This is a genomic window from Alteromonas sp. G4i13 (genome assembly GCF_054960505.1).
In genome coordinates this window covers 1-57671 of the sequence record NZ_JBHNYX010000009.1, presented here as the reverse complement: position 1 = coordinate 57671, position 57671 = coordinate 1, and the positions used below count along the sequence as shown (strand labels likewise).

47 protein-coding genes (1 of these 47 running past the window's edge) are annotated in these 57671 nt (G+C 44.8%); 27 read left to right on the top strand and 20 right to left on the bottom strand.

Translation table 11 applies throughout. From position 1 onward, the window contains the following. The 4 genes from prfC to ACFI6J_RS06190 all read left to right on the top strand — a co-directional run. Window positions 1–1165, top strand: partial view of a peptide chain release factor 3 gene (gene prfC, locus ACFI6J_RS06205; RefSeq protein ID WP_061094535.1) — the 3' portion only. It extends 425 nt beyond the left edge of the window; only the last 1165 of its 1590 coding nucleotides appear in the window; its start codon lies off the left edge, out of view; it ends in the stop codon at window positions 1163–1165. Window positions 1166–1198: 33 nt separating this feature from the next. After that, window positions 1199–2929, top strand: coding sequence for an arginine--tRNA ligase (gene argS, locus ACFI6J_RS06200; RefSeq protein WP_014948727.1), 1731 nt, complete (start codon window positions 1199–1201; stop codon window positions 2927–2929). Between the two features lie 288 nt (window positions 2930–3217). Further along, window positions 3218–3784, top strand: coding sequence for an NADPH-dependent FMN reductase (locus ACFI6J_RS06195; RefSeq protein WP_014975958.1), 567 nt, complete (start codon window positions 3218–3220; stop codon window positions 3782–3784). Window positions 3785–4003: 219 nt separating this feature from the next. Further along, window positions 4004–5962 carry a sulfotransferase gene (locus tag ACFI6J_RS06190; protein WP_462585803.1) on the top strand — a complete coding sequence of 653 codons (1959 nt, stop codon included), beginning with the start codon at window positions 4004–4006 and terminating at the stop codon, window positions 5960–5962. Window positions 5963–6048: 86 nt separating this feature from the next. Here ACFI6J_RS06190 and ACFI6J_RS06185 read toward each other — a convergent pair whose 3' ends face one another. The 5 genes from ACFI6J_RS06185 to ACFI6J_RS06165 form a co-directional block, all read right to left on the bottom strand. Next, entirely contained in the window at window positions 6049–6717 is a 669-nt protein-coding gene (locus ACFI6J_RS06185) for a pentapeptide repeat-containing protein (RefSeq protein WP_014948730.1), read from the bottom strand. Window positions 6718–6782: 65 nt separating this feature from the next. Then, window positions 6783–8633, bottom strand: coding sequence for a methanol/ethanol family PQQ-dependent dehydrogenase (locus tag ACFI6J_RS06180; RefSeq protein ID WP_061485122.1), 1851 nt, complete (start codon window positions 8631–8633; stop codon window positions 6783–6785). Between the two features lie 243 nt (window positions 8634–8876). Continuing rightward, entirely contained in the window at window positions 8877–9512 is a 636-nt protein-coding gene (locus ACFI6J_RS06175; protein WP_014975961.1) for a response regulator transcription factor, read from the bottom strand. A gap of 105 nt (window positions 9513–9617) precedes the next feature. Then, the gene (locus tag ACFI6J_RS06170) at window positions 9618–10874 is read right to left on the bottom strand and encodes a DUF2891 domain-containing protein (RefSeq protein ID WP_061485124.1); all 1257 of its coding nucleotides are present in this window, start codon (window positions 10872–10874) and stop codon (window positions 9618–9620) included. Between the two features lie 36 nt (window positions 10875–10910). Further along, the gene (locus ACFI6J_RS06165; RefSeq protein WP_338853245.1) at window positions 10911–11960 is read right to left on the bottom strand and encodes a PLP-dependent cysteine synthase family protein; all 1050 of its coding nucleotides are present in this window, start codon (window positions 11958–11960) and stop codon (window positions 10911–10913) included. 302 nt (window positions 11961–12262) lie between these two features. On the opposite strand from ACFI6J_RS06165, the gene ACFI6J_RS06160 reads away from it, so the two are divergent. Both ACFI6J_RS06160 and ACFI6J_RS06155 read left to right on the top strand, forming a co-directional pair. Further along, window positions 12263–13477, top strand: coding sequence for an endonuclease/exonuclease/phosphatase family protein (locus ACFI6J_RS06160; protein WP_342340467.1), 1215 nt, complete (start codon window positions 12263–12265; stop codon window positions 13475–13477). 102 nt (window positions 13478–13579) lie between these two features. Next, entirely contained in the window at window positions 13580–16438 is a 2859-nt protein-coding gene (locus ACFI6J_RS06155) for a ligand-binding sensor domain-containing diguanylate cyclase (protein WP_462585863.1), read from the top strand. A gap of 61 nt (window positions 16439–16499) precedes the next feature. Here the strand turns inward: ACFI6J_RS06155 and ACFI6J_RS06150 are convergent, their stop codons facing one another. Next, the gene (locus ACFI6J_RS06150) at window positions 16500–17378 is read right to left on the bottom strand and encodes a DUF417 family protein (protein WP_342340468.1); all 879 of its coding nucleotides are present in this window, start codon (window positions 17376–17378) and stop codon (window positions 16500–16502) included. A 263-nt stretch (window positions 17379–17641) separates the two neighbouring features. On the opposite strand from ACFI6J_RS06150, the gene ACFI6J_RS06145 reads away from it, so the two are divergent. Next, a complete protein-coding gene (locus tag ACFI6J_RS06145) occupies window positions 17642–18100 on the top strand; it encodes a hypothetical protein (protein ID WP_321825212.1) in 459 nt (152 codons plus the stop codon). Window positions 18101–18169: 69 nt separating this feature from the next. Here ACFI6J_RS06145 and ACFI6J_RS06140 read toward each other — a convergent pair whose 3' ends face one another. Next, on the bottom strand, window positions 18170–18616 hold the full coding sequence (locus ACFI6J_RS06140) for a hypothetical protein (RefSeq protein ID WP_342340469.1): 447 nt from the start codon (window positions 18614–18616) through the stop codon (window positions 18170–18172). Between the two features lie 155 nt (window positions 18617–18771). Continuing rightward, entirely contained in the window at window positions 18772–19683 is a 912-nt protein-coding gene (locus tag ACFI6J_RS06135; protein WP_342340470.1) for a LysR family transcriptional regulator, read from the bottom strand. Window positions 19684–19790: 107 nt separating this feature from the next. Here ACFI6J_RS06135 and ACFI6J_RS06130 point away from each other — a divergent pair, with 107 nt between their 5' ends. Then, window positions 19791–20648, top strand: a complete 858-nt coding sequence (locus ACFI6J_RS06130; RefSeq protein ID WP_342340471.1) for an SDR family oxidoreductase — start codon at window positions 19791–19793, stop codon at window positions 20646–20648. 143 nt (window positions 20649–20791) lie between these two features. After that, window positions 20792–21229 carry a DUF2177 family protein gene (locus ACFI6J_RS06125; RefSeq protein ID WP_039226505.1) on the top strand — a complete coding sequence of 146 codons (438 nt, stop codon included), beginning with the start codon at window positions 20792–20794 and terminating at the stop codon, window positions 21227–21229. Here the strand turns inward: ACFI6J_RS06125 and ACFI6J_RS06120 are convergent. Next, complete coding sequence (locus ACFI6J_RS06120) at window positions 21207–22361, bottom strand: fatty acid desaturase family protein (protein ID WP_342340472.1); 1155 nt, start codon at window positions 22359–22361, stop codon at window positions 21207–21209. The two genes, ACFI6J_RS06125 and ACFI6J_RS06120, sit on opposite strands and share 23 nt — an antisense overlap. Beyond that, a complete protein-coding gene (locus ACFI6J_RS06115) occupies window positions 22358–23416 on the bottom strand; it encodes a flavin reductase family protein (protein ID WP_231513053.1) in 1059 nt (352 codons plus the stop codon). Before ACFI6J_RS06115 ends, ACFI6J_RS06120 begins: the two co-directional genes overlap by 4 nt. A gap of 289 nt (window positions 23417–23705) precedes the next feature. On the opposite strand from ACFI6J_RS06115, the gene ACFI6J_RS06110 reads away from it, so the two are divergent. Continuing rightward, the gene (locus tag ACFI6J_RS06110; RefSeq protein ID WP_061485136.1) at window positions 23706–24791 is read left to right on the top strand and encodes an alkene reductase; all 1086 of its coding nucleotides are present in this window, start codon (window positions 23706–23708) and stop codon (window positions 24789–24791) included. Window positions 24792–25016: 225 nt separating this feature from the next. Here the strand turns inward: ACFI6J_RS06110 and ACFI6J_RS06105 are convergent, their stop codons facing one another. After that, on the bottom strand, window positions 25017–25235 hold the full coding sequence (locus ACFI6J_RS06105; RefSeq protein ID WP_014948746.1) for a hypothetical protein: 219 nt from the start codon (window positions 25233–25235) through the stop codon (window positions 25017–25019). A gap of 311 nt (window positions 25236–25546) precedes the next feature. Here ACFI6J_RS06105 and prfB point away from each other — a divergent pair. Together prfB and lysS are read left to right on the top strand one after the other, a co-directional pair. Continuing rightward, window positions 25547–26645, top strand: a protein-coding gene (gene prfB, locus ACFI6J_RS06100) for a peptide chain release factor 2 (protein ID WP_101563798.1) whose coding sequence is annotated in 2 segments (ribosomal slippage) — window positions 25547–25621 and window positions 25623–26645 — 1098 coding nt in all. Because the reading frame shifts where the segments join, the coding sequence is not laid out codon by codon here. Between the two features lie 23 nt (window positions 26646–26668). Beyond that, complete coding sequence (gene lysS, locus ACFI6J_RS06095) at window positions 26669–28237, top strand: lysine--tRNA ligase (RefSeq protein WP_342340473.1); 1569 nt, start codon at window positions 26669–26671, stop codon at window positions 28235–28237. A gap of 40 nt (window positions 28238–28277) precedes the next feature. Here the strand turns inward: lysS and ACFI6J_RS06090 are convergent, their stop codons facing one another. From ACFI6J_RS06090 to ACFI6J_RS06080, 3 genes are all read right to left on the bottom strand, one after another. Continuing rightward, window positions 28278–29219: a ketopantoate reductase family protein gene (locus ACFI6J_RS06090; RefSeq protein WP_061485138.1), complete on the bottom strand. Its 942-nt coding sequence runs from the start codon at window positions 29217–29219 to the stop codon at window positions 28278–28280. Window positions 29220–29311: 92 nt separating this feature from the next. Then, window positions 29312–30064: a pseudouridine synthase gene (locus tag ACFI6J_RS06085; RefSeq protein WP_061485140.1), complete on the bottom strand. Its 753-nt coding sequence runs from the start codon at window positions 30062–30064 to the stop codon at window positions 29312–29314. Beyond that, window positions 30064–30630, bottom strand: a complete 567-nt coding sequence (locus ACFI6J_RS06080) for an Hpt domain-containing protein (protein ID WP_014948751.1) — start codon at window positions 30628–30630, stop codon at window positions 30064–30066. Before ACFI6J_RS06080 ends, ACFI6J_RS06085 begins: the two co-directional genes overlap by 1 nt. Before the next feature lie 337 nt (window positions 30631–30967). Here ACFI6J_RS06080 and ACFI6J_RS06075 point away from each other — a divergent pair, with 337 nt between their 5' ends. The 6 genes from ACFI6J_RS06075 (at window position 30968) to ACFI6J_RS06050 (ending at window position 37801) form a co-directional block, all read left to right on the top strand. Continuing rightward, window positions 30968–33853: a M16 family metallopeptidase gene (locus tag ACFI6J_RS06075; RefSeq protein ID WP_014975976.1), complete on the top strand. Its 2886-nt coding sequence runs from the start codon at window positions 30968–30970 to the stop codon at window positions 33851–33853. 74 nt (window positions 33854–33927) lie between these two features. Next, window positions 33928–35526 (top strand): glutamate--cysteine ligase, encoded by a 1599-nt coding sequence (gene gshA, locus ACFI6J_RS06070; protein ID WP_342340475.1) that lies wholly within the window; start codon window positions 33928–33930, stop codon window positions 35524–35526. A 67-nt stretch (window positions 35527–35593) separates the two neighbouring features. Further along, window positions 35594–36232 carry a transglycosylase SLT domain-containing protein gene (locus ACFI6J_RS06065; RefSeq protein ID WP_014948754.1) on the top strand — a complete coding sequence of 213 codons (639 nt, stop codon included), beginning with the start codon at window positions 35594–35596 and terminating at the stop codon, window positions 36230–36232. 294 nt (window positions 36233–36526) lie between these two features. Further along, window positions 36527–36985 (top strand): hypothetical protein, encoded by a 459-nt coding sequence (locus tag ACFI6J_RS06060; RefSeq protein ID WP_342340476.1) that lies wholly within the window; start codon window positions 36527–36529, stop codon window positions 36983–36985. Window positions 36986–37083: 98 nt separating this feature from the next. Beyond that, complete coding sequence (locus tag ACFI6J_RS06055) at window positions 37084–37497, top strand: hypothetical protein (protein WP_014948756.1); 414 nt, start codon at window positions 37084–37086, stop codon at window positions 37495–37497. A gap of 178 nt (window positions 37498–37675) precedes the next feature. Further along, the gene (locus ACFI6J_RS06050) at window positions 37676–37801 is read left to right on the top strand and encodes a hypothetical protein (RefSeq protein ID WP_012517787.1); all 126 of its coding nucleotides are present in this window, start codon (window positions 37676–37678) and stop codon (window positions 37799–37801) included. 29 nt (window positions 37802–37830) lie between these two features. Here the strand turns inward: ACFI6J_RS06050 and smrB are convergent, their stop codons facing one another. Continuing rightward, on the bottom strand, window positions 37831–38481 hold the full coding sequence (gene smrB / locus ACFI6J_RS06045; RefSeq protein ID WP_014948757.1) for an endonuclease SmrB: 651 nt from the start codon (window positions 38479–38481) through the stop codon (window positions 37831–37833). A gap of 152 nt (window positions 38482–38633) precedes the next feature. On the opposite strand from smrB, the gene prmB reads away from it, so the two are divergent. The 3 genes from prmB to ACFI6J_RS06030 all read left to right on the top strand — a co-directional run bounded on the left by prmB (window position 38634) and on the right by ACFI6J_RS06030 (window position 42047). After that, entirely contained in the window at window positions 38634–39569 is a 936-nt protein-coding gene (gene prmB, locus ACFI6J_RS06040) for a 50S ribosomal protein L3 N(5)-glutamine methyltransferase (RefSeq protein WP_039226525.1), read from the top strand. A 9-nt stretch (window positions 39570–39578) separates the two neighbouring features. Continuing rightward, window positions 39579–40676 (top strand): chorismate synthase, encoded by a 1098-nt coding sequence (aroC, locus tag ACFI6J_RS06035; protein ID WP_014948759.1) that lies wholly within the window; start codon window positions 39579–39581, stop codon window positions 40674–40676. A 153-nt stretch (window positions 40677–40829) separates the two neighbouring features. Further along, complete coding sequence (locus tag ACFI6J_RS06030; RefSeq protein WP_202285452.1) at window positions 40830–42047, top strand: MFS transporter; 1218 nt, start codon at window positions 40830–40832, stop codon at window positions 42045–42047. 28 nt (window positions 42048–42075) lie between these two features. Here ACFI6J_RS06030 and ACFI6J_RS06025 read toward each other — a convergent pair whose 3' ends face one another. The 4 genes from ACFI6J_RS06025 to sodB all read right to left on the bottom strand — a co-directional run bounded on the left by ACFI6J_RS06025 (window position 42076) and on the right by sodB (window position 47742). Continuing rightward, window positions 42076–43623, bottom strand: a complete 1548-nt coding sequence (locus ACFI6J_RS06025; RefSeq protein ID WP_014975981.1) for a SpoVR family protein — start codon at window positions 43621–43623, stop codon at window positions 42076–42078. Between the two features lies 1 nt (window position 43624). After that, on the bottom strand, window positions 43625–44911 hold the full coding sequence (locus ACFI6J_RS06020) for a YeaH/YhbH family protein (protein ID WP_014948762.1): 1287 nt from the start codon (window positions 44909–44911) through the stop codon (window positions 43625–43627). Window positions 44912–44996: 85 nt separating this feature from the next. Then, window positions 44997–46919 carry a PrkA family serine protein kinase gene (locus ACFI6J_RS06015; protein ID WP_014975982.1) on the bottom strand — a complete coding sequence of 641 codons (1923 nt, stop codon included), beginning with the start codon at window positions 46917–46919 and terminating at the stop codon, window positions 44997–44999. A 241-nt stretch (window positions 46920–47160) separates the two neighbouring features. After that, the gene (gene sodB, locus ACFI6J_RS06010; RefSeq protein WP_014948764.1) at window positions 47161–47742 is read right to left on the bottom strand and encodes a superoxide dismutase [Fe]; all 582 of its coding nucleotides are present in this window, start codon (window positions 47740–47742) and stop codon (window positions 47161–47163) included. Window positions 47743–48091: 349 nt separating this feature from the next. On the opposite strand from sodB, the gene ACFI6J_RS06005 reads away from it, so the two are divergent. The 5 genes from ACFI6J_RS06005 (at window position 48092) to ACFI6J_RS05985 (ending at window position 56290) form a co-directional block, all read left to right on the top strand. Continuing rightward, window positions 48092–48442 (top strand): Grx4 family monothiol glutaredoxin, encoded by a 351-nt coding sequence (locus ACFI6J_RS06005; RefSeq protein ID WP_014948765.1) that lies wholly within the window; start codon window positions 48092–48094, stop codon window positions 48440–48442. A 334-nt stretch (window positions 48443–48776) separates the two neighbouring features. Further along, the gene (locus ACFI6J_RS06000) at window positions 48777–51365 is read left to right on the top strand and encodes a TonB-dependent receptor plug domain-containing protein (RefSeq protein WP_039226539.1); all 2589 of its coding nucleotides are present in this window, start codon (window positions 48777–48779) and stop codon (window positions 51363–51365) included. A gap of 82 nt (window positions 51366–51447) precedes the next feature. Further along, on the top strand, window positions 51448–52080 hold the full coding sequence (locus ACFI6J_RS05995; protein ID WP_014948766.1) for an RNA polymerase sigma factor: 633 nt from the start codon (window positions 51448–51450) through the stop codon (window positions 52078–52080). A 1-nt stretch (window position 52081) separates the two neighbouring features. Then, entirely contained in the window at window positions 52082–53137 is a 1056-nt protein-coding gene (locus ACFI6J_RS05990; RefSeq protein ID WP_283626418.1) for a FecR domain-containing protein, read from the top strand. Window positions 53138–53356: 219 nt separating this feature from the next. Then, window positions 53357–56290: a TonB-dependent receptor domain-containing protein gene (locus ACFI6J_RS05985; RefSeq protein ID WP_462585861.1), complete on the top strand. Its 2934-nt coding sequence runs from the start codon at window positions 53357–53359 to the stop codon at window positions 56288–56290. Between the two features lie 259 nt (window positions 56291–56549). Here ACFI6J_RS05985 and ACFI6J_RS05980 read toward each other — a convergent pair whose 3' ends face one another. Then, window positions 56550–56744 carry a bacterioferritin-associated ferredoxin gene (locus ACFI6J_RS05980; RefSeq protein WP_462585791.1) on the bottom strand — a complete coding sequence of 65 codons (195 nt, stop codon included), beginning with the start codon at window positions 56742–56744 and terminating at the stop codon, window positions 56550–56552. 275 nt (window positions 56745–57019) lie between these two features. On the opposite strand from ACFI6J_RS05980, the gene ACFI6J_RS05975 reads away from it, so the two are divergent. Continuing rightward, window positions 57020–57625, top strand: a complete 606-nt coding sequence (locus ACFI6J_RS05975) for a peroxiredoxin (protein ID WP_014948770.1) — start codon at window positions 57020–57022, stop codon at window positions 57623–57625. The last annotated feature ends 46 nt before the right edge of the window (window positions 57626–57671 follow it).

Sequence of the window (57671 nt, the reverse complement as noted above, 5' to 3'; positions counted from 1 at the left end):
CAAGCTTGACCGTGATATTCGCGATCCTATGGAACTGCTCGATGAAGTAGAAACCGAGCTTGATATCCTGTGTGCACCAATCACTTGGCCAATTGGCTGTGGTAAAAGCTTTAAAGGTGTATATCACCTTCACCGCGACGAAACTATTTTGTATCAAAGCGGCCAGGGTCACACTATCCAAGACGTGCGCATCATCAAAGGGTTAGATAATCCTGAGTTAGATACTGCAGTAGGAAGTGACCTCGCTGAAACCTTGCGTGACGAGCTTGAGCTTGTACGCGGTGCATCTAACGAATTTGAACAAGAGCTTTTCTTGGAAGGCCAGTTAACGCCAGTATTTTTCGGTACAGCATTAGGTAACTTCGGTGTTGATCATATGCTTGACGGTTTGGTTGAGTGGGCACCTGCGCCACTTGGCCGCGAAACCGAAGAAGGGACTATCGAAAGTACCGATGGTAAGTTCAGTGGCTTCGTATTTAAAATTCAGGCCAACATGGACCCGAAACACCGAGACCGCATAGCATTCTGTCGTATTGTGTCGGGCAAGTACGAAAAAGGCATGAAAATGCGCAACAGCCGATTAGGTAAAGATGTGCGTATTTCTGATGCATTAACCTTCTTGGCTGGTGACCGTTCATTGCTAGAAGAAGCCTATGCCGGCGATATCATCGGCTTGCACAACCACGGTACCATTCGCATAGGGGACACCTTCACGTCAGGCGATAACTACCGCTTTACGGGTATTCCAAACTTTGCGCCTGAGCTATTTAAACGCATCCGCTTGAAAGATCCGCTTAAGCAAAAGCAACTGCTGAAAGGGCTGATCCAGCTTTCTGAGGAAGGGGCGGTACAGGTGTTTAGACCGCTTGCCAACAACGATTTGATTGTTGGCGCAGTAGGTGTGCTTCAGTTTGACGTGGTAGTCGCGCGATTAAAAGCCGAATACAACGTAGACGCACTTTATGAGCATATTAACGTGAGCACTGCCCGCTGGGTTTACTCTGACAATGAGAAGAAGCTTGATGAGTTCCGCCGTAAAGGTGAGCAAAACCTTGCACTAGATGGCGGCGATAACCTGACGTACATCGCACCTACTATGGTGAATTTACAGCTAGCGCAAGAGCGCTACCCTGATATTCAGTTCAAGAATACGCGCGAAAATTAAGCTAATAAAGATTAAACAAAGACACAATATATTATGAATATACATGCACTATTAGTTAACCGTTTCACTGAAGCTCTACAAGAAATGGGCGTAGAAAATGCGCCAGTGCCAGTTTCGCGCAGCGCTCGACCTGAATTTGGTGAATATCAGTTTAACGGCGCGATGGCGCTAGCCAAGCAGCTTAAGCAAAAGCCGCGCGATATTGCAGAGAAAATTGTTGAGACTGTAAAGCTCGACGATATTGCCAGCAAGCTAGAAGTGGCGGGCCCTGGTTTTATCAACGTTCATTTAAATGACGAATGGCTGTCTAATCAGTGTGAGTTGTCGCTAACCGACCCACGTTTAGGTATTGCTAAGTCAAAAGAACAAAACATTGTTGTTGATTACTCATCGCCTAACCTGGCCAAAGAAATGCACGTGGGCCACCTGCGTACTACTATCATCGGCGATGCTGTGGTTAAAGTGCTTGAGTTCTTGGGCCACAACGTTATTCGTCAAAATCACATGGGCGACTGGGGCACACAGTTTGGCATGTTGCTTGCGCACCTTTCAGACAAGCTACAAGATGAAGTGGCTGAAACTGCGCTCTCTGATCTTGAAGACTTTTACCGCGAAGCCAAAGTACGCTTTGACGAAGAAGAAGGTTTTGCCGACCGCGCCCGTGAATACGTAGTGAAGCTGCAGGGTGGTGACGCTCAGTGTCTGGCGCTGTGGGAAAAGTTCATTGACGTGTCTATTGCTCACTCAGAAGAAGTGTACGACAAGCTAAACGTAAGCCTGACCCGTAAAGATATTATGGGTGAGTCGGCTTACAACGACGATTTAGCCAACGTAATCAGTGACCTTAAAGCGAAAGGCCTTGCAGTAGAAGACCAAGGTGCGCAGGTGGTGTTTATACCTGAGCTTGCTGATAAAGAAGGTAACCCTGCGGTTTACATCGTTCAAAAGTCGGGTGGCGGCTATTTATACGCAACGACAGACCTTGCGGCAATGCGCTATCGCAGCGGCAAGTTAAACGCTGACCGTACGCTGATTCTTACTGACGCGCGTCAGGCACTGCACTTCAAGCAAACTGAAATTGTGGGCCGTAAAGCGGGCTTTATGAAAGAAGAGCAAACTTACGAGCATTGCCCATTTGGAATGATGCTAGGCAGTGACGGTAAGCCATTTAAAACCCGTACTGGTGGTACGGTTAAATTGGTCGAATTGCTTGATGAAGCCGTTGAGCGTGCGGGTAAGCTTATCGCAGAGCGCGACAACGATTTAAGTGAAGACGAGCTTAAAGAAGTCGCTCACAAGGTGGGTATTGGCGCTGTGAAATACGCTGACCTATCTAAAAACCGCACAACTGATTACATGTTTAACTGGGACTCCATGCTAAGCTTTGAAGGTAACACCGCGCCTTACCTTCAGTACGCCTATACCCGTGTGAAAAGCTTGTTCAGAAAAGCGGGTGTGGATATGGCCACCATGCCAGTAGATATCAATATTGCTGAGAAACAAGAGCACGCGCTAGCTGTATTACTTATGCAGTTTGAAGAGGTGATTGGTACAGTATCTCGTGAAGCCACGCCTCATGTACTGTGTACTTACCTCTATGATGTGGCTTCAGCGTTTATGTCATTCTACGAAGCATGCCCGATGTTAAAAGACGGTATTGAGCCAGCGGTACGCGATAGCCGTCTAGCGTTGTCAGCTCTGGTTGCCAAGACGCTAGAGCAAGGATTAACCCTACTTGGCATCGAAACACTAGAAAAAATGTAGTGTTCGCGGTACAACATACATATTGATAACAAAGAGGCTGACATTGATTGTCAGCCTTTTTTTATGCGAAACATAAGCGTCAACCCTACAACGCTCGTTTGCGCTAATCGTGATCCTTATACCAGTGGGCATAGATTATTGCGTACTCAGCGAGATTTAAAATGTTCGTAATCGCGGCGTGTAACCGCAGGTACAGTGGTATTACATTTCGATTAGAACCGATAGGGCGATAGCTACCTATAAATCAGACAACTAGAACACTACTTAAATTAACGACAGGAAACTCAAATGACTAAGATCCTTGCATTTGCAGGTAGTACCCGTAAAGGTTCATTCAACCAAGCTATTATGAAAGTTGCTGCAGAGGGCGCACGTGAGGCTGGAGCAGAGGTTACCGTTATAGACCTCGCTGACTTTCAAATGCCGTTGTTTAATGAAGATGAGGAAGCCGAGTTTGGTATGCCTGAAAAAGCACAGGCGTTCAAAGAATTGCTAATGAGCCATGATGGTTTTCTTATTGCTTCACCAGAATACAACTCAAGCTATCCCGCACTGCTAAAGAATGCCATCGACTGGGCATCGCGCATGGGGGAAGGCGAAAAGCCATTACAAGCATATCGCGGTAAGGTGGCTGGAATTATGGCTGCGTCTGCTGGTGGGCTAGGCGGCATGCGCGTGCTGGTGGTACTGAGAATGTTACTTGAAAATCTAGGTACTATGGTGCTGCCGAACCAAAAAGCTATTGCGAAGGTAAATACGCTTATGGAAGATGGCGCAATTACGGATGAAAAGACGATTAAGCAGCTTAAAAATTTGGGTAAAGAAACTGCTGAGCTTGCCGCCAAAGTAAAATAGCTGAAAGTAGGTAATCAAATTTGAAGCCTACTAAATAAAGACTGGCCACCTTGTAATTGCAGTATCTACACGTGGCTAGTCTTCGGTGAATGTTCGAGGTTTTAGTTTTGTGCACGGTTAGTTGAGAGTGCTTAAATTCAACTTTTAGCGTGTTACTATAGACAAATCATTACTGCAAAATCTGCTACAGACGCACATATCTCCAAAAATAAAATATTCATGAAACTTACTCAAGAAATAATAAATCAAGCAATGCAGGCGTTCGGTGCCGGTGAATTTAGCCGAGTCATATCGACGCTTTCTCCTGTCTATGAGCAGCATCCAATGGCAAAAATGGTATATGCTACGGCACTAGGAAAGGTTGCTGAATTTACTACGTCGTTTGAAATATTTGAAAGCCTTCAGTCTGATTATCCTCAAAACACTGATGTGGCGTATAACTATGGGCTATTGCTAAAAGAAGCTGAGCGGTTTGATGACGCACAAAAGCAGCTTTCAAAAGCGATAGCAATTAACCCAAGCTACCACGTTGCTTTTCATGCACTTGGAAATTTAATGTCTGAGCTTGGCCGAAATGAAGAAGCACAGTTAGCATATGAAAAAGCAATAGCAAAAAATTCTAAAAATATTCAGTACGGACAAAGCCTGAGTAAGTGTCTTTATCAGCAGGAAAAATGGTCTCAGTTGGTCGCGCATATTAAAAGAGAGGATCTTCATCTAAGTGATAAACTTAGCGCTGAACTGTATACAGAAGCATGTTACAGAATTCATTCGAGAGGAGAATTAGCTAAGCAGAGTATTATGCTAAGTTCAACGTACTCAGATTCTTATTCGATCCACTATTTTTTGGCGTTGTCAGCATTGGAGTCGAAGCGTTACGTTCATGCAAAGCGTCATCTTGAAAAATCACTTTCCCTCGCTGATTCATCGGATAAAGAAGAGTTACTGACGTATTTAGACTATGTTTCTTGGCTACTCAATGCCACTAAAGACAACCTTGATGTCCTCAATAGAAAGTTTGAAAACACCGATAACATTCAGTTACTAGAGCTGGCCTTTAATATTAACGAAAACAGGCGTGAGCTAGCTGAAGCTGAGAAGTTTCTTGGCAAAATTCAATTAATTCAAGCTGAGGGCGACAAGGAGCAACTCGAGTTAAAACGTTCGCTGTTGGTCTTCGCAAAAGGAGAGTTTGAAGAGGGGCTGCGAATTAACGAGCACTTCTTAGTAAAACAACCCAAAAGCCTTCCTCATCTTTACCAGAAGATAAGAACCCTTGAAAAGCTCAAGCGTTTTAGCGATGCCGAAGAGGTCATCAGGTTTATCGCACATAACGTGAATAACCTTCATTCCAGTAAATTCTCAGATTTGTCCTCTGGCGTCATGCTCAATGGTTTTGATGTATCACCTTCTCCTATCGTTAACACGTCAAGTAACAGCACAAACATTCTCTTTATTGTTGGATTTCCTCGTTCGGGAACGACATTGATAGAAAGTTTGTTACTTAAAAATGCGAATGTTGAGTTATTAGAAGAAACAGATGCTGTCGAAACCTTTTATAACCATATGGTTGAACGCGAGATTGTTGACCCTGAGACGGGTGATATAAAGCGGACAAACCAAAGTGAACTAGACGCTTTGGCAAATGACTATCTTGAGCATTTAACGGCTTATTCTCCTAGTGTTGACAGCAATAAACTCATCGTAGATAAGATGCCGCTTAACTTCCCTTATTTACCTGCAATGTTGACCTTATTTCCTAACGCAAAAGTACTTTGTTGCCTACGTAACCCGAAGGCAGTTGCGTTGAGTTGTTTACAGTTCGAGGAAATAAACTTGTACACCGTTGAGCAATTCGCTGAGGCTTATAATAAAGTCTTCACGTGCTGGGAAAAAATGGAACCAATCTTAAGGGACAGAGCAATAAGCATTAAATATGAAGATGTTGTTGCTGACCCTGAATCTTCTATAGCATCCATATATCAGTTTTCAGGGCTGACAGAAGGGGAGACTAAGACCTTAGAAAGTAATAGTTCGCCTTTGTTCCAAACACCGAGCTACTATCAAGTTAGTCAACCAGTGTATAAGTCTTCAATGCAAAAGTATGAGAACTACCCAACGCTTTTCTCTGAATGTCCCCCTCTTTTAGATGAATGGGAGCAAAAGTGGGGATATTAAGAAAGTAAGTATGAATGGGTGTTAGTGAAGGTAATGGGCGCTGGCTATATCGAACGGCTCAATGTTTTCTTTCCACCCAATCACAGTTACCAGTTAATAGGACAGTTTATACATTCGTCCATGAAAGTGCCCTGAAATGTTGCGTAGTGGATGCGCGTGCCGGTTAGGTTCGCTCGATACAAACTTGCATCGTTCAGTTTTGCTTCCTGAATATTGGCGTTAATCAGTGAAGCACCTTCAAAGTTTGCTTTGTTCATCCAAACCCGCTCTAAGCGTGCGGCACGTAAGTTGGTGTTTACCATTGTCGCACCTGATAAACGCGCTTGGTCCAGGTTAGCACCTGAAAAGTTGGAGTTAGTGAAATCAACCCCTTGACCGAAAAGCGCCCAGCCATCTACGCCTTCTAAGTTAGCGTTGCGAACTTTTGAGCTGCGTAAATCTGCGTGTTTTAAGTTGGCGGTAGCTAAATCAGCGTGATCTAGGTTACTTTTCTTAAACGTCGCATAGCTTAAGTTGGCGTGCCTTAAATCTGTTTTGTTGAACTTAACGTTGGTGAATACTGCCCCGTGCAAATTTGCATGGCTCAAATCAGCACCGCTTAAGTCTGTATCACTACACACTGTCTTTGGTTTTATTTCACATCCGTTGATAATTTTCACGTCATCTTCGAAATCGGGAATGGCACTGGCAGTTGCTGAATATAGGACAACTAATAATATGGGGAGTTGTTTGGTTGCTTGAAAACGTAAGCGCATGAGAGCTCCTTAATGCCGAGAGGCGTTTTCACCGCCTCTCGGTTGGGTTTGTTGCAAAGGTAAAGCTATTGTTTAGCTACGTTTTGCTTTTTATTGTGATTAGGAAGTTTAAATACCCAGAACGAACCACCTTGCGCGACAGGTTTGGTGAGTTCAGCCATATCTCCTCCCCATAGAGGTACTGCACCACCATACCCTGACGCTAAGCCGATGTATTGCTCACCATCCTCTTCCCAGGTTATAGGGCATGAAATGATGCCCGAGCCCGTTTGGAACTTCCAAAGTTCTTCACCGGTTTCCTCATCGAAAGCTTTGACATAGCCATCGCCCGTTCCGGTAATAATGAGTCCGCCTTTCGTCGCCAGTACCCCAGCCCACATAGGAAGTTTCTCTTTGTGTGTCCATTTAATTTCACCTGAAATGGGGTCTACGGCACGAAGTACGCCCACGTGGTCGTCATACATGCGCTTAATTCTAAAACCCTGTCCTAGGTAAGCGGCACCTTTTTTATAGGTCACTTCTTCCGTCCAGTAGTCTTCTTTCCAGTGGTTTGCGCCCATATAGAACCAGCCGGTATTCTGGCTGTAGGCCATCGGGTTCCAGTTCTTTCCGCCCAAGAATGGAGGCGATACCTCTATTGACTTTCCTCGTTTTTCACCCGGCTCAGGCAGTGGCGGGCGCTGTCCGTCTACTTCAACTGGGCGACCCGTGTCAGGGTCAATGTGTGTGGCCCACGTAATGTTATCTACAAAGGGAAATCCTCTGATGAATTCACCGTTTTGTCTGTTAACTACATAGAAAAAGCCATTTCTGTCTGCATGAGCCGTCGCTTTTATGAGCTTTCCATTATCGTAATAGTCAAATAGAACAAGTTCATTGTTGCCAGAGAAATCCCATGCGTCGTTAGGTGTATGTTGATAGAACCATTTAACCTCACCAGTGGTTGCATCTACACCCACTTGTCCGGAAGTATAAAGGTTATCCCAATCTCGCGGATCGCCACCTTTGGCGGTGCGTTTCCATGTATTCCAAGGAGCGGGGTTACCTGCACCTATGATGATAGTGTTAGTTTCAACATCGAAGCTTGCACTCTGCCATGGTGCGCCACCACCGTGGTGCCAAGCCTCAACCATTTCGCCGTTTTCATCCTTTGGCCACGTTGTCACTTCGTATGAACCACCCGTGGGTGTGCTGTCTTTTCCATTTAATCTGCCCATGTGCCCTTCAACAAATGGACGCATCCAAATCTCTTCACCGGTTTCAGGATCGCGTGCAAACAGTTTTCCTACAACACCAAACTCATCACCTGATGAACCGTGAATAAGCATGACCTTTCCTGACTTTTGGTCTTTAACAATCGTAGGTGCCCCCGTCATGGTGTAGCCTGCACGATAGTCTTCAAAGCGCTTCTTCCATTTTACTTTGCCTGTTAGCCGGTCAAGGGCAACAACGCCAGCATCCAGCGTACCGAAAAAGACTAAGTCACCATAAATTGCTGCGCCGCGATTTACCACGTCACAACACGGTCGAATACCTTCTGGAAGGCGGTGGGCGTAGTCCCACAACTTCTTACCTGTTTTTGCTTCATAGGCGTAGATACGGGAGTAGCTACCGGTTACATAGACAATACCGTCGTACACGATTGCCTGGGACTCTTGACCCCGTTGCTTTTCATCACCAAAACTCATCACCCAAGCCGGAGATAGCATGTGTACATTTTCTTTGTTGATTTGATCAAGTCCGCTGTAACGCTGAGCTTCTGGACCCATACCATACATCAGTACGTTCTCAGGCGTCTTGGCATCATTTTCAATGTCTGCCCATGTCACGCCATCGTCCGCAAATAAATGTGAACTCGTACCTAAACCAATAATTACGCTTAAGGCCAATGAAGCCTTTGAATAGAACTTAGCCATAGTTTTATTTCCACTGTTACCTTGATGTTGTGTTAACAGTATGTAACTAAGTAGAGGCCCTGATAAACGGATTCCGTCCTTCAAAATACGGGAAAAATTCCCTTAGATTGAAGTGTAATGAAAACGCTAATATATTGATTTACATGAGGTATCTTTATCATGAGACAAAGTTAGTACCAAAGGGGTATAAAAAAGATACGAAAGTACAGGGAAGTTTTCCCGACCTTGTTTAGTGGCGCTTGTTTAGCTGGCAATTTTGATATAACCCTGCTTTATGGCAAGGTGAACAAACTCGGCATTTGTCTGTAGCTCAAGTTTTCGCTTGAGCTGGGTGATAACGTTTGAGACCGTCTTTTCAGAAATGTTGAGGCTTTCAGCGACCTGTTTTCGGCAAAGCCCGTTCGCTATACCAAGGAATATATCCAACTCTCTTTGTGTCAGATCTGTTAAGTTGCCTCCGGAATGTGACAGGTTGAATGTAGCGAGCTCAATGGCAGTATTGTGTTCTAAATAACGGCGGCCTTTAATGATAGATGTCACCGCGCTTATCAGTACATCAGGTTCACTTTGTTTACTAACATAGCCCATTGCCCCTAGTTTCATAGCTCTATCGATGATGGAAATATCATCGAACATGCTGAACATAAGTACTTTTGCGTGCTCCCAGCGCTGAACAATATATTCCGCTAGCGTTAGTCCGCTGGTGGTTCCTAAATTAATGTCTAAAATAATGAGGTCGAAGTGGTTGGCACGAAGTGCATTTGTGGCTTGCTGCGCATTTTTTGCATTGGTGACGACAGCGCCTTCGAGTACCGAAGATAACAGTGTAGAAAAGCCTTCTCTCACTATTGCGTGATCATCAACAAGTAAAATTTCCATAGCTGCGCTTTATTCATATCACCATAGAATGAGCATGCCACGGTAGGCGTGTGAGACGAATAGCACTTTAGTGCTCATTCATCTCACACTTTAGTAGGATATAAGTTAATTCAAACCGCGCTGTGTTTCTAAGTAGCTGGCAAAGCTGCCAAGCCAATGGCTGCCCATATAGTGCATGTCACCAAACACCGCGTTGAGCCCGGCCTCACGATGTGAACTTAATGCTTTCTTAAGCACAGGTAAGCGTTTGTCACCTTCAGGCAAAGCTTGCATTATGCCTTCTATCATCCACGCTCGGCTGATGTTCAGCCCGTCTAGGTGAGCGAGTTTACCATCCGTCTTGTCAGTCACTGTAGCGGGAGCTAGCCAATTTGATGTTCTAGCTGTGAGGCTTGGAAAGAACGCTGAAAGCCATTGGCTATAGTCCTTTTTAGACATTACTCTTCGCATTAAATCAGCTTCGGCCAAACACGGTGATAAGAAATCTTGTCCCGAAGGCTCGTAGGCAAGAGGGCACTGTGTATCGTCTTGATAGTAGTCTTTCACCCTGGACGTTAACAGCGCTTCAAACTCCTTATTACCTGCTGTTTTCGCCCAATCCAACATTAAGCCAAAAGCAAAGGCGGTTTGGCTATGCTCACCCGTACGGATTGGGTAAGCTAATTTGGGTAACCATGCGCTTACTCTGGCTACAATTTCGTCCTCGAGAGGACGTAAAGTATTTAGCCATTTTGTTGCTTCAGGAAGGGAAGATTGACGTAGTTCAGCGGTTAGCTGCAGGAACCAAGCAAGACCATAGGGGCGTTCAAATGAGGCATTGTTTTCACGCTTAAGGCTCGTCAATTCACCTTGGATATTTTTAGGCGTGAAGCTGATGTTGAGCTTTTCAATGATCTCATCCTTATCCACTGCATCTTGCGCAGTGTTTAGCATTCTTACTAAAAGCCAATGGCCATGAACCGACGAGTGCCAGTCTAAACAACCATAAAATGAAGGGTATAGTTGATTTGGTGCCTTAACGTCATCGCCGTTATTCATCATGTGTTTCACTACATTTGGAAACTCTTGATGAATACAATGAAGCGCGAGGTTAGCAAAAACGCTTTCGTAATTGTTGTTAGGGACGTCAGCGTTGGCGGTCGCGTCTGCGGTTTGGTTAATACTAGTGTTGCTTGTGTTCGCAATTTCAACAGTCGATGTACTGGTAGCAAAGGCAGTGTGTGCAGCAAACGCTGTGGCAAATGCAACTGTACAGCTAACAACGTTTTTTATTTTGATCATAATTTTGCGCGCTTTATCAATGAGAAGTATATCGCCAATGTATAGAGATAAACGCTTTGAATAAAGTGCTGCGCGATACATAACGCCCCAGCACTTTAAACAGCAGAAACAGGCTGTTTAAGCAGGGGCCCCGATGGCCTCTAGTTTGGTGGTGTATTCAGCGAAAGAGCCAATGGTCTTTTCTACCCAACCAGCATTATAGTAAGTTTCACTATACCGCTCTCCGCTGTCGCACATAAGCGTTACGATCGATCCCATTTCTCCTCGCTGCTTCATTTGTTCAGCAATACTTAATGCGCCCCATAGGTTTGTGCCGGTAGATGGGCCGGCTTTAATCCCCATGGTGTTGTTTAACCAATGCATGGTTGCAATACTGGCGGCATCGGGAACGGCAATCATGTCATCTATAACGTCATGTTGAAAAGAGGCTTCCACTTTAGGGCGTCCTATCCCTTCTATGCGGCTACCACGGGTAGCAGTAAGTGTATGATCGTTGTTTTTGAAGCTATCAAAAAACACACTGAATTCTGGATCTACCACGACAAGCTGAGAAGAGAGACCTTTGTAGCGAATGTAACGCCCTATGGTGGCTGATGTTCCACCTGTACCTGCACTCATAACCACGGTGTGTGGAATAGGGTGGGGCTCGGCTTTCATTTGCTCAAAGATACTCTCAGCAATATTGTTATTGCCTCGCCAGTCTGTAGCGCGCTCTGCGAAAAGGAACTGATCCATAAAATAACCATTAAGCTCGTGAGCTACTTTGGTTGCTTCGCTGTGCATTTGCGTAGGGCAATCTACAAAGTGACACTGCCCGCCATATCGCTCAATAAGCGCGATTTTACTTTGGGCGGTAGATTTAGGCATAACCGCAACAAACGGAACGCCAATCATTTTAGCAAAATAAGCTTCAGACACCGCTGTGCTGCCTGACGAGGCTTCAACCACAGTAGTTCCTTCTACAATTTTTCCATTACAAAGGGCGTACAGAAAAAGGGACCGGGCTAGACGGTGCTTGAGGCTGCCTGTTGGATGGGTGCTTTCATCTTTAAGATAGATATCAATATATCTAAAGGCGATCTGCTCTAATTTGATTAAGTGCGTATCAGCCGAACGTTGATAATCTGCATTGATAATATTGATCGCTTTTGAAACCCAGCTTTTCATAACCTTCTCTCATTCACCCAAAATGCGAAACGTTAAGCGTAGTTCGCTTAATGCTAGCTGTATAAAACAAAAATAGAATACCAGTTAAGAACGAGTATTTGATTCTATCATTTTAGCTTTAGGGCTTTATAGTAAAAAATATTTCTTTCTTTTGTCTCATTTGTGAAAATAAATTTCTTTTTTGTGTAAGAGCGAGAGCATGTTTGTCTTGTTGATACAACGGTCTTTAATAAAACAAAAAAGTTCAGATAAGCCGCTAAAGTTGCTATCTTTGCATTTCGCTTTTACTTACAGGTAACAACATGAAAAATAGGGCGCTTTTCTGTGCGATAGCTCTTTTACCTGCATTATTCGTATCTACGCTGGCTAGCTCGCAAGAAGAGCAAATGCTTAAAGTCGCAACGTTTAATGTAAGTATGGAAGCCACTAACTACAAAGCGTTGGGTATGAAGCCAAGCGATCAGGTACTTCAACACGTTCTTTCAACGGGTGAGCATAGCCAAGTTAAAAACATTGCTGAAATTATTCAACGCGTTAACCCCGATATCTTGATGTTGAATGAATTTGACTACATTGCAGATAAGCGTAAAGGGGTAGAAGCATTTGTTAAGAACTACCTGAATGTTTCACAAGACGGCCTTGAGCCTGTGGATTACCCGTATACGTATGTGGCCACAGTCAACACAGGGGAGCCCACGAAATTCGACTTAGATAACAATGGCAAAGCAGAAGGTTTTGGTGGCGATGCATATGGTTTTGGGCTTTATCCCGGGCAATATGGTATGGCGCTTTTGTCAAAATACCCTATTGATGTTGATGGTATTCGCACCTTTCAGACGTTTAAATGGCATCACATGCCTCATCCACGGGTTCCTATTATTCCCGATGAGAGCGGAATTACTGATAAGGGCAAGCCATGGTACGACGTAGAAGAGTGGGCCGCGCTAAGGTTGAGTTCTAAGTCTCACTGGGATGTGCCGGTGAAAGTAGCGGGCAAAACCGTACACATACTTGCTATGCATCCAACACCACCTAATTTCGATGGAAGCGAGGATCGCAACGGCAAGCGCAACTTTGACGAAATTAGGCTTATGGCAGATTATCTTTCTCCGGATAAAGGGGCCTACATTTACGATGATAATGGCGAGAAAGTCAGCCTGTCAGAGAACGCGCGTTTTGTACTTGTTGGTGATTTTAACGCGGCGGATATTGGAGATAAACATCGCGAGGGTGTAATTGAACAGTTGACCGAGCACCCGTTAGTTAATAACGACATGATTCCAACAAGCGCAGGTGGTGCAGGCGCGTCAGGTGCAGAGTTTAGTAACCGCTTTACTGCCTATTGGGGAGCCAGAGCTGACTATGTTTTGCCATCTCGATTTGGCTTCGATGTGAACGATGCTGGCGTTTTCTGGCCTGCAAAAACCAGTGACCTATATCGATTAGTTAAAGACCGCGAAGCCAGCTCAGATCACAGGTTAGTTTGGATTAGCTTGTCGTTGACCGACGATAACTAAAAACCACAATTTTTGTGTTAGTTAATAGATAGAGGTATTATTACACCGTCTATCTAATAATGTACCGAGAAGCCATTGAAGTTTGTGTCTCTCACTTTTGTGATGTGTTTGCTGTGGGTGATACCCATAGATGGCTTTTCGGTAGAGTCTTCTCAGCTCATGCCGCTCAACCGGTATTTCCCTCAATCGTGGGGAACGAAAGACGGGCTTCCTCACAACAGTATTCACGCATTAGCACAAACGTCCAATGGGTATCTATGGGCGGGTACTTGGGAAGGTGTTGCTCGGTTTAATGGTCAGCAGTTCACTGTATTTACCCGCGGCGCGCAAACAGGATTACCAGACTCCGGCATTCGAAGCTTGTATTACAACAAGCCCCGCGACGAGCTACTGGTGGCAGGAAACCGAGGCGGTATAACGTCGCTTATTGCCGAGCAGTGGCATGCTCAAGCGCCCCTGTCTTCAATGGTTAATCATGCATTCAGAGACAGTAATAACGTGTTGTGGTTTGCGCTGGAAGACACGGGGATTGCAATGAGAACGCCTGACGGCACGCAAAAAGAATACATTGTAAATTCGAGTGCTTACCGCATAATCGAAGACGGATTTGGCGTAATCTGGTTTGCAACAAACCAAGGGTTATTCAAATACATAAACGATAAATTTCAGCTAGCTGTACCCGACCACAACATACTCTCTGGTCCATCATTTACTCTCGCTCTTGATAGCAAAAAACGTGTTTTAGTTGGCACAGAACACGGTGTTTGGCAGCAAAAAAACGGTACCTTTGCGCTACTTCACAGCTCACTTGCCGACAAATCAATTAGTAGTATTTTGCTTGATCATCAAAATAGCATTTGGGTAGGCACCATCAATCATGGCCTTTATCGTCTAAGTGACTTAGGTCTAGAAAAACTGGATGCGACAGCAGGTCTTCCCAATAACCGCGTTTTTTCACTGCTTGAAGATTTGGAAAAAAATATCTGGATTGGCACTAATGGTGGTTTGTTTAGGCTGCGTCGTGCGCTATTTACCACATTCTCGCAAAGCCAAGGAATGAGTGGAGACTTTTTGCGAACTGTTTTGCAAACGTCTGATGGCAAACTTTTATCAGGTGGAAGTGCTGGATTAGATATATTTTCCAATGATGCGTTTTCCAGCGCATCGCTCACTACAGGTGAAGCTTTCTCTGTACTCAGTTTGGCAGCGGTAACTGAAGAGGTAACGTTAGTCGGCACCTACACAAAAGGTGTGCTGCGATATGAAAATGACCAACTTACTCCTTACCTCAATAGACATTTAGGGTTACCGAGTAATGAAGTAAGGGCCATTCTTTTAGCGAGTGATAACAGTGTTTGGTATGCCACGGCGCAAGGTGTAGTTCAACAAACACCAGATGGAAAGCTAAGCCATTTTAATGAACAAAATGGGCTACCTGCCCATTTTTCGATGGGCTTGGCAGAAGATGGTGAAGGACGAATCTGGATTGCTACAGGGATAGGGCTCGCCTATATCCAACAGGGTATTGTGCACGTAGTTTCGTTTCCTGAACATTCAGATGCGCAGCACGCGTTCAGTTTTAGCGTTGTTGAAAAGGGAACTTGGATTACAACCGATCGAGGACTTGCGTATTTTGACAATGCTACAAAGGCACTTAGTGTAATCGAAAAGTCGCAGGGGCTTCCCGTAGATAAACTGTTTTCAATCGGTATAGATCACAACAGCGGTGTATGGCTAAGTTCAAACCAAGGGGTCATTCTCACTTCACTATCAAGTCTTAAGGAGTGTCTGACATATCCAAGTGCATTATTGGAATTTGAACATTTTAAGGAAGAAAATGGCCTGGCGAGTATTCAAATCAATGGTGGGTCACAGCCATCTCAGTTTGTTGATGTAGACGGAAATGTTTGGCTTCCTACTGCGAAAGGGCTCGCCACAGTAACGCCTGCAAACCTTGCCATGTTGAGTGAATTCCCTATTCCGGTAAGTATAGAGGCGGTACTACTGGACGGTGCTGACCAGCAATTTGATACGGATAAAAGGGAAGTAGACGTAACGCCGTTAACCACGCGAGTTGCGTTTCAGTATGCAGGGTTGGGTTTCGCTATGCCTTCGCGTATAGAGTATCAGGCTATGTTAGTAGGATATGACCAAGATTGGGTTAACCGTCATCAATTTAGAATGACTGAATACACTAATTTAGCACCTGGTCGTTATCAGTTTAAAGTACGTGCTCGTTATATTGGTGGTCCCTGGCAAGAGATTACGTCACCATTTTCTATTCGCGTGTTACCCAGTATTTATCAGACATTTGCTTTTAAATTCTCGGTTTTTCTTTTCTTCTGTTTTGTTATCTATACACTTTATAAAGTACGTTTTCATCACTTGAAAAAATCAGAAATGATTTTAAAACAAAGGGTCGATGAACAAACCAGATCACTAGAATTACAAACCAAGCGGTTCGAGTTCCAAGCAACTCACGATGATCTAACCGGTATTGCAAATAGACGAGCATTCGACCGCTGGCTTGTACAATATTTTGAAGAGGCTAAAGCGAAACAATCTCCTCTATGTCTTGCCGTTGTCGATATTGACCATTTCAAACAGGTAAATGATCAGTACTCTCACTTAGTAGGGGATAAAGTCATTACTGAGGTGGCCCGTATATTAAATCGCGAAGTTCCGCATTATGCTAAATGTGCAAGGTGGGGCGGCGAAGAGTTTACTGTGTTGTTACCCGAATATGACTTGGTAAATGCAAGGGTAGCTATGGATCATGTTCGAAAAATCGTGGCAGCACATGATTTCAGTTTTATAGCGCAAACGCTGAAAGTCACAATCAGTATTGGTGTAGCAAGTGCAGATGGCGCGAGAGATCACGACAGAATGTTAACCCATGCCGACCAAGCACTTTACACTGCAAAAGAAAATGGCCGCAACCAAGTGACCATTTTCGAATAAACGATAAGTGAGGTAGTGGTTAATTACTACAACATCTTTAACCTGACTTTGCCGTAAAGCCTTACTGTGGCGATTGGCCCAACTGCGCATCTTCGCGTTCTCGTGAAACTGCCTCGAACAGCGTAAAGTAAGCGACCACAGCAAGATTAGCGACAAACCAAAGGTCTTTAATAACGAATTGACCTAGGCGGTTGACGATAGTCGTGCTGTTAAAGGTATCCGGCACAGTAAACAAAAACGTTTGTGTCATCAGAAAAACCGATAAACAAGCCAGTCCGCTCGCAATGATCACCGGCTTGTTCTTAGAAAAGATGCCCGCACCCAATAGCAATGCAAAGAGGACATCAAACCCACCAATTACATTCGATGCCCCTTGAACGCTAAACACAGCATATAGCCACGACATAAACGGTGATGTTTCAACTAGCCCCACAATTGCATTAGCTTCAAACTCGAAAAACTTCATGCCTCCTATCCATAATAAGACCATGGCTACAGGAGCAAAGTTGAGGTATGTCAGTTGCCTGTGCGAAAATTTTTCGCGATAAAACAAGAATAGGAAAAGCGGTAATACTGCGAAGTACTTGATGATGCCTTGACCGCTGCCAATAATCGGGAAGCCCCCTAAATCGGCCATCCATCTCGTTGGTGATAATAACGTCAGCAATGGAACGGCAGTTACAAAAGCGGCATATAGTGTTACTGCTTTTGCTGAAACAAGGCTAAAACGTGCTGCAATGGTCATTAACGGTAGTAACAGCAATGCGATACCTGAAAAAGCACCAAGGGCACTCTCGCTCAACACAGTGTCTAACGAGTAGAAATTAAATGTAGCGATAAGTGCATTGGGGTTTGCACCCAATAAAAATGTTAGGCCAAGAACTGCGAAGCTAAAAGTGAGCAATGCGGTGACCATGTTTTCGGTTTGGTTTAGTGTCATAAAGCGTCCGTAAATACTGCTAGTTTTGCGAAGTGTATGTAGAGACCCGTCGAGGTAGCACTAAAATTTCATAGGTTTGATAATTTATTAGGCATAGCGCAGTAAGCAAATAAGGATTTATCGACAAAATAAGAACTTATCTAATAGCGGTTGTCATAAGTAGCAGCGGTCTTAAATAAATTAGGTCTTAAGTAATGTGGGGCTTAAATAGTTTGGTTTTTAAATAGTAGTGGTTTAAAAAGTAAAATAAATTGAGAGAAAAAATGAAACAAGCAAGCAGTAGAGCACAGAAGCGTTTTAGGATCTGGTTTATAGCAGGCGTGTGTGCAGCCTTGTCTGCTTGTGGCGCTCAGCCCCCAGAACCTATTGATGAGCCAATCGCGAGTGTTGAAGACGTCGAAAAATTAGAGCAAGTTGTTGATACCTCTTTGCCTTTGGTGCAGCAGGCCTATTCCATTGAGTCTGAAAAAGTGTGCGATAAACACGGTGGTAACTGGAAGAAAGTAGGCCGACAGCAGGCGCATGCTTGTGTGCTACCAGCAAACGATGCTGGTAATGCGTGTAATGACAGCAGCGAGTGCGAAGTGGCTTGTGTTACGAAAAACAATAATATGGAAGCGGGAGAAAAGGCGCGCGGCGTGTGTTTAGAAAGTACGGACTTATTCGGCTGTAGAGCCTATGTGTCTAACGGCGTTGTGGAGCATACCTTGTGTGTTGACTAAGAGGTTGTTTAGCAAACGAACGTTGAATGAAGCGCACGCCATCGGCAATGCGCTTCACAACAACGCGGGTTAATTAACGTTGGGGAACTCGATTTTGTCCAGTTCGCTCGCCGTTTCATTGCACTCACCTAATAGGTGAAGCCTATCTTCGGTTTGGTGTGTATCTATTTCTAGAAAGCCCGTTTGGCAGTAACCGGTCTCATCCAGTTTCTCATCTAGAGACGTATAAAGTTGCTCAATCATTCTATCGCTGCTATGTGACGAGCCTTCGCGACTTTCCTGTCCTTTGCGACCGCCACGACCACTTCGTTCGCCTCCCTGACCACGGCCGCCTTTACCGCCACCTTTGGCACTGTCACGATGCTGCATTAACGGAATGCTAAAGGCGAAGAGCTTGGTACCGTCTTGCTTGATCTTCGTTTCAAAAAATACTCCATCCATGCCTAAAGGTGGTGGCCTATGAGCGCACGCACTGACAATCAAAGAGGTCGTTATTACTAATAGTGTTTTATTCATTTTATTTAACGCTTATTTGAACCACGTCACTTTGAGATTCAAACGCCTCTTTAGTTGCAGCACCCAGTGTAAGTTTTAAGTAAAGCATTTCGGTATGCAAACTTCATAACGAGCGTATCGTTACAAGCAACACTCATTACGTTATGCATTTTACATCAAAAAGAAGCGGCATTGCCGAAGCGACAAGTCTCAACCAGATAGTCAATAAGTGCTCGGGTACGGCTTGGCACATGCTTACGAGAAGGATAAACCAAGGTAAACAACAAGGTTTCACTTCCAAGTGACGGGAAAATTCGTATAAGTTCGTTAGATGCGACTTCTTTTTGCACAGTTGAAGGTAGCAGCGTAGATATTCCCAACCCTGCTTTGACCATTTCTTGAACAAGGTGAGGAGAGTTACACAGCTCGTAATGTTTGGGTGTAACGTCTATTGGTGTGTTGTCCAGCATTAGGTAATGCATGATTCGTGAATTTAACTGAGATAGCAAAATCCAGGTATGATTATTAAGTTCTGCAATAGTCTTAGGTTCACCATATTTCTTGAGATAATCAGGGCTAGCATATAAGGCGAATTGTTCTTGATATAAGACCCTACCGACGAGCGAGTCGTCTCGTGGCAAACCAATTCGAATTCCTACATCAATATTCTGAGCGATAAGGTCGAGCTTATCGTCACTGCTCACTATGTGTAAATCTATTTCAGGATAGCGGCGCTTGAACTCAGGCAGCAACGGTAATAAAAATTTGTGTGCAATGTCGTTGGTGACTGTTATTGATACTCTTCCTTTTGGCGCCGGTTGACGCAGCTCTTCATCAATACCATGCAAAATCTCGTGGCACTTTTTCGCATGGGAAAATACAGCGTTTCCCTCGTCAGTAAGCATGAGCTGTCGAGTAGTTCTTTGCAGTAATCGCACGTCAAGAGATGCTTCTAAACCTGCCACTTGCTCGCTAACTCTAGATCGACTGGTGCCTAAACGGCGGGCAGCTTCCGCAAAGCTTCCACATTCTACTACGCTGGCAAATATGGCGAGTGCCTTAAGATGTGAATAGTTAATTGTACTCATATTCGTAACAATTCGTTCTGTATGTGTCTACTTATCATAACAGTGTTTCACGCACATAATCACCTCTGTGTTCAACCAGTACTCATTTAATTGATAGAGGATAGATTATGATTGCAGTAACCGGCTCTAACGGACAATTAGGTCAAAAAGTTATTCAAACACTGCTTAATACAGAGAAGGCAAACACTATTGTTGCACTAGTGCGCAACCCTGATAACGCACACGCATTAAAGCAGTTGGGAGTAGTAGTACGGCAGGCCGACTATAATAACCCGGAAACGCTTAAGTCAGCTTTTGAGGGTGTTGAGAAGTTGTTGCTAATATCAGGTACAGAGTTTGGGAAACGCTTTGAGCAGCACAAAGCGGTAATAGATGCAGCTATGGCACAAAACGTTAGCCTCATTGCTTATACCAGTTTGTTGAAAGCAGATACGTCTCCTTTGCTGTTAGCGCAAGAACATAAACAAACCGAGGCTTACTTTAAAAATGTGTCAGCGCCTTTCGTGTTTCTTCGAAATGGGTGGTACACGGAAAATTACACCGATAATGTAGACAGCGTACTGCAGATGGGAGCGGTGGCAGGCGCTGCAAAGCAGGGAGTTTTGTCTACCGCTAGCCGACAAGATTATGCAGACGCCGCAGTGGCCGTTCTCCTATCATCGCAAAATCAAACAGGCAAAATTTATGAGCTTGCTGGCGACACGGGCTTTACGCTAATGGAGTATGCTTCCACCCTATCTGAAATTACCGGCGAAGATATTGGTTTTTTAGACATGGATGAGAGCGCTTATAGAGAAGTACTCATTAAAGCTGGGCTGCCTGAAGGTATGGCAGCAGCATTAGCAGATTCAGAGCATTACGCCGCCTCGGGGTGGCTTCAAGATAACAGCGGCACCTTATCATCACTACTTGGTCGTCCAACTGCAACTCTGCGTGCAACACTTGCTGCGAAAATGAAAAGCTGAGTATTTAAAAGCTAAGTAAATTACCATCCCATGCGCATTACCTTGAATTATCATTCAAGTGATGCGCTTATTGTGCAACACTTGCGTATTCATATTTTAAATCACTTGCATCCGCAATTTGCTTATTTACAGGGATAGGTTCCATGCTTTCCAACATCATTCGCTTTGCGAAAAACATCGTCGTGTCGTTAATTGCAATCTTTGTGTGTTTTGGTGTGCTCGACTTCTTGTGGCTTGGCGTTATTGCGGATGGCTGGTATCAAAGTGAAATGGCTCCTCTGCTTAGAAGTCAATTTATCACGTGGCCTTGGGTGGTTTTTTACCTCATGTATGGATGTGTGGTGTTTGTACTTGCTGTGGTGGCGAACAGAGATAAGTCGTTACTTTATGCAGGGATCGATGGCGCGCTTCTAGGGTTGGCCAGTTATGGCGCCTACAATTTAACGGCGTACAGCATTATTGAAGGTTTTACTTTGTTTATTATGTTGATTGACTGGGCGTGGGGCACGTGCCTAACCAGCGCAAGCGCCATGGCCGGCTGGTTAGGGTTTCAAATGGTTAAGGGAAAGAGTAGCGAATAATGCGTTTTAACACGCTGGCGTATTGTTTTAAAAAGCCGCCAGTGTTGTAGTACATGCCGTGTTCTTCGAATACGGCTTTTACCTTGGGCGCCATCTCTCGGTAGCGTCTGGCTGGGATATCTGGAAACAGGTGGTGCTCAATTTGAAAGCTTAAATGCCCAGTAAGCACGTGAAACAGGTTTCCGCCCTTTATGTTCGACGAGCCCAGCGCTTGTCGGTAGTACCATTGCCCTCGGGTTTCATTAACACAATCTTCTTGTTTAAACGTTTCCACGTCGCCAGTGAAATGACCGCAAAAGATAATAGTAGATGTCCATAAATTGCGTAGTAAATTGGCGATAAGGTTGCCGGTAAATACCCATAAAAATAACGGCCCAGCTAATAAAGGAAATAGTGCATAATCTTTTACTAACTGACGTGCGCCTTTACTAAAAAAGCGTTTCTTAAGTTCATTATGGGTAACCTGATTCTTACGGTTGTCCTTCTTTTTTCCAAAAAAGACCCGCTCAGCGGCCATTTCGTGATACGACACACCCCACTGAAATAAAACACTAAGTACGATGTAAGTCGCAAACTGCCATAGGTTTTTTACACGCCATCTAAAATCGTTAGACAGGCGAAGCAAGCCGTAGCCAAAGTCTCTGTCTTTTCCAATAATATTGGTATACGTGTGATGCTCATAATTGTGAACGCGATTCCAGCTCGCACCATCGCAGGCAATATCCCACTCATAGCCTTTCGAATTAATGTGTTTGTCGTTCATCCAATCGTACTGGCCGTGCATTACGTTGTGGCCTATTTCCATATTATCGAGAATTTTTGCTGTAGCTAAACTCAATACGCCGGCAACCCAGAGCAGCGGTTGAATGAACCCCAACATTAAAAGTATCCGTCCGCTCCACTCGCAAATTCGCTGAACAAGAATAATACGTCGGATATAGGCCGCATCTTCAGCGCCCACTTTTCGTTTAATGTCAGCTTTAATTTCATCAAGCTGAGCGGCAAGTAACTCGTAGTTCGGTTTCTCTTTAGTGCTCGTTGACCGAATAGCTTTGGTTTCACTTATCGGAGAATGCGCTTGTTCGATGGCTTCTTCACGGTGTTGGTTGTCTATTGCAACGCTGGTGTTCATAGTTGAATCTCCAAATCAGTAACGGCTTGTGATACACACAGCTGAATAAGTTGCTCTGCGCTATCTGAAAGCTCACCCGTGCGGGTATCTCTCACTACGCCCCGTTTCTTAACACATTGGCATTGATGACAAATTCCCATGCCACAGCCATAAGTCACTGGTTGTTCTGCTTGCTGAAGTTGTATAAGTAGGGTTTGCTGATTGTCGATAGCCAAAGATTGGCCATTGTGTACCAGGGAAAAGGTTTCGATTTCGGTAAGGCTGGTGTTGCTCACCACAGGAAGCGCAGCGAAGTGCTCGCTCAAAACAGGCACGTTGATCGCTTTTGCATAACTTTCAACTTGCTCGAACATGGCATGTGGACCACACACTAACCAGTGTGCATTGGCAAAGTTACACAAATGCGCTTCTACGTCTCCGTCTTTTTGTTTGCTCAAAATATCATAGGTGAAGTGCTCACAGCGCTGACTGAACGCTGATAATTCATTGAGTAATACATGCTCGTCTGGCTTAGCAAAATAAAGTAAGTGTACCGGTGTATGGTTTAGCTGCGCGTTGTTGACGGCATCGTCAAGCATTGCTATGAAAGGAGTTATACCCGAGCCGCCCGCTATCATAAGTAGGGGCTTTTCAACCTTCGGCCAGTTAAATTCCCCCATAGGGGCTGAGATATTTACCCATTGATTAGGCACACAAGAGTGAAGATAAGGTGTTAATGCGCCCTGAGCTTTAACCTTGGTTACAAGGCGAATCTGCTTTTCTTTTTGTCGGGTGTTAGCACCACTCGCTATGGTAAACACGCGAGTGGTGAGCCTGCCATTAATTTCTATGGTTAATGCGATATGCTGCCCTGCAACATGCGTTGGCCAAGACCTCTCTGGCATAAGTAACACCTCGAGCATATCAGCGCTTAGTTTTTTTACTGCCACAACTTTGGCTCTGAAATACCCATCGCGCCACGCGGGTTTAACTTGCTGCATCAGCACTTCCCAGTAGCCCTTCCAAGAGGCATGGTGAAAAATGCGATCAGTGAATTTATCTAGTAATAGTCTCAATGTAGAAATCACACCTGTATTTCGTCGGAATATCTTAAATACAAAAAGGATGAAAATATTTTAGCTTACACTTGTACGCTAATTCAGCGCACAAGTGTAAGCTTAATTTTTTCTGCGTCAAGAGGAGATGCATGAAATTTGGGATAACGTCGTCGAAATACACCGGTACTTTTGTGAAAAATGCAAAAGTGCTTTGTTAAAAATACGGGTTCTAACCCAGCTTTAGGGCCTTATATCTACCGTTATCCAAACGTGTAAATTGCAAGAATAAAGTTTAAAGGACTGTATTATGAAACTATTTGAAACCCTATCGCTGGCTGGAAAAACGCTGAACAATCGGGTTGTTATGCCGCCAATGACCCGCTCCCGCTCAACACAGCCGGGAGATGTGCCCAACAACCTTATGGCTGAATATTACGCTCAGCGCGCAAGTGCAGGGCTTATTGTGAGTGAAGGCACACAAATTTCGGCACTCGGTAAGGGTTATGCGTGGACGCCGGGGATTTATACCAAGGCGCAAATCGATGGCTGGAAGTTGGTAACAGATAAAGTCCATGAAGCGGGTGGTGTGATGTTTGCGCAACTTTGGCATGTGGGTCGCGTATCCCATCCTTCAAATACAGAGGGGAAGCAGCCTATTAGCGCATCGGCGATTCAAGCAAAAGGCGTAAAAGTATTTGTTGATGAAGGCGGCAACCCTGGCTTTGTTGAGTCGGTCATGCCCCGAGAAATGAGCTTTGAAGATATAAAAGCCGTGGTAGAAGAGTATCGCGTTGCGGCGCGCAATGCCGTAGATGCCGGATTTGATGGCATTGAGTTGCATTCGGCTAATGGTTACTTGCTTAACCAGTTTATCGATTCTCAAAGTAATACAAGAACTGATGAATACGGCGGAAGTGTACAGAACCGTATTCGATTCTTGAAAGAAGTGGTGCAGGCTGTGTCTGAGGAAATTGGCGCTGATAAAGTAGGTGTACGTTTGGCGCCCCTAACAACATTAAACGGGACAGTCGACGACAATCCCGAAGAGACATATCTTGCGATTGCTTCCATGCTTAATAGTTTCAAGATTGGCTATATGCATATTGCCGAAGCCGACTGGGATGATGCGCCGCAAATGCCAATATCATTCAAGATGGCTATTCGTGAAGCCTATAGCGGTCTGCTCATTTATGCCGGAAAGTACGACACAGAGCGTGCCGAACAAGCTTTAACTGAAGGGTGGGCAGATATGATTGGTTTTGGTCGACCTTTCGTGGCGAACCCAGATTTACCCTACAGACTAGCGAATAATGTACCCCTGAATGAGCACAACCCCGATACGTTATTTGGCGGTGGTGAGAAGGGCTACACAGATTATTCTTTTGCTAAATAGCCGGAAATTCCAGCGGGTGTGTAAAAAACACTTTGCTCAGGAAAAAGGGGCAATCCATTAAAAATGAGCATGGCTCTTTTTTACCAGAACGAACAGCACTTAAAACATGTTGTTCGTTCTAAATCTTACTTTCGTCAGTCAGCAGTTAGACTCATTACGTAACAGTTATACGCAGTGATGTGTTAACACCGTTGATACTCACCGAGTCATTTCTGCACTTTACGGTTAATATTTACGATTGCGATATAGCCAAGTGAAAATTCCGCTTCCCGCTATTAACATTGACGTGGCAAGCCACAATTTAGAAATGGGTGTGCCGTTGGGGCACTGCAACGCCATCGTTGCCCCCGCAAGGTTCTGGCAATCGACGAGTTGGCCCAAGGCCAATACAAAAAGACCGAGAAGTACGCCGATAACGGCATAAGACAAATTATTGAACGACATACTTTTCCTAAAAGATTTTCCAATCAATTCGCACACTAAACGCACGCGACACTAAGTAGCAATGCTCCAAACTAGTGCAGCTGAAGGCTGCTTTTTCAAACATTTACTCTATTTGTATGGGCTAAGACAGCCTACCCAACAGTATGTGCGCGCCATTGAACGGTGAAAATACTCGCTTCAACGAAGGTGCTTAAAATCCATACGAAAATTAGCACAAGCTCAGTGTCGCAATATTTGCGCCAACCCCTATCAAAATTCCTTCAAATTCGGTACTATCCGCGGTCTTAAATTTTTAACGAAATAAGCGGACTATGTTTGAAATAAACCCCGTTATGAATGCGATAAAAGATATCCGCGAGCGCACTGAAGCGCTTAGGGGGTATCTTTGACTTTGATGCAAAGTCAGAGCGTTTAGAAGAAGTTAGCCGAGAGTTAGAAAGTCCTGACGTTTGGAACGAGCCAGACAGAGCGCAGGCCCTTGGCAAAGAAAAAGTGGCCTTGGAGCAAATCGTAGAGACGATCCACAAGCTCGATCAGGGAACTGAAGACGTTGAAGGTCTTGTTGAATTGGCTGTTGAAGCCGAAGATGAAGATACCTTCGTTGAGGCCCAAAGTGAGCTTGAAGGCTTAATTGAGCAGCTAGAAGTGCTTGAGTTTCGCCGCATGTTTTCTGGCCCTAACGACGAAAACGACTGCTATATTGATATTCAGTCGGGCTCTGGTGGTACAGAAGCACAAGATTGGGCCAATATGCTGCTGCGCATGTATTTGCGTTGGGGCGAAGCGCACGGTTTCAAAACGGAACTTATTGAAGTGTCGGAAGGTGAAGTCGCGGGCATTAAAAGTGCTACGCTGCGCGTTCAGGGCGAATATGCGTTTGGCTGGCTACGCACAGAAACAGGCGTACACCGCTTAGTACGTAAATCGCCGTTTGACTCGGGCAACCGCCGTCATACGTCGTTTTCATCTGCGTTTGTATATCCTGAAATTGATGACGACATCGATATTGAAATCAACCCGTCTGATTTACGTATAGACACCTATCGCGCATCGGGCGCGGGTGGCCAGCACGTAAACAGAACAGATTCAGCGGTACGTATTACCCATGAACCTACGGGCATTGTGGTGCAGTGTCAGAACGACCGCTCGCAGCACAAAAACAAAGATCAGGCGATGAAGCAGTTAAAAGCCAAACTTTATGAGTTTGAACTGCAAAAACAAAACGCTGAAAAACAAGCGATGGAAGACAGCAAGTCTGATATCGGCTGGGGAAGCCAAATACGCTCTTACGTTTTGGACGACTCCCGCATTAAAGATTTGCGTACTGGCGTGGAAACACGCAACACTCAAGCCGTGCTGGATGGCGACTTGGACAAATTTATTGAAGCCAGCCTGAAATCCGGGCTGTAAACCGAACAACGAAGTGAAAGGTTATGACTGACCAACAAACAGACGATAACAAATTGATTGCAGAGCGCCGTGCTAAGCTAAGCGCTATTCGCGAGCAGTGCCGTGCAAACGGTTTCCCAAACAGCTTCCGTCGCGAAAACTATGCGGATGAGCTTCAAGCTAAGTTCGGTGAATTCGACAAAGAAACGCTACAAGAGCAGGGTAACAAAGTAAGCATTGCTGGCCGTATTATGGCAAAGCGTGGTCCTTTCATGTTGCTTCAAGATATGACTGGCCGTATTCAGGCATACGCAGATAAAGACACGCAAAAAGCCCTTAAAACAAAATATGGTGCACTAGATATTGGTGACATTATTGGCGTGGCGGGTGACCTACATAAGTCAGGTAAAGGCGACCTTTACGTGAACATGGAGCAATACGAGTTGCTAACCAAAGCACTTCGTCCATTGCCAGAAAAATTCCACGGTTTGAGTGACCAGGAAACGAAATATCGCCAGCGCTACGTTGATTTGATCACAAGTGAACAAACGCGCAAAACGTTCATGATCCGTAGCAAGATCGTAAACGGTATTCGCAATTATCTTACCGAACGTGACTACCTTGAAGTAGAAACGCCAATGCTACAGGTTATTCCTGGTGGCGCGACAGCGAAGCCGTTTGTGACTCACCACAATGCGCTAGACATCGATATGTACCTGCGTATTGCACCAGAGCTTTACCTTAAGCGCCTAGTGGTTGGTGGTTTTGAGCGTGTGTTCGAAATTAACCGTAACTTCCGTAACGAAGGCTTATCAACTCGTCACAACCCAGAGTTTACTATGCTTGAGTTCTACCAAGCGTATGCAGACTACAACGACCTGATGAACCTTACCGAAGATATGCTGCGCACGCTGGCAGAAGATATTCTTGGTACAAGCATTATCAAAAACACAACTAAAGACGCTGAAGGTAACGTAACGTCTGAAGTTGAATACGATTTTGGTAAGCCGTTTGACCGCTTAAGCATGGGCGAAGCTATTCTTAAGTACTGGCCAGAAGCTAACGAAGAAGCTATTCGCGACCCAGAGGCGAACCTTGACGCGCTTAAAGCAATGGCAAAACAGCTTCACATTAAAGAGCCTGAAGTTGATGGCATTTGGGGTGCGGGTAAGTACCTTTGCGAAATCTTCGAAGCAACCGCGGAAGAGAAGCTTATTCAACCTACGTTCATTACAGAATATCCGTGGGAAGTATCGCCGCTTGCGCGCCGTAACGACAACAACCCATTCATTACCGACCGCTTCGAGTTCTTTGTAGGTGGACGTGAATTAGCGAATGGCTTTAGCGAGCTTAACGACCCGGAAGATCAGGCAGAACGTTTTGCGAAGCAAGTTGAAGAAAAAGATGCAGGCGATGATGAAGCCATGCACTTTGACGATGACTACATCCGCGCCCTTGAATATGGCTTGCCGCCAACGGCGGGTGAAGGTATCGGGATTGACCGTCTAGCTATGCTATTTACTGATAGCTCTACCATTAAAGATGTTATCTTGTTCCCACACATGAAGCCTCAGGCGCCAAAAGACGCGCAAGAAGCGGGTGAACAAGAATAATCTTAATCCTCAAATAGCGTGATTTAGGTGCTCGGCGCTGTTAAAGCTTCAGCGCCTTAACACGCTCTACTAAAAGGGTATTCTCGGGAACGGGAATACCCTTTTTTGTTGCCATATCTACAATGTAACCGTTGATGGCGTCTATTTCTGTTTGTCTACCGTGAGCAACATCCTGATGCATACTTGAGTAGTTTTCTCCGGTCGCCTTGGCTACAGACAGCACATTTTCATGAACTGACAGTGCATCAAAATCTAGCCCGTAAGCATCCGCTACCTGAGTAAACTCATTGCAAATTGAAATACGGCTTTGTTCAAATTCAGGCTTAGCAATGTGCTTATTTTGGATATTGTGAAGCGCCGTTAGTGGGTTAATCACAGCATTAACGGAAAGCTTCGTCCACAATGCTCTTAGAATATTATTTTGGTATTGCACTGGCGGAAGAGCCTTATCTAACGTCGCAATTGCGCTGGCTAGCTGTGGCGCTATTTGTGAGAGGGCGGCCAATGTTTGAGGTGATGGCTTATCTACATTAGGCGCGCCAATTTGCGTTGCGCCAACGCCAGTATACTTAACATGAAAATCGCCGCTCGACGCGCTTACTTTTAACGCGCCATGACTGGTTGTAGCAAGAAGCAACGGATAATCGCCGCCTAGTAAATCTCTTGCGATCTCAAGTCCGCCCATACCGTTGTGAAGCAGCACAACGGTAGGTTGTTGTGTGAGATAGGGAAGCCATTGCAATAGGGCTGCTTTAAGTTGATATACTTTTAAGGGGATTATCAGCACATCACTTTTAGGTAACACGATAGGTGAAGGCTTCGCAGGTTTTAGCGCAGTGGTTTGGCCGTTTTGCCAGTGTGCGCAAGAGGGCATGGTTTTCATGTCTCTGGGGTAGCAGTCATACGGCACGCCATTTTTCTGGGAGCTTGCAGCAATGAGGCTTCCTATGGCACCGCCGCCAACTATATGTAGTTTACCCATTAGCACCTATTAAACATTCAAAGTAGCTTCTATTTTCTTATGACTATTAGCACCTATTAGGTTAGCACCTATTAGGCCGTTCGCGTTTTCCCCTAGCACGCCGGCAGAAAGCGTGCGGGCAGGGAAGGCCATGGATAAGTCTCAGGCGCATTAAGCCCGTTGTACCAAGTCTGCACATCGGCTTCGTTTATGACTTCACCTTTATCGAAAGGTGCAGTAACTGCTAATTCACCAGAAGATAAAGGAAGCTGTAAATGCCATGCATGAAGATACAGCCTGTCTGATGCCTCACCCCCATAAAGTGTATCACCCAAAATAGGTGCGCCAATGCTTTTAAGCGCAACACGAATTTGATGGGTTTTCCCCGAGTGAGGCTTAACGATAAACCCTCGGGTACCGGGCTTAGCCGCGCTACTGAAAAACTGAGTGATAGCCGGGTTTTCTGTGGTTTTTAGCAAAATCCGCTGGCCGCCTCGACGATTTTTCATATCGCCCATTATCATGCCTTGTTTCTTTTTAGGCTTGTGATCACTTAGCGCCAAGTAGTATTTGCTCACACGTCGTGATGAGAAAAGCTCGCCAATTTCTCCGGCTACAGCTGCATTTTTAGCAAGACACAAGCAGCCCGACGTGCCCGTATCTAAGCGGTGGCAAAGATGCAGTTCTGTTACGGCTAACTGCTTTTTTAATCGGGTGACAATGCCGTCTATTTTTTCTGGTTCGCCGTTTTCGGCAATATTTTCTCTAACATCTGCCTCATTAGTGGCATCGTGCATAGCAATGCCAATAGGCTTGTTAACAATAATGAGGTCTGTATTTTCAAAGAGAACGGGGATCGGCTGCACTAGCTATTTTCTAACTCTGAAATGGCTTCTTCATAGTCAAGTTCGTCTACCGCATCGATAATAGCCGAGCGCTTTTCTTGTGGTAGGGCAAGGGCATCTAGCCATTCATCCAGTTTGTCCTGGGCGATAAACTCGCTCGCTTTCAGCGCTGTCATTAACTGTTTTCGCGCTTGCTCAGCTGCTGCTCCATTCGCCGGTGCCGGGGCAGAAGCTGTGACTTCTGGCTCTTTGATCAACGCATCAACCGCAGCAATGGTTTCATCTAGTACTGCGATAAAAGCAGGGTATTGTTCAGCAACGCGTTTGTCGTTTCTAAAGCCGCTTTCTACAGGCTTGCTCGCATTGTGCAAAGCAAAAAGCCCTAGGTTTCCTGTCACGCCTTTTAGTGTGTGAACAAGAGAGTAAGCCTCATTAAAATCGCCCTTAGCAACATGCGCCTGCAAGTCAGCATCAAGAGAACGGTATTCGTCTGTAAACTTACCAAGTAGGGTGAACAACAGTTTTTTGTTTCCACTTAGCTGTGACATTCCAAAATCAATATCGACTACTGTTGTTGACTGATCCATGCAACTATCCTTTTTATTTCGCAACTTCTATTGGGCTATTTCTATTCCAAATGGAAACCGTTTGTCAGTTCATTCGTACCACTTAGCGAATTCAACTGGCTAAAGCCTATTTTACAAAAGACTATGAAGTGTAAGTGTATTTCAGAAATACACAAATTAATACAATCATAGCAAAGTCGAAGCAAGTAAAGCGCTAAAAAGTCTGGTAGTCTTCGAAAATTCGCTTGCGCTATAGAGATAGCAACCTCTGTTTTCACCCAATAAGCCAAGTACCACTCAGTGAATATAGAGTGAAAAGGCAGAGTGAAGAATGTGTAGTAATTTAAAAGGAATCATCATGTCAGGAAAACTGACCCTACGTACCTTCGTTATGACCATAGGCGTCATTGCAGTAACAGCGTGTCAGCACGTACAGGAAGAGAAGACGAATAACCAACTAAACACCGTAGCTGATTCGTCGAACACCGTGTCTATTCCTTACGAAAAGTACACATTAGAAAACGGACTTACCGTCATTCTCCACGAAGACCATTCTGATCCACTGGTTCATGTTGACGTTACCTATCACGTTGGCTCTGCGCGAGAAGAGGTAGGTAAATCGGGTTTTGCTCACTTTTTTGAGCACATGATGTTTCAAGGCTCAAAACACGTTGCCGATGAGCAGCATTTTAAGGTTATTACGGAATCGGGCGGTAACTTAAACGGCACAACCAATACCGATCGCACAAACTATTTTGAAACCGTACCGGCTAACCAATTGGAGAAAGTCCTTTGGCTAGAATCTGACAGAATGGGCTATCTGTTAGAAGCCGTAGACCAAACTAAGTTTGAAAACCAAAGAGAAACGGTTAAAAACGAGCGTGCGCAGCGTGTGGACAATCAGCCGTATGGATTGCGTTTCGAGCTTAATGGTGAAGCGCTATATCCTGAAGGGCACCCATACTCGTGGATGACTATCGGCTATGTAGAAGATTTAGACCGGGTTGACGTCAATGACCTAAAAGCCTTTTTTAAGCGCTGGTATGGCCCGAACAATGCGGTCCTAACTATTGGTGGCGATATCGACGTAGCCAAAACCAAAGCGTGGGTGAACAAGTACTTTGGGGAAATCCCATCAGGACCTAAAGTAGAAGAGCCTGAGCCTCAGCCAGTAACGCTAGACGAAACCCGTTATGTAACGTTAGAAGATAAAGTTCATCTTCCGCTTCTGCAAATAACTTATCCTACAGTGTATGGTCGCCATGAAGACGAAGCGCCACTGGACGTATTGGCCGATATTTTAGGCGGTGGAAAAACCTCACTGTTTTACAAAAACCTAGTGAAAGAAGGCATGGCGGTGCAAGCCGTGGTGTCTCACCCTTGCCGCGAACTTGCCTGTGAATTCCAGCTACTCGCTTTGGCTAACCCTGCAAAAATTACCTCACTTTCTACTCTCCAGAACGTACTGAATGAAACCCTAAAAGAGTTTGAGGCACGTGGTGTAACGGCAGATGATTTAGCGCGTACAAAAGGACAAATTGAAGCGCGTACGGTATTTGGCTTACAAAGTGTGTCTGGCAAAGTGTCAGCCCTCGCCGCTAACGAAACCTTTTACCAAGCGCCAGATTTGATTGCCGAAGATATTGCGCGTTATAACGCCGTAACTGCTGAAGACGTTATGCGTGTTTACAATAAATATATTAAAGACGCCAATAGCGTTGTATTAAGCGTGGTGCCCAAAGGGCAGGTTCAGCTCGCTGCGGCTAAGCAGACCTTTGAACGTCCGGTGAGAAATATTGAAATCGATACGGTAGATGTGTCTGATGACGAAGCCTTTTCCAGTGCCCTATCTACCCATACCGCCCCTAGCTTTGATAGAAGCGTAATGCCGAAAGCCGGTGAGGCACCGGTTGTGGAAGTTCCTGATTATTGGGAATCTGAACTTGCTAACGGCATTGAAATACTTGGCGTAACCAGCACCGAAACGCCAACGGTAACGCTTACATTAGGTATGGATGGCGGCATGTTGCTAGACCCTGAAGGTAAAGCGGGTACGGCCTACTTAACCGCGTTACTTATGAATGAAACTACAAAGCATTACAGCAATGAAGAATTAGCTAGCGAACTTGCAAAACTGGGTAGCGCTATCCGATTTAGTACTGCAGGTAGATACTCACAGGTTTACGTGTCTACTTTAACCAAGCATTTAAATGAAACCCTAGCGCTATTGAAAGAAAAGCTGTTCAACCCTGCGTTCACCCAAGAAGATTTTGACCGCATGAAAGAGCGTGTTGTACAAGGCTTGCAGCAACAAGCGAAAACGCCGTCTAGCTTAGCCCGCCGCGCGCGTGACCTCGTTTTGTTTGGTGAAGAGAACCGTGTCAGCCTGCCGGATGAAGGCACGCTGCAAACTGTGCAGAATATCACGTTGGAAGATGTTAAAACGTTTTATGCCAATTACTATTCGCCAGATAAAGCGAGTATCGTCGTTGTTGGTAACTTACCGAAAAAAGACATGGTGAATACACTAGACTTTATTGGTCAATGGAAGGGGAATACCTATGAATTTGCTGATTACAGCGACTTTCCCAAGTACGAAGAAAACCAAATCTTCCTAGTGGATAGCCCAGAAGCGGTTCAGTCGGTAGTATTTATTGTTGATAGAAGCTTACCTTTTGATGCGACAGGCGATCACTTTAAGTCTCGCCTTATGAACTTTCCATTAGGGGGAGCATTTAATAGCCGCATAAATCTGAACCTTCGAGAAGATAAAGGCTTCACCTATGGAGCAAATAGTGGTTTCGTTGGTGGCAAAACCCTTGGCTGGTTTGAAGCAAGTACCGACCTCACTGCTGCTAACACAGGTGAAGGTATCGCTGAAATTTTAAAAGAGATTAATCGCTACCGCACTGAAGGTGTAACCGAGGAAGAAATTGCGTTCATGCGCAATGCCTTTACGTTAAGCGACGCACTTGAATTTGAAACACCTACCAGTAAAGCGCGCTTTTTAAGGCAATTGCTTAGCTATGGTCTTGATAAAGGCTATCGTGAAGAGCAGCTTGCTATTATCAACAATATTGATAAGAAAACGATGGATACCTTGGCAAAGCAATATTTGAATCTTGATAAGATGCAAATTATTGTAGTAGGCGATAAAGCTAAAATTTTGCCTCAGTTAAACGCGCTATCGATGCCAATTATCGAGTTATCAGTAGAGAGTAATACCCGAGAAACGTTAAACTGATAGATTGATTTTTGTTGAATTTACATTATTGCCCCCCATAACAGGGGGCTATATTGACATAACGGACCACCATTTTGACTGTAGACTCATCCCGTTTTGAAGCGCGCATTGCTGCGCTTAAGTCACCCGAATTTCTCGCTGCGCTAAAAGATATTAAGCGCGGCGTTGAGCGCGAAGCCCTTCGTATAAACCCGAACGGTACGTTGGCACAAACACCCCATCCTAAACCGCTGGGATCTGCGCTAACCCATGATTCAATCACAACAGACTTTTCTGAATCGTTGCTTGAATTCATTACGCCGCCAGAAAACAGTGCTGCCAAAACGATTTCTCAGTTAAAAGATATCCATAAATTCGTTATTGATAATATTGGTGAAGAGCAAATATGGCCGCTAAGTATGCCATGCTTTATAGATGATGAAGCGCACATTCCCATCGCCTATTTTGGTGAGTCAAATGTGGGCAAGATGAAGCGTGTATATCGCATTGGTCTTAAAAACCGCTACGGCAGTATGATGCAGGCAATTGCCGGCGTGCATTTCAACTTTTCTCTTCCCGAAATGTTTTGGAAGCTATGGGCTGAACTGAACGGAAAAGAACATTCTCAAGAGCAGACTTCAGCCGATTATTTTGGGCTTATCCGCAACTACCGCAGGTTGTGTTGGCTTATTCCTTATTTGTACGGTGCATCCCCTGCACTATGTGGATCGTTTTTAAAAGGTAAGCAGCATGCGTTACCTTTTAAAAAGGTTGGTAAGGGCACGGTATACATGCCATACGCGACATCACTTCGCATGAGTGATTTAGGCTACACAAGTGCAGAGCAATCATCGCTTAAGATTTGTTACAACAAGCTAGACAACTATGTCACCTTGCTGCGCGATGCGATGAATACGCCGTCATCCCGGTTCAGCCAGTTTGCTGCAGGCGAAGAGGGCAATTATCAACAGTTAAGTCGCAACATCATTCAAATTGAAAATGAACTGTACTCGCCTATACGCCCTAAGCAGCCCACTCAGTCAATGGAAAAGCCAACAGACGCTTTGGTTAGACGCGGTATCAGCTACATTGAAGTGCGCGCTCTAGATGTAAATCCATTTTCGGCAATTGGTATTTCACAGACGCAATTCGATTTCTTAGATGTTTTCTTAGTGGCGTGCTTACTAATGCCAAGTGCAGAACTTGACGAAGCGCAGCTTAAAGAAGCTAAAGAGAATATGAATAAAGTGGTGTTAGAAGGGCGAAACCCTGATTTGCTCCTGCAAAATGGCGGAGAAAATATTTCACTACCTAAATGGTGTGCCTCTCTGTTTAAGTCCTTCGAGCAAGCGGCCGAATTACTCGATTTAGCCAATGATACGTCGCGTTATACACAAGCGGTGAACGTCGAGGCTGAAAAAGTGGCGGATCCGGCGCTAACACCGTCAGGTAAACTACTTGCTACTTTGCTAGAAAGTGACAAAGATAATGGCATGTTGGGCTTAGAACTGGCACAAGCTTATCAAGCTGAGATGAAGTCTTTTGAATACACGGATACGGATGCTGCTGGTTTTGCTGCCCAAGCTGACGTGTCGTTTGCTGCTCAAAAAGAAATAGAAGCTGCTGATGTTAAAGACTTTGATACATTTATTCGTGATTATTTCGCTGAGGCCCCAGCAAAAAAAAATGCCTGACATAGGTCAGGCATCGAAGGGTTCCAGGGAAACACACATTTTACTAGAACATTAGTTAAGACAAGCTATGAACCAAAAGTTCAAAAAATTGGTTGTTTTTTTATCAACTCTCATCGTTCTTTTTCCGCTGTTTATCGCTGGGTGTGCAACTACGCCTCCTAAAGACATCAGTAATTTGTGCGAAATATTCTACGAAAAGGACGATTGGTATGATGCAGCTGCTGATGCCCGCGATAAATGGGGTGTGCCTATACATGTTCCAATGGCCATGATGTATCAAGAAAGTTCCTTCCGCCACGATGCGCTTCCACCGCGTGATTACGTTTTCTTCGGGCTCATTCCTTGGGGGCGTGTTAGTTCGGCTTATGGCTATTCACAAGCGAAAACACCTACTTGGTCTGACTATATGAGAGAAACAGATAACAGTGGTGCGGATCGTGATGATTTCGAGGACGCTATCGACTTTATGGGATGGTTTATTTACAAGTCGCAAAAAGTGAACGGTATTTCTAAATGGGACGCCTATGCGCAATACCTTAACTATCACGAAGGATGGGGCGGGTACAAACGCAGAAGCTATGATAGAAAGCCGTGGCTGAAGAAAGTGGCGTCAAAAGTTAAAGCGCGCTCGCTGCGCTATGCTACTCAACTTAAAACCTGCGAGGAAGATCTTCAAAAAGGTTGGTTTATGAAGCTGTTTAGCTAAATTAAAGAAGCGAGAAAAAGCGACGTGATAGTCGCTTTTTTTATGCGTCTATGAACGTTGATTAAAATAAGTAGAAAAATATATTGAAGAAAAAAAATTGAGGGATAGACGGGCGTCTATCCCTCAGCGACGCTAAGCCAAGACCGTTTTTTACCCAACGTCGAACAGGCATTTACAAGATAGTGTAAATGAGAATGATTTGCAATACCTTTTTGTGAATTAATTCTATCCCTAAATATGCAACAAATTTATCTGGCCCTGATCTTGTTCTATACTTTTCAAGTGGAGGAACGTATGGATATAGACAAGTTTAGTGCGCATGGAGAGGTTCACGCTCATTTTCAAGCAGAGCAAAATATTCTACATATAGACTTAGTAGGTCCGTTTAATCTTGAGTTCATGCAAAAGTATGAGCGTGTGGTTGGCGCACAAAGAAAGAATATTGATACACCGTGTTGGGGAAGCTTAGTAAATGTGCATGGTCTAGCACTTGCGCCCATGGAGGCTACTAACGCTGGGCAAGAAATTGTTAGTAAAGCCGTAGCATTGGGACTAATCGTCACGGCAGTGGTGCTTCATGAACCAGAAGGTGTGGCAATGCAAAAGAAGTTTTGGTCTCGTGTTTATGAATCTTCAACACTAGCATTCGAATACTTTGACGACACTGCTCAGGCAACACTGTGGTTGAGTGAAAAAGTACTTGCTTGTCTGCAGGCCCACAATGTTAATCAGTTCAATAATGCCAGACGATAGCCATAACAGTCCTAACTAGGCGAATTCGCCCTGTCAAAACTGATCTTTGCTCAGTGCTCCACTCTACCAATTGAATGAAGGCATAACAGGAGGTAGCCATGGTAGGTAGTCAGCATCAATACCGTTTTTTCAACGTCAACAATGTTCTATTTGATATACCAAGCAATGTATACGACGATAGCGTTGTCGACGGATGGTTTAGGAATATCGCAAGAGAGGGTCAGAAACTTGATAAGTGGGTAATTCTATCTATTCCCGACAAAAGTTTAACGATTACACATACTGCCGCATCTCAACTTTGCTCACGGCTTCCCTTTCTGAGAACGTATGGGTGTTTGGGTTTTCTTTTGCTTGCGAACCATGTAAACGCCAAAATCTTTCAACACAGTCTTCGAGCAACACCCCCAAATTTTGATATACAAGTTAGTGAGTCGATGGAGCAGCTGTGCCGTAATGCGGAGGCCTTGCTTGGTTATGAGGGAAACCTGAACATATTCAATCGTTACAACTAAGTATGGCAAAGCCCCAATTGTGATGGCGCGACAAATATGGGGATTGGTATTAACTGTATGTTGACCTGGATCAAATAATTAGGCCGACAGCTAACGACTAGAAATCGAATTTGATCTGGATCACATCCTCTATCTAACGCCTCTTCTACTATTTACTTAGTTGAAGAGGAGATTACTTATGTTGTGGACTATGATGAAAGACCCCGTAGTATGGGGCTCACTACTCGGTATAGGCATTATTGTAGCGATGATGATGTATTACACTTATTTGTTTATGCACAACAGTGCAGATGAAGACAAATAAGTCACCATGTATGGCTGTCCAGGTGCAAATTAACGCTTGTTGTTTTGAAGCGGTATGTCGATGAGTACCAGTAGTGCTGCTTGTCCACCGTATTCGAGGGGCGCTTGATGAAATGCACGTACGTGTGGGTGCTGAACTAAGTAATGGGGCAGGGCGGCTTTTAGCACGCCCTGACCAAAACCATGCATTACACACACGCAATCTATCAGTTCTTTTCTTGCCGTGTGAATAAGTGCGGCAAGCTCGGCTTTTGCCATCTCTCGGGTAAGGCCATGTAAATCTAAAGTCATTTCTGGCGAGTAGTCGCCACGGCGCAGCTGCTTCAAAATATGCGTAGACTCACCTTCTTGGCAAAAGCGCATGGGCCCTTCTTGCGGCAACGCTGCCTGGTACATATCAGAAAAGTCGAAGCTTGCCGCTAATTGCTTACTGTGTTTTAGATGTTTACCTTTTACCTGCTGTGACTTCTTAAATAACTCAACTTGCTTATCAGGCTCCACTTTATCCTGTGATAAAGGCGTCACTCCCTGCATTGCATCGGCAAATGAAAAGGTCTCTTCCTCGGTATTCGTAGACATATTTCCATTACGGGCGCCTTCCTGTCTCGCCTGACTTTTATGGCGATGAGGTTCAGAAAGTTGCTTCTTCAATGCTTTGAGTTCTTTTTTAAAGGTTTTCATCAACGATAGCTTGGGTAAATACACTCGAGTTTAACGATTCAAAACGCCTAAATTATAACGAATAGAAAGATTCGGTACGTAGTTAATTATGTGAATCGGTATGAAGTTTGGGTATGATACCAGCTTTGAAATTTTTGATGTACCCAAACGCCATGACCGATAAGTTTTACCTTGAAGAAGCCATTGAAGATCTGCATACCCTGTTAGATATGACACGATGGGCAACCAGCCGTTTTAACGATGCGGCCTTGTACTTTGGTCATGGTACTGACAATGCATGGGATGAAGCGACAAGCCTAGTTATGCAAGCCTTACATTTGCCTCATCCTATATTGGAACAAGTTGGGGACAGCGTAATGACGTCTCGCTTAACGAAAAGCGAGCGAGAGAAGATTGCAGAGCTTGTTTTAAAGCGCGTGCAAACTCGCATGCCATTACCTTATATCACAAACGAAGCCTGGTTCTGCGGTATGCCGTTCTACGTAGACGAGCGAGTGCTCATTCCTCGCTCTCCATTTGCTGAACTTATTCAAAAAGAGTTTGCGCCATTTGTAGAATCGACGCCTAACAGTATTCTTGATATGTGCACGGGCGGTGCGTGTATTGCTATTGCGCTTGCTCATGCATACCCAGAAGCGCAGGTAGATGCCGTTGATATCAGCACAGATGCATTGGAAGTGGCCGATATTAATATTCAGGAGCATGGTCTTAGTCACCGTGTTTATCCCATTCAGTCTGACCTGTTTTCAAGTTTAGAAGGGCAGAAATACGACCTTATCGTGTCTAATCCGCCTTATGTTGACGCAGAGGACATGGCTGACTTGCCTGAAGAGTATCACCACGAGCCTGAGCTTGCCCTTGCCGCAGGTGAAGACGGTCTGGAACTGGTTGATATCATGCTTAAAGAGGCGCCAACTTACCTTAATGACGGTGGCTGGTTATTCGTTGAAGTTGGAAATAGCGAAGTGCACATGAGCGAAAGGTTCCCCGGGTTAGAAGTGATTTGGCTTGAATTCGATAACGGTGGTTCAGGTATTTTCGCCGTGCGCAAAGACACACTAGTACAGTATTTTAGTAGTAAGGATTAATAGTTAATTATGTCAGGTAACAGCTTCGGAAAACTTTTCACTGTAACCACGTTTGGTGAAAGCCACGGCATTGCAATTGGCGGTGTAGTAGACGGTTGCCCTCCAGGACTTGAGATCACTGAAGAAGATCTTCAGGTCGATTTAGACAGACGTAAGCCCGGCACCTCTCGTTATACTACTGCGCGAAGAGAAGACGATGAAGTACAAATTTTATCTGGCGTATTTGAAGGTAAAACTACTGGCACCAGTATTGGTTTATTGATTAAAAATAAAGATCAGCGAAGCCAAGATTACGGCAATATCAAGGACCGCTTTCGTCCAGGCCACGCTGACTATACCTACGATCAAAAGTACGGAAGCCGTGACTATCGCGGTGGTGGTCGTTCGTCTGCACGTGAAACGGCTATTCGCGTAGCCGCAGGTGGTATTGCGAAAAAGTACCTTAAAGAAGTGCACGGTATTGAAGTATTAGGCTATTTGTCTCAGCTTGGGCCGGTAACAGTAGATAAGGTTGATCACAGCGTAACCAACACTAACCCGTTTTTCTGTCCTGATGAGTCTAAGCTAGACGCGCTGGACGAGTACATGCGAGACCTTAAAAAGTCAGGCGACAGCATTGGCGCGAAGGTATCGGTTGTTGCGAAGAATGTGCCTGTAGGCCTAGGCGAGCCTGTTTTCGATAGGCTAGATGCTGAAATCGCCCACGCCATGATGGGAATTAACGCAGTGAAAGGCGTGGAAATTGGTGATGGTTTTGATGTTATTAATCAAAAAGGCAGTGAACACCGCGATACGCTTACTCCTGAAGGATTCACATCTAATCATGCAGGTGGCGTGCTAGGCGGCATCTCTACCGGTCAGGATATTGAAGTACACATGGCGCTTAAGCCGACCTCAAGTATTTCGGTTCCCGGTAAAACTATCAATAAAGACAATGAAGAAATCGATATCGTCACCAAAGGTCGTCACGACCCGTGTGTGGGTATCCGTGCTGTACCTATTGCTGAAGCCATGCTGGCACTGGTATTGATGGATCATCTGCTACGCCACCGCGCGCAAAATGCCGGTGTGCAGTCGACCACGAAACCAATTGCGGGTCAGGCATAGCAGTTTTTTAAATCGCAAGACCGCAATGCCAAGACTGCGACGTTAACGCGGATTAAAGATACACGCAGCATGAGCGCATGTTGCGCTAATTAATTCTATCATTCGCCACTGCCGGTTCTGCGCTAGTGGCGTTTTTGCATATGGAGATGTGAATTGTCACCAAATGGCCTAAACGATGCCAACAATACTGCGGCGAGCCCAGCAAGCAGCAAAACCGGCCTCTTTATTCTTGCTATCACCTACTGGCTTTACTTCGGTCAGCTTGGCGTGCTTGTGCCTTATTTAGGTATCTTCCTTGATGGGCGGGGATTTTCCTCTGCCGAAATCGGTGAACTTTTTGCTGTTATAACGCTAGCGCGTATTTTAGGGCCAGGCCTGTGGGCTGGCGTGGCCGATAAAACGGGTAATGCCATTGGCGTAATGCGTTTAGGCTGCTTGCTCACCGTACTAACTTTCAGTTCGGTGTTTTACTTCACCAGTTTTTGGGGGCTTACGTTGGCTTTCGGGTTGATGATGATGTTCTGGACAGCGGTGTTGCCTCAACTTGAAGTTATCACGATGAACACGGTGGCGAAAACCAATGCCACGTATGGGCAGGTAAGGCTATGGGGGAGCGTTGGCTTTATTTGTTTGACGGTAGGTGTGGGTAAAGCCCTAGATATTTTTTCTACCGACACGCCAGTGCACGCCAGTATTGGCGTACTCGCGTTACTGTTCATCAGTACCTTGTTCATACGTGCGCCCAAAGAAGCTGCACCTGAAACGTCTACGGCGGGAAGTATTTGGAAATACGCCAAACAAAAACCTTTCGCCATCTTTATATTCGCTTCAGCGTGCTTGCAAATTAGCTTTGGTGCGTATTACGGATTTTTCGCACTTTACATGCGCGACCTTGATTACAGCGGCCAACAAACTGGCATCTTTATCGCGCTTGGGGTACTTGCCGAGGTGGGGATATTTCTTATTGCCCGCCGTCTGATTAGCCAGTTTGGCGTGTGGAATTTATTGTTTGTGAGCATCGCACTGACAGGGCTTCGCTGGTATGTCATGGCGGCATTCGCTGATACCTTTATGGTGATTGTGTTGAGTCAGCTTATTCATGCGTTAAGCTTTGGTTTAACGCATGCGGTATCGGTGCATTTTATCCACCAGTTCCTGCCGAAGGCGTATCAAAGCCGAGGGCAAGCGGTATACATCAGTATAGCGTTTGGATTAGGTGGCGCATTTGGAAACTACTTGGCAGGGCAGCAGTGGCAGCAAGGCACTAACGCCTATGAGACGTTCGTTACCGCAGCCGTTTTTGCAGCAATAGGCGCACTGTCACTGCTACTGTGTTCCAGAAAAGAAATGGAAAGTGCAAAGGCGGCTTAAAATCTTGTTCTGATGGCTGACCGCAGGCTTACGCCTGCGGTGCACGTTTACACTCTGATATCACGTCAGTACCATCATCACCATTGTCTTGCTCTAAACGTACATCAAATTTCCACAGCCTGTGCAGGTGGCGCATAACTTCATCTTTTGAATCGCCTAGCGGAATTCCTCGTTGAGGAATATAGCGAAGAGTAAGCGAACGATCGCCTCTTACATCAACGTTATGTACCTGAATGTTGGGTTCTAAATTACTCAAATTGTATTGAGCAGACAGCTTCTCTTTAATAATTTGATAACCCATTTCGTCATGAATAGCGCTCACCGCAATAAAGGGCTTGGTGGTGTCATCTTCAAGGGCGAATAACTTAAAGTCGCGAATAACTTTAGGCGATAAAAACTGACTGATAAAACTTTCGTCTTTAAAGTTTTCCATGGCGAAATGCACGGTCTCAAGCCAGTCTTTTCCCGCAATACTTGGAAGATATTTATAGTCTTCTTCAGTGGGAGACTGACACACCCGTTTAATATCCATGAACATGGAAAAGCCTAACGCATACGGATTGATGCCAGAGTAATAAGGGCTGTTGTACTCTGGCTGCATTACGACACTTGAATGACTGTGCAAAAACTCCATCATGAAGCGGTCGCTGACCAAACCCTCGTCATACATCTCATTTAGAATGTGGTAGTGCCAAAAACAGGCCCATCCTTCATTCATTACTTGGGTTTGTTTTTGCGGATAAAAATACTGCGAAACTTTCCGTACAATACGCACAATTTCACGTTGCCAAGGTTCAAGTAAAGGTGCGTTTTTTTCAATAAAATAAAGCAGGTTTTCTTGCGGTTCTTGTGGAAAACGAATTTTTTCTTTGTGTTTGCTATGCGGGCTATTTGGCAGGGTGCGCCAAAGCTCGTTCACTTGCGATTGCAGGTAGGCCTCGCGCTCTTCTTGTCTGTTTTTCTCTTCTTGTAACGAAATTTTCTGCGGGCGTTTGTATCGGTCAACGCCGTAATTCATTAGCGCGTGGCACGAGTCGAGCATATTTTCGACTTCATCAAATCCATATTTTTGTTCGCATTTAGCAATGTAGTTTTTAGCAAAGACCAGGTAGTCGATGATAGAGCTGGCATCGGTCCAGGTTTTAAATAAGTAGTTGCCTTTGAAGAATGAGTTGTGACCGTAGCACGCATGAGCCATAACGAGCGCTTGCATGGTAATGGTGTTCTCTTCCATTAAATACGCAATGCAGGGGTCAGAGTTAATGACGATTTCGTAAGCCAGCCCCATTTGTCCACGACGGTATTGTTGCTCAGTTTGAATAAACTTTTTGCCAAAGCTCCAGTGCGTGTAGTTAAGCGGCATGCCGATGCTGGCGTAAGCATCCATCATCTGCTCTGCGGTGATCACCTCAATTTGATTGGGATAGGTGTCTAACTTAAATTTTTTGGCGATGCGATCGATATGTTGCTCATACTCTTCGATAAGTGGAAACGTCCAGTCGGGCCCATCGCTTAATAAGTGGCGTTTTGATGTTTCAGGCTTGCTGTTTTCTTTTGCCATAGCGTCGGTTGTCATATTAGGCTCCTTGCTGCGCATCTTGTTCAGAGCGTTTGAATAGCTCTCTGAACACAGGATAGATGTCGGCCTGTGTTTGTATGTGCTTACATACAAAGTTGTCGTGAGTGGCGGCCACTTTCTCGTATTCTCGCCACAAACTTTGGTGCTGCCTCTCGGTTATCTCTATATAGGCATAGTAACGGGTTGCGGGTAGCAGTTTAGCGGTAAGCAAGTCACGACACTGTGGCGAGTCATCAGCCCAGTTATCGCCATCTGACGCTTGTGCTGCATAGATATTCCAGTTTCCATCGCTGTAGCGCTCGCGAACGACTTCATCCATTAGCTTCAATGCACTTGAAACAATAGTGCCGCCGGTTTCTTGAGAGTAGAAAAACTCGTGCTCGTCTACTTCCTTTGCTTGCGTGTGATGACGAATGTACACCACGTCTACATTTTCGTAGGTTCGCGTCAAAAAGAGATACAGCAAGATATAAAACCGTTTAGCCATGTCTTTGGTGGCTTGGTCCATAGAGCCAGATACATCCATTAAGCAAAACATTACGGCTTTGCTTGAGGGAAGCGGACGCTTGTCATAGTTCTTAAAGCGCAAATCGAAAGTATCAATAAAAGGCACTCGGGCTATTTTGGCTTTAAGTGCTTCAATTTCTTCTTTTAATGCATTTATGGCTAACGTATTGTCGTGCTTGTCTTCTATAAGCAGTGCAAGTTTTTCTTCAAGCTCTCTCAGTTTCTTTCTATCACTTCCGCTTAAGGCAATACGCCTTGCCACAGAGCCTTTGAGTGAGCGAACAATATCTAAATTACTTGGCACGCCATCGGTCTGATAACCTGCGCGATAAGTTTCGTATTGGGTGACTTTATCAAATTGATTTTTCTTTAAGTTGGGAAGCGCTAAATCTTCAAAAAGTAGGTCTAAATATTCGTCTTTGGATATAGAAAATACGAACTCATCTTGGCCTTCGCCTTCATTGCTAGCGTCGCCTTCGCCTGCGCCCTTGCCACCGCCGCCTGGCGGCCTATCAATTTTATCACCCGCTGTGAATTGGTCGTTGCCGGGGTGGACAATATCTCTACTGCCGCCGCGGCCGGTATGAAAAATAGGTTCAGAGATATCTCTGGCTGGAATGCTAATTTGCTCGCCAGAATCTAAATCGGTAACAGAACGTTTACCCACTGCATCAGAAACAGCACGCTTTATCTGCTGTTTGTAACGCTTAATAAAGCGCTGGCGGTTTACCGTACTCTTACCTTTGCTGTTTAACCTTCGGTCAATAAAATGCGCCATACACACCTGCTTGTCTTGTTGTGAACTACAAATACCCGTGCTGAAGCACGCATTACACGCGCTTCAGCACCACATGCGTTTAGCGCTAAGACGCTTTACGTACGCGCAGGTACCATTCACACAGCAACCGAACTTGTTTTTGCGTATATCCCTTCTCGGTCATACGATTTACAAAGTCGTCGTGTTTTTTCTGCTCCTCTGCAGAGCCTTTGGTGTTGAAAGAAATAACCGGCAGTAAGTCTTCCGTGTTAGAGAACATTTTCTTCTCAATCACGGTGCGAAGTTTTTCGTAACTGGTCCATGCTGGGTTTTTGCCGCCGTTATTTGCACGGGCTCTCAAAACAAAGTTAACGATTTCGTTACGGAAGTCTTTCGGATTACTTATTCCCGCAGGCTTCTCTGTCTTTTCTAACTCAGCATTCAGTGACGCTCTGTCGAACAGCTGTCCGGTTTCTGGGTCGCGATACTCTTGGTCTTGGATCCAGAAATCAGCATAGGTTACATAGCGGTCAAACAGGTTTTGCCCATATTCAGAATACGATTCTAAGTAAGCCGTTTGAATCTCTTTACCAATGAATTCCACGTAGCGAGGAATGAGGTAGCCTTTCAAAAACTCCAAATACTTATCAGCGGTTTCTTGAGGGAACTGCTCCCGTTCAATTTGACGCTCCAGTACATAAAACAAATGGACTGGGTTTGCCGCCACTTCTTGATGATCGAAGTTAAAAACCCTGGAGAGAATCTTAAATGCAAAGCGGGTGGATAACCCTTCCATGCCTTCATCGACACCGGCGTAGTCGCGGTACTCTTGATAAGACTTGGCTTTCGGGTCGGTGTCTTTCAGGCTCTCGCCATCATACACGCGCATTTTAGAAAATAGACTGGAGTTCTCTGGCTCTTTCAAGCGCGATAACACAGTAAACTGCGCTAAACACTCTAGCGTGTCTGGCGCACAGGGCGCGCCGTTAAGCTCGCTGCTGTCTAGTAACTTTTTGTAGATCTTAATTTCTTCACGTACTCGCAAACAGTACGGTACTTTTACTATATAGACACGGTCTAGGAAGGCTTCGTTATTCTTATTGTTTCTAAACGATTGCCACTCAGATTCGTTTGAATGCGCAAGTATAAGCCCATCGAAGGGAAGCGCAGAGAAGCCCTCTGTTGGGTTGTAGTTACCCTCTTGTGTAGCAGTTAAAAGTGGATGCAGCACTTTAATCGGTGCTTTGAACATCTCCACAAATTCCATTAAGCCCTGATTGGCCTTACATAGTGAACCTGAATAACTGTAAGCATCAGGGTCGTTTTGTGCATATTGTTCTAAGCGGCGAATATCAACTTTACCCACCAAAGATGAAATATCTTGGTTGTTTTCGTCACCGGGTTCGGTTTTAGCGATACCCACCTGGTCGAGCACTGATGGATAAACGCGAACCACCTTGAACTGGGTAATATCGCCATTGAATTCATGCAGGCGTTTGCGTGCCCACGGCGACATAATGGTTTTTAAGTAGCGCTTAGGAATGCCGTACTCTTTTTGTAAAATGTCGCCATCTTCTTTGACATCAAACAGACAGAATGGATGGTCGTTAACAGGCGAGCCTTTCAGCATGTAAATAGGTACGTGCTGCATAAGTTCTTTAAGTCTCTCTGCCAGAGACGATTTACCGCCACCCACTGGGCCGAGCAAATAGAGAATTTGTTTCTTCTCTTCAAGACCTTGTGCGGCGTGTTTAAGGTAAGAAACGATTTGTTCTATGGCTTCTTCCATGCCATAGAATTCTGAAAAAGCTGGATAACGAGAAATAACGCGGTTTGAGAAAATGCGGCTAAGTGCCGGGTCGTTGGCAGTGTCGATTAATTCAGGCTCACCAATAGCTTGTAGCAAACGTTCTGCTGCATTTGCATAAGCGGTTTGATCCTCTTTACAAATTTCAAGGAACTCCCCAATGGTGAACTCTTCCTGTTTTCGCTCTTCATAGCGACTTTGATAGTGTTCAAAAATACCCATGAATACCCCTTAAATACGGAACCCCGTAATTTCAGCTTAGTAGGTATTTGGGAAAACGATAGTAATTATTGTGTATAGTTTTTAATCTTTTCGTCTAATGAAAAATGCAACTTTAATAAGAATTTAGTGTCACTTAATGAACAACAGTGCATAAAAAAAGCCCCGCTTGGAAGCGGGGCTTTTTATAACTGATACTTTACGCTGTTAAGAGCGCAAGGCGCTTAACGCTTCAGTCTTTTGCTTATGCAAAGTTGCTGCTTGCGAATTCCCAGTTAACCAGCGCCCAGAAATTTTCTAGGTACTTAGGACGCGCATTGCGGTAGTCGATGTAGTAAGCGTGTTCCCAAAGGTCAACAGTAAGCACTGGCGTAAGGTCGTCGCCAGAAATAGGCGTTTGCGCGTTGCTTGTGTTAACGATATCTAGGCTGCCGTCTGCAGTTTTAACTAACCACGTCCAGCTTGAACCGAAGTTGTTAACAGCTTTATCGTTAAATGCTGCTTGGAAGTCTGCGAATGAGCCCCACTTCGCGTTGATAGCTTCTGCTAGCGCGCCTGTTGGCTCACCGCCGCCATTCGGGCTTAGACAGTGCCAGTAGAACGTGTGGTTCCATACCTGCGCTGCGTTATTGAAAACACCGCCGTCAGAAGATTTGATGATTTCTTCTAGGCTTTTGTTTTCCATGTCAGTACCTTCAACTAGGCCGTTAAGCTTAGTTACATAAGTAGCGTGGTGCTTGCCATAGTGGTACTCAAGCGTTTCAGCAGAAATATGCGGTTCTAGTGCATTTTGTTCGTATGGTAATGCTGGTAATTCAAAAGCCATGACGGTCTCCATGTTGGTTTAGTATTGTAGTCTAAAGCCCACTTATCTTCGCCTGTTCAATAAGTGCATATTAATTCTATGTTCAATATACTGCTCTAGACGCTAAAGCATATCCCAAATGTGGGGATAAAGTCCTATAACTCAATGACAAAAATGTGAATTTTTTTTCAAAAGTTAAAATGTGACACTAATTTGTATTGCAATGTATGGGTAGATAACGATTCAGAAGTTGAAAAGATCAATTTAGCTATGGGTAATTAAACATAAAATTATGATACCCTTTCCCTTGATAAATCATTCATGCATTCCCATCTAACTGGGAATACACTTTTGTGCTCAGAGGAATCAAATGGATAATACTGAAAATCAATCAACGCTAGATAGAATCAAGCAGCAAATCGAAGAAAACCCAATTTTGTTGTATATGAAGGGTTCTCCTAAACTACCTAGCTGTGGCTTTTCTTCACAAGCATCGCAAGCGTTGATGTCATGTGGCGAACCATTTGCTTATGTAGATATTCTTCAAAACCCAGACATCCGCGCAGAACTACCAAAATATGCAAACTGGCCGACATTCCCGCAACTATGGGTTGAAGGTGAGCTTGTAGGCGGTTGCGATATCATTATTGAAATGTTCCAACAAAACGAGCTTCAACCGCTTATTAAAGAAACGGCTGCAAAGTACAAAGAAGCAGAGTAAATCTTGTTTCCATGTACAAATTTTTAGGTTTGTAAAAAACGATTTAAAAGCCGGCTTATAGTCGGCTTTTTTTATTAAAACCCGCCAAAAATCCCGCACTTTTATTCCCGTAAAAATTATATAGACAGGTCAGAAATTAAAATCCTCTACGGAGTGAAAAAATATTTTTATTTTGTCGAAAAAGGTTTGTTTTTTAATATCTTGCGTTCTATAAAAAACACCATCTGACCGCAAATGAGTCAGTGTTGAAGGTAAAAAATAACAACTACTCTGAGCATTTTTTTAATGTGTTTAAAACGCTGAAGGTGTCTTAGAGAAACTCCGGGAAACCACCATGAATACAACCTTGTCTTTATTGACCAAAAACGTGCGTGGCGTATTAGCTGCATCAGCTGCGTTTTCAGTAATGGCCGCTGCACCTGTTTATGCGCAAGAAGCTGAAGAGAGTGCTAAGGCCGAAGATTTTGAACAAATTGCGGTAGTTGGTTCACGTGCAGCGCCTCGCTCGGTCGCTGACTCAGCGGTGCCAATTGATATTATTTCTGACGAAGAGTTTAAGCAGCAGGGTGCCACTGATATGGTATCTATGATGCAGACTGTTGTTCCGTCTTTTAACGTAAACGACCAGCCGATCAACGATGCTTCAACGCTTGTTCGTCCTGCTAACCTTCGCGGTATGGCATCAGACCACACGCTTGTGCTTGTAAATGGTAAACGTCGTCACCGTTCTGCGGTTATCACTTTCCTTGGTGGTGGTCTTTCTGACGGTGCACAAGGTCCTGATATTTCTGTTATCCCAGCAGCGGCATTAAAGCAAGTGGAAGTACTTCGCGATGGTGCAGCAGCACAATACGGTTCTGATGCGATTGCGGGCGTAATTAACTTCGTACTTAACGATGCATCAGAAGGCGGTTCGTTTGAAGCCCGTTACGGCTCTTTCTACGAAGGCGACGGCGACATGATTCAGATGTCGGGTAACGTAGGTCTTCCTCTATCTGACAAAGGCTTTATTAACCTTTCAGCTGAATACCGTACTGCAGACGACACATCTCGAAGTGTACAGCGTGCAGACGCTGCTGCATTGATAGCGGCTGGGAACACTTTTGTAGCAGATCCTGCGCAAATTTGGGGCTCACCTGAGATCAAACACGACATCAAACTTTTCGCTAATGCAGGTATAGAGCTTTCTGCTACCTCAGAAGCTTACATGTTTGGTAACTACGCCGAGCGTGAAGTTGAAGGTGGTTTCTACTTCCGTAACCCACACAATCGTGGTGGTGTGAACGATGGTGGTACAAATGACGATGGCGAGCAACTACTGCTTGTTGGTGATTTAACCGGCGATATGTCAGGTAACTGTCCAACCGACATCGTAGTTGGTGATAACGTACTAGAGAACCCGCGTTATATTAACGAAGTTCAGAACAATCCTGACTGTTGGGCGTTCAACGAAATGCTGCCAGGTGGTTTCACACCTCGTTTCGGTGGTACGGTTACAGATATGTCACTTGTCTTTGGTACGAAAGGCGAACTTGACCACGATATCACGTATGACGTGAGCTTGAACCTTGGCCAAAACGAAGTTGACTTTGCTATTAGCAACACCATCAACCCGTCTTTAGGTCCAGAAACACCTACAGAATTTAGCCCAGGTCGCTATACGCAGTCTGAGCAAACCCTTGATATTGATTTCACTAAGCCGTTCGATGTTGGTTTATATGAACCACTATTCGTGGCAACTGGTTTCCAATATCGCAACGAAAGTTATGAGAGCTTTGCAGGTGATACTGCCTCTTATGAAATAGGTCCGCTGGCGACACAAGGCTTTGGCATTGGCTCAAATGGTTTCCCTGGCTTGGCGGCCAATAGCCAAGGTCGTGTGTCCCGCAACAACATCGCACTGTACATTGACGCAGAAGCGTATATCACTGAAAACTTCATGTTAGCCGGTGCGCTACGTTATGAAGACTTCTCTGATTTCGGTGACACAACGAAAGGTAAGATTGCTTTCCGTTGGCAAGCACTTGAGAACATTGCTTTCCGTGGTGCGTTCTCAACAGGCTTTAAAGCACCTACCCTTGGTCAAAGCAACGTGCGTAACGTAACTACCGCGTTTGGTACAGGTGGTGAACTTATTGACCGTGCAACACTGCCTCCGACAGATCCAGTGTCCCAACTTAAAGGTGGTGAGCAGTTAACGCCTGAAGAGTCAGAAAGTATCACGTTTGGTGTGGTAGCCGATTTCGATAATGGTCTATTCATTACCGCAGACTACTACAACATCGAACTGACTGACCGTATCAGTACTGCCTCTGGTATTGCGCTGACTGAAGAAGACATTGCCACGCTGCTTGAGCAAGGTATCAACGATGCGTCTAGCTTCTCTGAAATCAGTTTCTTTACTAACGACTTCGACACCACCACCGAAGGTGTAGACGTAGTAGCGAACTATTCGATGGATATGATGGGCGGTGAAACTAAGTTCTCACTTGCATATAACTGGACGTCTACAGAAGTTGACCGCGCGTCGGACAATATCTCTGATTTCCGTATTCGCATGCTAGAAGATAACCTTCCAGCGGTACGTTACAGTGCAACAGCTAACCACACTAATGGCGACTGGCGCTTCCTTGCGCGAATGAACTACTACGGTAGCATCTTCGAAGATCACCTAGACTCTGCATTGCCGATTGACAAAGTAGGTTCTGAAATTACGTTCGACTTTGAAGTAGCATATAACTTCACTGAAGAGTTCACGGTAACTGTTGGTGCTAAGAACGCGTTTGATGAATACCCTGACGAAAACAACACTGATGCAGGTGGTATCACCTACGCACAGATTGCAGGTTCAGCGTATCCGACAACATCACCAATTGGTATAAACGGTGGCTTCTACTACCTAAGAGGTGTTTACACTTTTTAATAGGTAAGCAATTACCTATAAACCAAACTTTCACTTAATGTTTCAAAGTTAAGGGGGCATTAGCCCCCTTTTATTTTATTAGGTGAAAAAGAACGAAAAAGCAGGCATTATTGATGCCAATGTAAGCAAATCGAAACACACAACATTTAATATTATGACGAGAAAGTCGACAGTAGCTGAAACCTTTTTAAAATACCGCTCAAAGCTAATGCGTGCGGTAGGTTCTATTGTTGGCGCCGACGACATTGAAGACATCGTGCAAGAAGCTTTTATTAAAAGCTACGAAGCAGAGTTAAAACAAGAAATACAATATGAGCGTACCTATATGCTCAAGACAGCGCGTAATCTAGCGCTGAACCATGTTGCGAAAGCTGAAAACAAAAATAAGCAGCAGCTCGATGACATGGATATTTTGCCTTATGAACTTGTAGGGCACAGTTTAGAAAAAAATGTAGAAAGCAAAGAGCGTTTTATTCATTTTTGCCGAGCAACAGATACATTGTCTGCTGATGTAAAACGCGTATTTTTGCTGAAAAAAGTATATGGCATGCGACAAAAAGAGATTGCAGAGCTTGTGGGGCTAAGCGAAAGCACCGTTGAGAAGCATGTCGCCAAAGGTTTAATGATGTGCTCTAGGTACTTAGCCGAGCTGTCAAAGGACAGTGCATCCCCCCGTGCCACTGCTAACGCGACTCAGGACATAAGCCGTAGTTAACATGAACAATATTCGCCAGTTTTCAAGCAAAGAAGATATCCAAGAGCAAGCATGCTTATGGATAAGCCGTCTCGATCGCGGCTTAAACAGTGACGAAAAGACGGAGCTAGATGCTTGGTTGTCGGAAAGTAATGCGCATCGTCAAGCTTTGCTCGACGCCGCTAGCTTGTGGGACGACATGTCGGTATTAAATGAATTGAGCGGTTTATTCCCGCAGCCTACCTCACGTCAGTCGTCGAAAAAACGCAACATGCCTAAAACAGCGGTTTGGGGCATCGCGGCCACATTTTTAGTGATGGCAATTGCTGTTGGGGTAGTGGTTCAGCGCACGTGGCTAGATAGCACCCCTGAATTCGCAGCGGTAACACAAAAGGTACAAACCGGTGTTGGCGAACAGAAAAACGTGACGCTAGCCGATGGCTCTAAACTTCATCTAAATACAAACTCTGTAGTTACCGTAGACTTCTCATCAACGGCGCGCAATATCGTTTTATTGAAAGGGGAGGCACACTTTGAAGTGGCTCACGACACGTCTCGCCCGTTCTCTGTGACTGCAGGCAACAACACCGTTACCGCTGTTGGAACTGCTTTTAATATGCAATATGTGGATGATAATGCGTTTGAGTTAGTGGTTACCGACGGAAAGGTATTGGTGAAAGATCGCTTTAAGGCTTCGTCTTCCAACGAGTCGCTCTTCACTAAACGTCCTGTTGCTGAAGAAGGGCTTCTCATGTTCGCAGGTGAAAAAGCCACAGTGCAAGGTAAAGTTGAAGCCCGTGAAAGCATGTCTCAAAATGACATTGACGACGATTTAGCGTGGCAACAAGGTATGATTGTATTTAAAGGTGAACCGCTAGAGGCCGTATTAGCTGAGATTGGGCGCTATACACCCGTTCGCTTTAACATTTCGGATGAAAGTCTGCGCAAGCGACGTGTAGCGGGCTACTTTAAGGTAGGCGATATAGACGGTTTGTTGTCAGCACTTAAGAGCAGCTTTAATATCAATTACGAGAAAGTCACAGAAACAAGTATTGAGCTTAAGCTAGCGAAAAGTTAAATATTTCTGAAAGATAGGTGCTTTCTACTATTCGTAGTTGGCATCAATTTCTTTAATGTGACAATATAATTAAAATAATAAGCACATCGATTTTATATCTTGCAATACAGCAATTTTGCGATAAGCAGGCAAACCAAAAAGGCAATAGAAAAGCTGCATGCCCTAGCGTGTTCGGCCCAATGCCTTTCGCAAAAAAGAATGTGCAAATTCTCCCGTATTTTGTCCCTCTCGGCACTACACATAGCGTCTGGCTTTTTTCTTTTAATAGCACCAGCGCCAACGCTTCAAGCACAAACAGACAGCCCGTCGCAATCACCCGACCAAACCGAACCAAAATTGGGTGCTTACAGCTTTTCAATACCCGCACAAAATGCCAATGAAGCGCTAACCGAACTAGCTAAACAGGCAAATACCACATTGCTTTTTCCTTTTGATTTAGCAAAAAAAGTGAAAACAAACGCATTGGAAGGTACGTTCACACTGAATGAAGCGCTGGCACAGCTTCTTGAAGGGACTGAATTGGCGGTAGTGACTGATGAAAGCGGTGCGGTAAGTATTCGTTCTCGCTCATCGTTAGTGGCGAAGGAAACACAGCCACAAGATACCGAAAAGAAAACAGACGAGGGAGGCAATGGACTTGAAAAAATTGCGGTCGTCGGTACTCGTAACTCGCCTCGAAGTGCTGTTGACTCACCAGTTCCTTTGGATGTGATTGGTTCTGAAACCCTCAACTCACAGGGGAATTCAGACGTGCTTTCTATGTTAAGCGTGATGGTTCCTTCGTTAAACGTAAACGATCAGCCCATCAATGATGCCAGTAGCCTGGTAAGGCCGGCGAACCTTAGAGGCATGTCCTCGGATCACACGCTTTTGCTGCTTAACGGAAAGCGACGCCATCGCTCTGCGGTAATCACGTTTTTAGGCGGAGGTTTATCTGACGGTGCCCAAGGGCCTGATATATCGGTTATTCCTGCCTATGCGTTAAAGCAAGTCGAAGTATTGCGAGATGGTGCAGCAGCCCAATATGGCTCAGACGCCATTGCAGGCGTGATTAACTTCGTACTTAAGGATGCTCGTGATGGAGGGCATGTTGCGCTGAAAGTTGGCGGATACAGTGAAGGCGACGGCGAACTTTTTCAAGTGCAGTTGAATAAGGGCTTTGCTATTGGAGAAAACGGCTTTTTAAATGCAACGGCAGAGTATCGTCAGCAAAATGGCACGTCGCGCTCTGTACAGCGGATTGATGCGCAGAACTTGATTGACCAAGGGAATGTGTTCATCGCGTCACCGTCCCAAGTATGGGGAGCGCTTGATGTTAACGAAGATATTAAACTTGCGCTAAATGCAGGCGCAGACATTTCATCTAAATCACATTTTTACAGCTTTGCCACTGCAGCAAGAAGAGAAATAAACGGTGGTTTTTACTTTCGAAATCCGCAAACCCGAGAAGGGGTGTTCAGCCGTACCGACCCAAATACAGGGGAAAGTCGTCTGATTGTAGCCGATCTCGATGGATTGGAAAGTGGAATTGCTTGCCCTTCTATAACCTTGTCCAGCAATAGTGTATTGCTGGACCCCGCGTATCAACTTATTGCAGATAACACAACGGCGCTTGGTGCCAACTGTTTTGCTTTCAACGAGTGGTTCCCTGGCGGTTTCACACCAAAATTTGGGGGCACGATAACGGATGCTTCTATTGCGATGGGCGTTAAACATGAGTTACCTAATGGCTGGGCGATGGATGCCAGTGCGACATTGGGCTACAGTGACATTGAGTACACCATCTCAAATACGGTTAATCCATCGTTAGGGCCACAAACGCCAACGTCGTTTTCGCCCGGTGGTGTGTCGCAAGTAGAGCGAACGCTTAACTTAGATTTTAACAAACTCATTCAAACTATTTTCGACGATCCGGTTAGCATTGCCGTGGGCTTAGAATGGCGTAAAGAAACCTATTTTCAAAAGTCCGGCGATGAAGCGTCATATATTGCAGGCCCTTTCGCTCTAGAGCCGCCACTTGGGTTGAACCAAGGCTTTTCCATCGGTTCCAACGGTTTTCCGGGGTATCAGCCTCAAAGTGCTGGGCACTGGAGCAGAAGCAATTGGGCCGTGTACGCCGATTTGGAATTTTATGTTACCGAAGCATGGCAGTTTGGCGTGGCCACACGTGTAGAGCATTTCAGTGATTTCGGTTCGACATTCGATGGGAAATTGAGTACTCGCTATAAACTAAATGATATTTTTGCATTACGCGGGTCTGTAAACACTGGTTTTAAAGCCCCAACAGTAGGGCAGAGTAATGTTATCAACGTAACTACCGCCTACGGTGTTAACGGTTTGGAAGACCAAGCAACGCTGCCTCCCACTGATCTTATCTCACTGCAACTAGGCGCAACTCCACTTACGCCTGAAGAATCGGTGAACTTTAGCCTTGGGCTTGTTATGCAGGCAAGCGAGAACTTTTTTGCAACGCTCGACTATTTCAATATTCGCCTTTCTGATCGCATTAGTACGACATCTGCAATTCCGTTGACCGACGACGACATTAGTGCACTTATTGCCCAAGGGCGTCCAGATGCGGCGAAATATAATGCTGCAAAGTATTTTACTAATGACTTTGATACAAAAACTCAGGGTGTTGATTTAGTTGTTAACTACAATTTTGCGCTAGCTGATTGGTCAAATTCTTTACTTCTTGCCTTCAACTGGACAGATACACAAGTAGAGCGGGTTACACTTTATCCTGCGCAAGTGGGGGACGAAATACGGCTTCTACCTAATCTAACACAGGCAAGAATTCGTATGCTGGAAGATAACTTGCCTGCTCATCGAGGCAGTATCACGCTGGAGCAATCGAAAGGAAATTGGGCATTTACTTGGCGACTTAACTATTACGGTGAGTTTTATGAAGACCATCTTGATGCGTCCGCAGGCATGGACATATACGGCAATGCGTTAACCACATTCGATGCCCAAGTCGCATGGAAAGTACTGCCTCAAACACAAGTTACCCTCGGCGCCCAAAATCTGTTTGATTCGCTGCCTAATGAAAACCCTTTTCAAGGTGAAGTTGGCGCACTCTACCCACCTACATCGCCTAGCGGTATCAATGGGGCTTTCTATTATGCAGGCATTGAGTACACCTTTAACTAGGGCATGCTTCAGCAAAGCTATGTAGTTAAATGGCAAGCTGCACTCAGTGAAAGTAAGAAAATGAGCCTAGCTCTGAGTTTGAAAGGACAACAACCTATCGTTTTAGGTGACGATGTGAATGTTACTTAGGTAATTAAATTGATATGACTTAGGCCACTTAAAGGAATAATCGTGATAATAAATATAGTGTTTTAAGTCTAGCCAAGGATGCTAAGAGCGATGACGTTGCGTGTTAAGAATACGCGGGTTGGCTAATTGCCTAGCCAACGTCTTTGAATAGGGAATCATCGACGATAGTTTGGTCAATGATCTGTTGCGCCATGTTGATGCACTTACCGCATTGTGAGCCAAGCTCTAAATGTTGACGTAACTCTCGCATATTTCCCACACCGTTTTCTTCAACCGCTGCGCGAATGCTTTTATCAGTTACCCCATAGCACATGCAAACAAACATTAAACGTACTCCAAATGAATCTGTAAATGATAATAATTGTTATTCTTTGCTTTAGCAAGTGGATAATGACAAATTTAATACAAGGTAATTGAAGAAAGACTGAACAGTGTGGGGGGATGTTAAGCGGTTATTGGTATGATCAGTAAAAAAACTCGTTGTTTAATATTGTTATTTCCATATTCGTACCTATTTTCTTTGAAAGAAATTTCTTATCAAAGTGGTTACGCAACGTAATCACTTCTATTATTACAATCCAAATATAAATGGAGAGACTCATGAGTGTATTAGTTGGCCGTCCAGCACCTGACTTTACTGCAGCAGCGGTACTTGGTAGTGGTGAAATTGTTGACACTTTCACACTAAGTGAAGCAATCAAGGGCAAGAAAGCTGTTGTATTCTTCTACCCACTAGATTTTACGTTTGTTTGCCCGTCAGAGCTTATCGCCTTTGACAAGCGTTTCGACGAGTTCAAAAAGCGTGGTGTTGAAGTGATCGGTGTTTCAATCGACTCTCAGTTCTCACACAATGCGTGGAGAAACACTCCGGTAAATCAAGGTGGTATTGGTCCGGTTAAGTACACCCTTGTTGCTGACGTTAAGCACGACATCTGCCAGGCATACGATGTTGAGCACCCAGAAGATGGCGTTGCGTTCCGTGGTTCATTCCTAATCGACGAAGAAGGTATGGTACGTCATCAGGTAATCAATGACCTTCCACTTGGCCGTAACGTTGATGAAATGCTACGCATGGTTGATGCACTAGCATTCCACCAAGAGCATGGTGAAGTTTGCCCAGCGGGTTGGACTGAAGGTAAAGCTGGTATGGATGCGTCGCCTGAAGGTGTTGCTAAGTACCTATCTGAAGAAGCAGACAAGCTATAAGCTAAACTGTTTAAAGATTATAAAAAAACAGCGCCTTTTGGCGCTG

Excerpts from the sequence above, each read along its gene's own strand:
- argS (WP_014948727.1), top strand. The coding sequence starts at position 1,199 with ATGAATATACATGCACTATTAGTTAACCGTTTCACTGAAGCTCTACAA.
- ACFI6J_RS06195 (WP_014975958.1), top strand. The coding sequence starts at position 3,218 with ATGACTAAGATCCTTGCATTTGCAGGTAGTACCCGTAAAGGTTCATTC.
- ACFI6J_RS06190 (WP_462585803.1), top strand. The coding sequence starts at position 4,004 with ATGAAACTTACTCAAGAAATAATAAATCAAGCAATGCAGGCGTTCGGT.
- ACFI6J_RS06185 (WP_014948730.1), bottom strand. The coding sequence starts at position 6,717 with ATGCGCTTACGTTTTCAAGCAACCAAACAACTCCCCATATTATTAGTT.
- ACFI6J_RS06180 (WP_061485122.1), bottom strand. The coding sequence starts at position 8,633 with ATGGCTAAGTTCTATTCAAAGGCTTCATTGGCCTTAAGCGTAATTATT.
- ACFI6J_RS06175 (WP_014975961.1), bottom strand. The coding sequence starts at position 9,512 with ATGGAAATTTTACTTGTTGATGATCACGCAATAGTGAGAGAAGGCTTT.
- ACFI6J_RS06170 (WP_061485124.1), bottom strand. The coding sequence starts at position 10,874 with ATGTATCGCGCAGCACTTTATTCAAAGCGTTTATCTCTATACATTGGC.
- ACFI6J_RS06165 (WP_338853245.1), bottom strand. The coding sequence starts at position 11,960 with ATGAAAAGCTGGGTTTCAAAAGCGATCAATATTATCAATGCAGATTAT.
- ACFI6J_RS06160 (WP_342340467.1), top strand. The coding sequence starts at position 12,263 with ATGAAAAATAGGGCGCTTTTCTGTGCGATAGCTCTTTTACCTGCATTA.
- ACFI6J_RS06155 (WP_462585863.1), top strand. The coding sequence starts at position 13,580 with ATGTGTTTGCTGTGGGTGATACCCATAGATGGCTTTTCGGTAGAGTCT.
- ACFI6J_RS06150 (WP_342340468.1), bottom strand. The coding sequence starts at position 17,378 with ATGACACTAAACCAAACCGAAAACATGGTCACCGCATTGCTCACTTTT.
- ACFI6J_RS06145 (WP_321825212.1), top strand. The coding sequence starts at position 17,642 with ATGAAACAAGCAAGCAGTAGAGCACAGAAGCGTTTTAGGATCTGGTTT.
- ACFI6J_RS06140 (WP_342340469.1), bottom strand. The coding sequence starts at position 18,616 with ATGAATAAAACACTATTAGTAATAACGACCTCTTTGATTGTCAGTGCG.
- ACFI6J_RS06135 (WP_342340470.1), bottom strand. The coding sequence starts at position 19,683 with ATGAGTACAATTAACTATTCACATCTTAAGGCACTCGCCATATTTGCC.
- ACFI6J_RS06130 (WP_342340471.1), top strand. The coding sequence starts at position 19,791 with ATGATTGCAGTAACCGGCTCTAACGGACAATTAGGTCAAAAAGTTATT.
- ACFI6J_RS06125 (WP_039226505.1), top strand. The coding sequence starts at position 20,792 with ATGCTTTCCAACATCATTCGCTTTGCGAAAAACATCGTCGTGTCGTTA.
- ACFI6J_RS06120 (WP_342340472.1), bottom strand. The coding sequence starts at position 22,361 with ATGAACACCAGCGTTGCAATAGACAACCAACACCGTGAAGAAGCCATC.
- ACFI6J_RS06110 (WP_061485136.1), top strand. The coding sequence starts at position 23,706 with ATGAAACTATTTGAAACCCTATCGCTGGCTGGAAAAACGCTGAACAAT.
- ACFI6J_RS06105 (WP_014948746.1), bottom strand. The coding sequence starts at position 25,235 with ATGTCGTTCAATAATTTGTCTTATGCCGTTATCGGCGTACTTCTCGGT.
- lysS (WP_342340473.1), top strand. The coding sequence starts at position 26,669 with ATGACTGACCAACAAACAGACGATAACAAATTGATTGCAGAGCGCCGT.
- ACFI6J_RS06090 (WP_061485138.1), bottom strand. The coding sequence starts at position 29,219 with ATGGGTAAACTACATATAGTTGGCGGCGGTGCCATAGGAAGCCTCATT.
- ACFI6J_RS06080 (WP_014948751.1), bottom strand. The coding sequence starts at position 30,630 with ATGGATCAGTCAACAACAGTAGTCGATATTGATTTTGGAATGTCACAG.
- ACFI6J_RS06075 (WP_014975976.1), top strand. The coding sequence starts at position 30,968 with ATGTCAGGAAAACTGACCCTACGTACCTTCGTTATGACCATAGGCGTC.
- ACFI6J_RS06065 (WP_014948754.1), top strand. The coding sequence starts at position 35,594 with ATGAACCAAAAGTTCAAAAAATTGGTTGTTTTTTTATCAACTCTCATC.
- ACFI6J_RS06060 (WP_342340476.1), top strand. The coding sequence starts at position 36,527 with ATGGATATAGACAAGTTTAGTGCGCATGGAGAGGTTCACGCTCATTTT.
- ACFI6J_RS06055 (WP_014948756.1), top strand. The coding sequence starts at position 37,084 with ATGGTAGGTAGTCAGCATCAATACCGTTTTTTCAACGTCAACAATGTT.
- ACFI6J_RS06050 (WP_012517787.1), top strand. The coding sequence starts at position 37,676 with ATGTTGTGGACTATGATGAAAGACCCCGTAGTATGGGGCTCACTACTC.
- smrB (WP_014948757.1), bottom strand. The coding sequence starts at position 38,481 with ATGAAAACCTTTAAAAAAGAACTCAAAGCATTGAAGAAGCAACTTTCT.
- prmB (WP_039226525.1), top strand. The coding sequence starts at position 38,634 with ATGACCGATAAGTTTTACCTTGAAGAAGCCATTGAAGATCTGCATACC.
- aroC (WP_014948759.1), top strand. The coding sequence starts at position 39,579 with ATGTCAGGTAACAGCTTCGGAAAACTTTTCACTGTAACCACGTTTGGT.
- ACFI6J_RS06025 (WP_014975981.1), bottom strand. The coding sequence starts at position 43,623 with ATGACAACCGACGCTATGGCAAAAGAAAACAGCAAGCCTGAAACATCA.
- ACFI6J_RS06020 (WP_014948762.1), bottom strand. The coding sequence starts at position 44,911 with ATGGCGCATTTTATTGACCGAAGGTTAAACAGCAAAGGTAAGAGTACG.
- ACFI6J_RS06015 (WP_014975982.1), bottom strand. The coding sequence starts at position 46,919 with ATGGGTATTTTTGAACACTATCAAAGTCGCTATGAAGAGCGAAAACAG.
- sodB (WP_014948764.1), bottom strand. The coding sequence starts at position 47,742 with ATGGCTTTTGAATTACCAGCATTACCATACGAACAAAATGCACTAGAA.
- ACFI6J_RS06005 (WP_014948765.1), top strand. The coding sequence starts at position 48,092 with ATGGATAATACTGAAAATCAATCAACGCTAGATAGAATCAAGCAGCAA.
- ACFI6J_RS06000 (WP_039226539.1), top strand. The coding sequence starts at position 48,777 with ATGAATACAACCTTGTCTTTATTGACCAAAAACGTGCGTGGCGTATTA.
- ACFI6J_RS05990 (WP_283626418.1), top strand. The coding sequence starts at position 52,082 with ATGAACAATATTCGCCAGTTTTCAAGCAAAGAAGATATCCAAGAGCAA.
- ACFI6J_RS05980 (WP_462585791.1), bottom strand. The coding sequence starts at position 56,744 with ATGTTTGTTTGCATGTGCTATGGGGTAACTGATAAAAGCATTCGCGCA.
- ACFI6J_RS05975 (WP_014948770.1), top strand. The coding sequence starts at position 57,020 with ATGAGTGTATTAGTTGGCCGTCCAGCACCTGACTTTACTGCAGCAGCG.